47 protein-coding genes, 2 tRNA genes and 2 pseudogenes (1 of these 51 cut by a window edge) are annotated in these 57,671 nt (G+C 41.1%); 24 read left to right on the forward strand and 27 right to left on the reverse strand.

Annotated elements, in window-relative coordinates; all coding sequences use genetic code 11:
* Window positions 1–40 precede the first annotated feature (40 nt).
* The 7 genes from ABS766_RS06960 to metG form a co-directional block, all read right to left on the reverse strand.
* The gene (locus tag ABS766_RS06960; RefSeq protein WP_408084409.1) at window positions 41–496 is read right to left on the reverse strand and encodes an SMI1/KNR4 family protein; all 456 of its coding nucleotides are present in this window, start codon (window positions 494–496) and stop codon (window positions 41–43) included.
* 351 nt (window positions 497–847) lie between these two features.
* Complete coding sequence (locus ABS766_RS06965) at window positions 848–1,750, reverse strand: histone deacetylase family protein (RefSeq protein WP_408084410.1); 903 nt, start codon at window positions 1,748–1,750, stop codon at window positions 848–850.
* A gap of 18 nt (window positions 1,751–1,768) precedes the next feature.
* Window positions 1,769–3,163 (reverse strand): hypothetical protein, encoded by a 1,395-nt coding sequence (locus ABS766_RS06970; protein WP_408084411.1) that lies wholly within the window; start codon window positions 3,161–3,163, stop codon window positions 1,769–1,771.
* A gap of 17 nt (window positions 3,164–3,180) precedes the next feature.
* The gene (locus ABS766_RS06975; RefSeq protein ID WP_408084412.1) at window positions 3,181–4,590 is read right to left on the reverse strand and encodes a hypothetical protein; all 1,410 of its coding nucleotides are present in this window, start codon (window positions 4,588–4,590) and stop codon (window positions 3,181–3,183) included.
* 135 nt (window positions 4,591–4,725) lie between these two features.
* Window positions 4,726–4,953 (reverse strand): hypothetical protein, encoded by a 228-nt coding sequence (locus tag ABS766_RS06980; protein WP_408084413.1) that lies wholly within the window; start codon window positions 4,951–4,953, stop codon window positions 4,726–4,728.
* 63 nt (window positions 4,954–5,016) lie between these two features.
* Window positions 5,017–5,433 carry a hypothetical protein gene (locus ABS766_RS06985; RefSeq protein ID WP_408084414.1) on the reverse strand — a complete coding sequence of 139 codons (417 nt, stop codon included), beginning with the start codon at window positions 5,431–5,433 and terminating at the stop codon, window positions 5,017–5,019.
* A gap of 79 nt (window positions 5,434–5,512) precedes the next feature.
* Entirely contained in the window at window positions 5,513–7,645 is a 2,133-nt protein-coding gene (gene metG / locus ABS766_RS06990) for a methionine--tRNA ligase (protein ID WP_408084415.1), read from the reverse strand.
* A 133-nt stretch (window positions 7,646–7,778) separates the two neighbouring features.
* Between metG and ABS766_RS06995 the strand changes: the two genes are divergently transcribed.
* On the forward strand, window positions 7,779–9,308 hold the full coding sequence (locus ABS766_RS06995; protein ID WP_408084416.1) for a GNAT family N-acetyltransferase: 1,530 nt from the start codon (window positions 7,779–7,781) through the stop codon (window positions 9,306–9,308).
* A gap of 4 nt (window positions 9,309–9,312) precedes the next feature.
* On the opposite strand, the gene ABS766_RS07000 is transcribed toward ABS766_RS06995, so the two are convergent.
* The 7 genes from ABS766_RS07000 to ABS766_RS07030 form a co-directional block, all read right to left on the reverse strand.
* Complete coding sequence (locus ABS766_RS07000; RefSeq protein ID WP_408084417.1) at window positions 9,313–9,978, reverse strand: response regulator; 666 nt, start codon at window positions 9,976–9,978, stop codon at window positions 9,313–9,315.
* Between the two features lie 161 nt (window positions 9,979–10,139).
* Window positions 10,140–11,144 carry an acyl-ACP desaturase gene (locus ABS766_RS07005; protein WP_408084418.1) on the reverse strand — a complete coding sequence of 335 codons (1,005 nt, stop codon included), beginning with the start codon at window positions 11,142–11,144 and terminating at the stop codon, window positions 10,140–10,142.
* Between the two features lie 15 nt (window positions 11,145–11,159).
* On the reverse strand, window positions 11,160–11,894 hold the full coding sequence (locus tag ABS766_RS07010; RefSeq protein WP_408084419.1) for a lysophospholipid acyltransferase family protein: 735 nt from the start codon (window positions 11,892–11,894) through the stop codon (window positions 11,160–11,162).
* A gap of 240 nt (window positions 11,895–12,134) precedes the next feature.
* Window positions 12,135–12,545, reverse strand: coding sequence for a BrxA/BrxB family bacilliredoxin (locus ABS766_RS07015; protein WP_408084420.1), 411 nt, complete (start codon window positions 12,543–12,545; stop codon window positions 12,135–12,137).
* A 256-nt stretch (window positions 12,546–12,801) separates the two neighbouring features.
* Window positions 12,802–13,776 (reverse strand): hypothetical protein, encoded by a 975-nt coding sequence (locus ABS766_RS07020; protein WP_408084421.1) that lies wholly within the window; start codon window positions 13,774–13,776, stop codon window positions 12,802–12,804.
* A gap of 26 nt (window positions 13,777–13,802) precedes the next feature.
* Window positions 13,803–17,162 (reverse strand): transcription-repair coupling factor, encoded by a 3,360-nt coding sequence (gene mfd / locus ABS766_RS07025; RefSeq protein WP_408084422.1) that lies wholly within the window; start codon window positions 17,160–17,162, stop codon window positions 13,803–13,805.
* Complete coding sequence (locus ABS766_RS07030) at window positions 17,159–17,833, reverse strand: hypothetical protein (RefSeq protein WP_408084423.1); 675 nt, start codon at window positions 17,831–17,833, stop codon at window positions 17,159–17,161. Before ABS766_RS07030 ends, mfd begins: the two co-directional genes overlap by 4 nt.
* A 226-nt stretch (window positions 17,834–18,059) precedes the next feature.
* On the opposite strand from ABS766_RS07030, the gene ABS766_RS07035 reads away from it, so the two are divergent.
* Complete coding sequence (locus ABS766_RS07035) at window positions 18,060–19,022, forward strand: L-threonine 3-dehydrogenase (RefSeq protein ID WP_408084424.1); 963 nt, start codon at window positions 18,060–18,062, stop codon at window positions 19,020–19,022.
* Window position 19,023: 1 nt separating this feature from the next.
* Here the strand turns inward: ABS766_RS07035 and ABS766_RS07040 are convergent, their stop codons facing one another.
* Window positions 19,024–19,509: a nuclear transport factor 2 family protein gene (locus ABS766_RS07040; protein ID WP_408084425.1), complete on the reverse strand. Its 486-nt coding sequence runs from the start codon at window positions 19,507–19,509 to the stop codon at window positions 19,024–19,026.
* Between the two features lie 128 nt (window positions 19,510–19,637).
* Between ABS766_RS07040 and ABS766_RS07045 the strand changes: the two genes are divergently transcribed.
* Together ABS766_RS07045 and ABS766_RS07050 are read left to right on the forward strand one after the other, a co-directional pair.
* A complete protein-coding gene (locus tag ABS766_RS07045; RefSeq protein WP_408084426.1) occupies window positions 19,638–20,714 on the forward strand; it encodes a hypothetical protein in 1,077 nt (358 codons plus the stop codon).
* Window positions 20,715–20,741: 27 nt separating this feature from the next.
* Window positions 20,742–22,679 carry a T9SS type A sorting domain-containing protein gene (locus ABS766_RS07050; protein WP_408084427.1) on the forward strand — a complete coding sequence of 646 codons (1,938 nt, stop codon included), beginning with the start codon at window positions 20,742–20,744 and terminating at the stop codon, window positions 22,677–22,679.
* A 90-nt stretch (window positions 22,680–22,769) separates the two neighbouring features.
* On the opposite strand, the gene ABS766_RS07055 is transcribed toward ABS766_RS07050, so the two are convergent.
* The gene (locus ABS766_RS07055) at window positions 22,770–24,125 is read right to left on the reverse strand and encodes an ammonium transporter (RefSeq protein WP_408084428.1); all 1,356 of its coding nucleotides are present in this window, start codon (window positions 24,123–24,125) and stop codon (window positions 22,770–22,772) included.
* 234 nt (window positions 24,126–24,359) lie between these two features.
* Between ABS766_RS07055 and ABS766_RS07060 the strand changes: the two genes are divergently transcribed.
* Window positions 24,360–24,599, forward strand: a complete 240-nt coding sequence (locus tag ABS766_RS07060) for a hypothetical protein (protein WP_408084429.1) — start codon at window positions 24,360–24,362, stop codon at window positions 24,597–24,599.
* Here the strand turns inward: ABS766_RS07060 and ABS766_RS07065 are convergent, their stop codons facing one another.
* Together ABS766_RS07065 and ABS766_RS07070 are read right to left on the reverse strand one after the other, a co-directional pair.
* The gene (locus tag ABS766_RS07065) at window positions 24,600–24,905 is read right to left on the reverse strand and encodes a hypothetical protein (RefSeq protein ID WP_408084430.1); all 306 of its coding nucleotides are present in this window, start codon (window positions 24,903–24,905) and stop codon (window positions 24,600–24,602) included.
* A gap of 4 nt (window positions 24,906–24,909) precedes the next feature.
* The gene (locus ABS766_RS07070; protein ID WP_408084431.1) at window positions 24,910–25,683 is read right to left on the reverse strand and encodes an HNH endonuclease; all 774 of its coding nucleotides are present in this window, start codon (window positions 25,681–25,683) and stop codon (window positions 24,910–24,912) included.
* Between the two features lie 334 nt (window positions 25,684–26,017).
* Here ABS766_RS07070 and ABS766_RS07075 point away from each other — a divergent pair, with 334 nt between their 5' ends.
* The 5 genes from ABS766_RS07075 to ABS766_RS07095 all read left to right on the forward strand — a co-directional run bounded on the left by ABS766_RS07075 (window position 26,018) and on the right by ABS766_RS07095 (window position 33,185).
* Window positions 26,018–27,055: a ligase-associated DNA damage response exonuclease gene (locus ABS766_RS07075; protein ID WP_408084432.1), complete on the forward strand. Its 1,038-nt coding sequence runs from the start codon at window positions 26,018–26,020 to the stop codon at window positions 27,053–27,055.
* On the forward strand, window positions 27,052–28,656 hold the full coding sequence (locus tag ABS766_RS07080) for an ATP-dependent DNA ligase (RefSeq protein WP_408084433.1): 1,605 nt from the start codon (window positions 27,052–27,054) through the stop codon (window positions 28,654–28,656). Before ABS766_RS07075 ends, ABS766_RS07080 begins: the two co-directional genes overlap by 4 nt.
* A gap of 94 nt (window positions 28,657–28,750) precedes the next feature.
* Complete coding sequence (locus tag ABS766_RS07085; RefSeq protein ID WP_408084434.1) at window positions 28,751–31,210, forward strand: ligase-associated DNA damage response DEXH box helicase; 2,460 nt, start codon at window positions 28,751–28,753, stop codon at window positions 31,208–31,210.
* 75 nt (window positions 31,211–31,285) lie between these two features.
* Window positions 31,286–31,933: a ligase-associated DNA damage response endonuclease PdeM gene (gene pdeM / locus ABS766_RS07090; RefSeq protein ID WP_408084435.1), complete on the forward strand. Its 648-nt coding sequence runs from the start codon at window positions 31,286–31,288 to the stop codon at window positions 31,931–31,933.
* A 163-nt stretch (window positions 31,934–32,096) separates the two neighbouring features.
* Entirely contained in the window at window positions 32,097–33,185 is a 1,089-nt protein-coding gene (locus ABS766_RS07095) for a fatty acid desaturase family protein (RefSeq protein WP_408084436.1), read from the forward strand.
* Window positions 33,186–33,187: 2 nt separating this feature from the next.
* Here the strand turns inward: ABS766_RS07095 and ABS766_RS07100 are convergent, their stop codons facing one another.
* Window positions 33,188–33,553, reverse strand: coding sequence for a winged helix-turn-helix transcriptional regulator (locus ABS766_RS07100; protein WP_408084437.1), 366 nt, complete (start codon window positions 33,551–33,553; stop codon window positions 33,188–33,190).
* Window positions 33,554–33,670: 117 nt separating this feature from the next.
* On the opposite strand from ABS766_RS07100, the gene ABS766_RS07105 reads away from it, so the two are divergent.
* The 3 genes and pseudogenes from ABS766_RS07105 (at window position 33,671) to ABS766_RS07115 (ending at window position 36,541) form a co-directional block, all read left to right on the forward strand.
* Window positions 33,671–34,270, forward strand: coding sequence for an FMN-dependent NADH-azoreductase (locus ABS766_RS07105; RefSeq protein WP_408084438.1), 600 nt, complete (start codon window positions 33,671–33,673; stop codon window positions 34,268–34,270).
* A gap of 132 nt (window positions 34,271–34,402) precedes the next feature.
* Window positions 34,403–34,909: a DinB family protein gene (locus tag ABS766_RS07110; RefSeq protein ID WP_408084439.1), complete on the forward strand. Its 507-nt coding sequence runs from the start codon at window positions 34,403–34,405 to the stop codon at window positions 34,907–34,909.
* A gap of 136 nt (window positions 34,910–35,045) precedes the next feature.
* Window positions 35,046–36,541 (forward strand): annotated as a pseudogene (locus ABS766_RS07115) (IS1182 family transposase).
* A gap of 118 nt (window positions 36,542–36,659) precedes the next feature.
* Here ABS766_RS07115 and ABS766_RS07120 read toward each other — a convergent pair.
* Together ABS766_RS07120 and ABS766_RS07125 are read right to left on the reverse strand one after the other, a co-directional pair.
* Window positions 36,660–39,644: a T9SS type A sorting domain-containing protein gene (locus ABS766_RS07120; protein WP_408084440.1), complete on the reverse strand. Its 2,985-nt coding sequence runs from the start codon at window positions 39,642–39,644 to the stop codon at window positions 36,660–36,662.
* Window positions 39,645–39,837: 193 nt separating this feature from the next.
* Window positions 39,838–41,499 (reverse strand): DUF6377 domain-containing protein, encoded by a 1,662-nt coding sequence (locus ABS766_RS07125; RefSeq protein WP_408084441.1) that lies wholly within the window; start codon window positions 41,497–41,499, stop codon window positions 39,838–39,840.
* Window positions 41,500–41,702: 203 nt separating this feature from the next.
* Between ABS766_RS07125 and ABS766_RS07130 the strand changes: the two genes are divergently transcribed.
* Window positions 41,703–43,097, forward strand: a complete 1,395-nt coding sequence (locus ABS766_RS07130; protein WP_408084442.1) for a dicarboxylate/amino acid:cation symporter — start codon at window positions 41,703–41,705, stop codon at window positions 43,095–43,097.
* A 9-nt stretch (window positions 43,098–43,106) separates the two neighbouring features.
* Here ABS766_RS07130 and ABS766_RS07135 read toward each other — a convergent pair whose 3' ends face one another.
* Window positions 43,107–44,090: an aldo/keto reductase gene (locus tag ABS766_RS07135; RefSeq protein WP_408084443.1), complete on the reverse strand. Its 984-nt coding sequence runs from the start codon at window positions 44,088–44,090 to the stop codon at window positions 43,107–43,109.
* A gap of 271 nt (window positions 44,091–44,361) precedes the next feature.
* Between ABS766_RS07135 and ABS766_RS07140 the strand changes: the two genes are divergently transcribed.
* Window positions 44,362–45,408, forward strand: a complete 1,047-nt coding sequence (locus tag ABS766_RS07140; protein ID WP_408084444.1) for a glycosyltransferase family 9 protein — start codon at window positions 44,362–44,364, stop codon at window positions 45,406–45,408.
* An 83-nt stretch (window positions 45,409–45,491) separates the two neighbouring features.
* Window positions 45,492–45,866, forward strand: a complete 375-nt coding sequence (locus ABS766_RS07145) for a YegP family protein (RefSeq protein ID WP_408084445.1) — start codon at window positions 45,492–45,494, stop codon at window positions 45,864–45,866.
* Window positions 45,867–46,017: 151 nt separating this feature from the next.
* Here ABS766_RS07145 and ABS766_RS07150 read toward each other — a convergent pair.
* The 3 genes from ABS766_RS07150 to rseP form a co-directional block, all read right to left on the reverse strand.
* Window positions 46,018–46,089 (reverse strand) — tRNA-Arg (locus tag ABS766_RS07150).
* A gap of 44 nt (window positions 46,090–46,133) precedes the next feature.
* Window positions 46,134–46,207: transfer RNA gene (locus tag ABS766_RS07155), tRNA-Asn, on the reverse strand.
* A gap of 171 nt (window positions 46,208–46,378) precedes the next feature.
* Window positions 46,379–47,704 carry an RIP metalloprotease RseP gene (gene rseP, locus ABS766_RS07160; RefSeq protein ID WP_408084446.1) on the reverse strand — a complete coding sequence of 442 codons (1,326 nt, stop codon included), beginning with the start codon at window positions 47,702–47,704 and terminating at the stop codon, window positions 46,379–46,381.
* A 193-nt stretch (window positions 47,705–47,897) separates the two neighbouring features.
* Here rseP and ABS766_RS07165 point away from each other — a divergent pair, with 193 nt between their 5' ends.
* The 8 genes and pseudogenes from ABS766_RS07165 (at window position 47,898) to ABS766_RS07200 (ending at window position 54,859) form a co-directional block, all read left to right on the forward strand.
* Window positions 47,898–48,293: a DoxX family membrane protein gene (locus ABS766_RS07165; RefSeq protein WP_408084447.1), complete on the forward strand. Its 396-nt coding sequence runs from the start codon at window positions 47,898–47,900 to the stop codon at window positions 48,291–48,293.
* A complete protein-coding gene (locus ABS766_RS07170) occupies window positions 48,294–49,373 on the forward strand; it encodes an NADH:flavin oxidoreductase/NADH oxidase (RefSeq protein ID WP_408084448.1) in 1,080 nt (359 codons plus the stop codon). It abuts the gene before it with no gap.
* 258 nt (window positions 49,374–49,631) lie between these two features.
* Window positions 49,632–50,672, forward strand: a complete 1,041-nt coding sequence (locus tag ABS766_RS07175; RefSeq protein ID WP_408084503.1) for a Gfo/Idh/MocA family oxidoreductase — start codon at window positions 49,632–49,634, stop codon at window positions 50,670–50,672.
* A gap of 1 nt (window position 50,673) precedes the next feature.
* Complete coding sequence (locus ABS766_RS07180) at window positions 50,674–51,045, forward strand: DUF1304 domain-containing protein (protein WP_408084449.1); 372 nt, start codon at window positions 50,674–50,676, stop codon at window positions 51,043–51,045.
* Between the two features lie 10 nt (window positions 51,046–51,055).
* Complete coding sequence (locus ABS766_RS07185; RefSeq protein WP_408084450.1) at window positions 51,056–52,003, forward strand: aldo/keto reductase; 948 nt, start codon at window positions 51,056–51,058, stop codon at window positions 52,001–52,003.
* 28 nt (window positions 52,004–52,031) lie between these two features.
* Entirely contained in the window at window positions 52,032–52,526 is a 495-nt protein-coding gene (locus tag ABS766_RS07190) for a cupin domain-containing protein (RefSeq protein ID WP_408084451.1), read from the forward strand.
* Between the two features lie 42 nt (window positions 52,527–52,568).
* Window positions 52,569–53,566 (forward strand): annotated as a pseudogene (locus tag ABS766_RS07195) (alpha/beta fold hydrolase).
* Window positions 53,567–53,635: 69 nt separating this feature from the next.
* Window positions 53,636–54,859 (forward strand): MFS transporter, encoded by a 1,224-nt coding sequence (locus tag ABS766_RS07200; RefSeq protein WP_408084452.1) that lies wholly within the window; start codon window positions 53,636–53,638, stop codon window positions 54,857–54,859.
* A gap of 6 nt (window positions 54,860–54,865) precedes the next feature.
* Here the strand turns inward: ABS766_RS07200 and ABS766_RS07205 are convergent, their stop codons facing one another.
* Together ABS766_RS07205 and ABS766_RS07210 are read right to left on the reverse strand one after the other, a co-directional pair.
* A complete protein-coding gene (locus tag ABS766_RS07205; protein ID WP_408084453.1) occupies window positions 54,866–55,663 on the reverse strand; it encodes a hypothetical protein in 798 nt (265 codons plus the stop codon).
* A gap of 196 nt (window positions 55,664–55,859) precedes the next feature.
* On the reverse strand, window positions 55,860–57,671 hold the 3' portion of the coding sequence (locus ABS766_RS07210) for a M1 family aminopeptidase (RefSeq protein WP_408084454.1). Its footprint extends 102 nt past the window's final position; only the last 1,812 of its 1,914 coding nucleotides appear in the window; its start codon lies beyond the right edge, outside the window; it ends in the stop codon at window positions 55,860–55,862.

The raw sequence follows: 57,671 nt of genomic DNA on the forward strand, positions 1-57,671 counted from the left end.
TAAAGTTGAGAAATCTCAAATATTGATGTTGAGATAACCTTCAGGATAAATCACTCTGCTCCAAAGAGTCTAATAAAAAAGCCCCAAAATTTTCATAAGCATCTTCATACCACCCCGTAGAGCCGGGCTCTACTATTACTACCGGGCATTCGCCGTCCGAAATTTTTGAAGTATCTAAAACATAATATCCGCCATCGCCTGTATCTGAAACCGGAATAAACTTATATTCCACGCCATCTTTCCTCAGTTCTTTAGTAAGCCATACTACACTGGGTATGCCCCTGCCTTCAACATTATCATCAGAAACTATCCCATATATTTCAACTCCGTAAATATCGCCACAGCCATACTTTTCTAAAAAGCGTGAATAAGAATCTGGAAATGTAACCCCGAGTAATGAAGATGCTGTATTGATAGTTTCACGATTTATTTTTCCGGTGAAAAAGGCTTCTTCAATATTATTCTCTATAATTTCAAAAGCTTTATCAATTTTCATAGCTGCAACAATTTAGTTTAATGCAAGTTATGAAATTTATTAATCAAAAATAAAGCACTGTCATAAAAATGACAGCTCCTTAGATATATTATAAAAATGTTATTGTTTGATAATTTTAAAAGTATTTTCCCTGCCGTTTCCGTTAACCTTGAAGATATATACCTCATGTGCAAATGAAGTGATATTTTATGAGGGCCTCGGCTGCGTTTACCTTCTGCTCCAACAATAGCTGCCCGGTAACAGCATAAACGTTTGTCTACAGATTTTCTACAATTTAGTATTTGGCTGTTATGGTTTAATATTTATAAACTGTTTTAAAACAAGGGTATATCTATATGATTTTTTTGGTTGTTAAAGGTATAGTTGTGCCGCAGTACGATAAGTATTGGCATGGGCCTCAATAATAGTTTTAATGTCGGGGCTGTAGCCCCCGCCCATACTGCATTGTACGGGTATGCCTTTACTATGGCACAGGCTCAGTACAAACCGGTCTCGGGCTTTGCAGCCCTCAACAGAGCAGTTGATTTTGCCCAGTTTATCAGTAGCCAGTATATCTACCCCGCTGAGGTAAAAAACAAAGTCGGGTTTTTCGGTTTCAATAAGTTTGGGCAGGGTTTCTTCTAAAATGGAGAGGTATTCCGCATCCCCGGTATTATCCGGCAGGGCAATATCAAGGTCAGAAGTTTCCTTTTTAAAAGGGTAGTTGGTTTTACCATGCATAGAAAAGGTAAATACGTTGGGGTTCCCTGTAAAAATTTCGGCAGTGCCGTTGCCCTGGTGCACATCAAGGTCAACAATTAAAATTTTTTTGGCGAGTTTTTTATCCAACAGGTATTGTGCGGCAATGGCCTGGTCGTTCAGCAGGCAAAATGCTTCGCCATGTGTGCTGTAGGCATGGTGGGTGCCTCCGGCAATATTAAAAGCAATACCGTTTTGTAATGCTCTTTGCGCCCCTAAGATTGTGCCCTGTGCAATAATCAGTTCCCGTTGTACCAATTCTGCCGAAAGCGGGAATCCGGTTTTGCGTGCGGCGCGGGCATCAAGGGTAAGATTCATGAGGCTGTCTACATATTCCTTTGTATGTATGGCGAGTACAGCCGCCATCTCCGGCAGGCCGGGCTCAAAAAAATCAGCGGGTGTTGCTGTACCCTCATATAAAAGCTGCTGCGGCAGTAATTCATATTTTACCATCGGGAAACGGTGCCCTTCAGGCAGCGGGTGTTTGTATATAGGGTGATAAGCAATGTTAAGCATTGGCTTAGCTAAAGGTTTTTAATAGGCACTATCATCTTCAAAGCGGCGTAATATATACTGTTTTGTTTCGGTGTCATAATAGCCTAAAATATAGTAATAGGTAAACGGCACTACAGTTGCCAGGCTTATGGAGCTTTTATTATTAAGATAGTCATTAATGTGGTCTACCGCCAGCAATTGGGGTTCAAAAGGCAGGTAGTTAAAATTTTCATCAAAAAGCGACTCAAAATACTGTGTTTGCTGATCCTGGTCATCAAAGCCATAATCTCCGGATTCGCCGCCGGCCATAGTTACCACAGCGCCCATAAATATATTAATTCCCGGTGTAACATAACGCACCGCCCCGGCAGAGACCAATATATCATTTGGGGTATGGTATACCGAAAGGGCGGCACTGCCCATGCTTGCCCGTTTTAAAAATTTACGGGTATCTATTGTTTCAACATCATTGCTTCCGGTCTGCTCTTTTAAACCTGTTGTAGCAAAAGGTATCGAATCATTTTTTTCTGCCGTATAGGTTTTTAATAATTTTCCGGTATCAAAATTTACGGCTTTTAGTTCCAGTTTATCTTTAGTAATGGCAAGCTGGTATAAGGTGCCCATGTTGTAAAACGAAGCCGTATTGGCCACCCCATCCAGAGGCTGGTCAAAAACGTTACCGGTTACAGTATAGTTTTTCAGGTCGATACGCAATGATTGTGTGGCGTTGCGGTAATGATCCATAGTAATAAGCAACGCATCGGGCAATACATATAACTTTGTGGTAGATGAAGCCTCCGGAAGCGAATTAAATCCTGTTACACTTACTTCACTCATAGGAAAGAGTTTAAGCGCCCGCTTTATGTTTATAGATTTTCCGTTATGGTTTTTAAGCCTGATACCCGAAAAATCAAGAGTATGTTTTTCTATAGTACTTCCGGATATTACGCAAAGGTCCAGCTTATTTTTGTCTTTAGTTTTAGCCAGTACGTAGCGTACATTATTGCCATTAAAAGCACGTATAATTTTTGTGCTCTTTACAGGCAGCTCTAAGGCTTTAGTGGTAATATTACCTGTAGTAAAGTTAAATCCCTGCACCATAATCTCTCTACCCACATAGCCGCCCGGCACCCAATATGCATAAGCAGTATCTGTGCTAAAACTATACCCAGCCAGCTTTTCATACCCTTTGCCCGGGCGGGGTGCCTGCAACCTACCGGTAAAAAACAAAGCGCTGTTGTAATGTAATGCAGTTACTGTTTTGTCATCTGCGGCATATACAACCATCTGGTTATACTCTGCTTCGGGCGCTGGCATAAGGGTTGCCCTGTCTTTAGCATTTTCCAGTATAAGGGGCTGTGCCGAAACATCTGTCTGGGCATATAACCCGGCAGGGTAAATTATTATAAGAAGGTATAATATATACTGTCTCATTTTTCAACTATAAATAATTAATAAGCAAGGTCATCATAAAACTTCCTGATGATGTATTGTTTTGCCACCACATCATAATATCCCAGAATATAGTAATAATCAAATGGCGATACAGTTGGCAGTGTTATATCGTTGCGGCGGTACATAAATTTCGAAATATGATCTGCTGCCAGCCTTTCAGGACGGTAGGGTTTGTGCTTAAAATCATCAGCGCCAAAAAGCCCGTCAAAATACATGGTTTCCTGTTCACCAGCGTAAAATCCATCACCCGGTGCTATTCCGCCCATTAAAAGTCCTGCGCCTAATACTACATCGCCTGCTGGTATATAAGAGCGTACGCTGCCCGCGGTAACCAGTATATCGTCCGGTGTCCTGTAAACCGAAATTGCCGCATCGCCGTTACGTGCTTTGCGTAAAAATCTTTTAGTGTCTTTAAACTCAAGGGGCCTGCCATTTGGATTTTGCTGCAGTAACTCCGAATTTTTAAATGTTATTTCATCCTCTGCGCCGGCATGGTAGGCATTAAGTACCTGCTTTGTATTTATATCTACTGCCTGCAGGGCAACTTCTTCTTTATTGAGTGCCACCTGATATAACTTATTGCCTAGGTAGTAAGAGTTTGTGCCTGCCTCTTCTTTTAAAATTGGCTGGGCAATTACCTTTTCGGTAACGGTAAAATTATCAGGGTTAATAAAAAGCAGTTGTGTATACAGGGGGTTATGGTCTAACGCCAGTACCCAGATGTCTTTTTCTGTATACAGCTTGCTTTTAGATACGGCATCAGTAAGCGGGTTGTATATAGCGTTGTCTATTTTTGCCAGGGGATAACTATACAAAAGGTCTTCCAATGATATGGGCTTATTTTTCTCATCTTTAAAAGTAATACCCGAAAAATCTATGGTATGCGACTCATAACGGTTGTTGTTAAAAGTATAGCACTTTAACTTCTTAGATTTGTCCTCTTCGGGTTGTGTAATAACATAAAAGTTGTTATTGGCGCTAAACGAACTGAGTATCTCTTCCTTGCCAAATAACTGGTCAAAAAGGTATTCTTTTATTTCTGCATTATCAAAATTATAATGTACGGCTTCCAGTTTTTCCAGATTATTGCTGGCCCAGTATACAGTACCACTTTTATAGTCGTCAAAACTATACCCTGCCATATAAGTATATTCTTTATCAGGGCGGTTAGCCATCAGACTGTCAGTATAATAAATTACGTTATTATAATGCAGAAAGTAGAGGTTGTTTTTATCAGAAGCACATACTACTAACTGTTTAAAACGCGCATCGGGTGCCAGCAAAGCCTGGTGGTAATTGTCAGCTTTTTTAAGTTCCAGCGGATGTGATGAAAGCAAAACCTGACTAAAAATGCCTTGTGTTGCTAACAGCAATAAACATATTGAAAGTGTTTTTTGTAATGGCATATTTTATTTTTATAGTGAGTACCACAATTTTTAAGCCGTTTTTTGGTTTCTTACAAGAGTGAAAAAACTTTCCAGGCCAGTAAAACGGCAGACGATATACCCAAAACCAAACCTGCAATGCGGTAATTTCTGTTTTTATAGTGGCTGAAAAAGATATATCCGCTGAAAGCAAGCATGACAATAGAAATAATAGTTCAGCATCCGTGCATTTTGAAACTGTGCAGGATAGTGCGAAAGATATGCTTGCTGTGAATGCTCAAAAACAGGGCTTGCAGCAGTAGCAGAAAACCATAAATACATATCAGCTAATACAGTAAACAGTACAATGAGCGCTACACCAAACAGGAAAGTATTTTTTTTCATTGTGTATAAAATTATACTTAAAAGTATAGAAAAACAATCAATGAAGAATAATGCCGGTAAAAACTAACTTTTTTCCAGTTCAGATATCAACAGTAGTTCCTGTTCATCTCTGATGTTTTGCTTTAGTAATTTCCATGCTTTATTGCCAATATAAGTCAGGGCAATCCATTCTTTGTCCCCAAGAACCTCTTTATTATAAAATACTTTTTTTCCAGGATTATTGATATAATTATCCAGTCCGGAATGAAAGCTCATGAGTATGGCAATTTCTTCTTGGGTAGCAAATCCGTCTCTAATAAAATCTGAGTAGTCATCATTTAAATCAAGGTCGTCAAAATATGAGCAGATAGCCTCATCAAAACTGCTAAGTAAATTGGCAGATTTACCTAGCCATACTTTTCGCTGATAATCAATATGACTTAATTCAAACAGACCGTAGAGCCATCTTTTACGCACATTTTTTATGAGGTCATTATCCATTATAAAATAACTTTTAAATTTCTGCTCCCAGCTTACTCCTTCTGGAATAAGGAAGCTTCGTTACTTTAAAATCTGGCCGCTAAGAAATCACTTCCCCGTTATCAACAACATCCGTATCAGGGTTTACAAATACCAGTTTACCGTCCGGGCTTTGGGTCATTAAAATCATGCCCTGGCTTTCTACACCACGCAGTTTGCGCGGTGCAAGGTTTACCAGTACCGTAACGCGTTTGCCTATAATGTCTTCAGGTTTAAAGCTTTCAGCAATACCGCTTACTATGGTGCGTATATCAATACCGGTATCAACTTTTAATACAAGTAGTTTATTGGCTTTAGGCATTTTTTCGGCCTCTAAAATAGTCCCGGTGCGGATGTCCATTTTGGCAAAATCATCATATTCTATGAGTTCTTTTTGCGGGGCAACGGTTTTGTTTGCTGCTTTATTAGCTGTTTTTGTAGCTTCCAGTTTGTCTATCTGTTGCTGTATGGCTTCATCTTCAATTTTAGCGAATAAAAGTTCGGCAGCGCCTATGTGGTGTCCGGCAACTAAAAGGTCCTGCTTTACTGCAATATCATCCCAGGTAAGTTGCTGGGGGGTACGGCGCGCATCATTATAGCTCAGTGTCTCGTCAACCACGCCCATGGTAATAACAGGCTCAGGCCTTGGGTCAATCTTTAATATCTTTTTAAGCTTTTCAGCTGTAAAAGGCAAAAACGGCTCACTAAGCACGGCCAGTGCAGTAGCTATTTGCAGCGCTACATACATCTGCGTTTTTACACGCTCCGGGTCTTCCTTAATTACCTTCCAGGGCTCTTCATCGGCCAGGTATTTATTGCCCAGGCGCGCCAGGTTCATCAACTCAGTAAGGGCTTCCCTAAAGCGGTAACGGTCTATGCTGCTGGCTATAACGGCAGGGTAGGCACGCATTTCGGTAAGGGTAGCCTCGTCAACATCGGTAAACGTGTTAGGTGCCGGTATTTCGCCGTTATAATATTTATTGGTAAGCACCACTACACGGTTTATAAAATTACCAAATATGGCTACCAGTTCGTTATTATTACGGGCCTGAAAATCTTTCCAGGTAAAATCGTTATCCTTAGTTTCGGGTGCGTTAGAGGTCAACGCATAGCGTAGTACATCCTGCTGCCCGGGAAAATCCTGTAAATACTCATGCAGCCATACCGCCCAGTTTTTACTGGTAGAAAGCTTATTGCCCTCCAGGTTTAAAAATTCGTTGGCAGGTACATTATCCGGCAATATATAGCTGCCCTCAGCTTTTAGCATGGCAGGAAATATTACGCAGTGAAACACAATATTATCTTTACCAATGAAGTGTACCAGCTTTGTGTTGGCATCTTTCCAATAAGGCTCCCAGTTTTTTCCTTCCCTTTCTGCCCACTCTTTGGTTGAAGATATATAACCTATAGGTGCATCAAACCATACATACAGCACTTTGCCATCTGCACCTTCTACAGGTACGGGTATACCCCAGTCCAGGTCTCGGGTCACGGCGCGGGGTTTCAGCCCATCTTCAAGCCATGATTTTACCTGCCCGTATACATTGGGCTTCCAGTCGTTTTTATGGCCTTCCAGCACCCACTCGCGTAAAAAGGCATCATATTGATCCAGCGGTAAAAACCAGTGTTTGGTTTCTTTAAGCACCGGCGCAGTGCCGGTTATGGTAGATTTTGGATTTATCAGGTCAGTAGCATTGAGGGACGAACCGCACCTTTCGCACTGGTCGCCATACGCTTCCTCGTTGCCACATTTTGGGCAGGTACCAATTACAAAACGGTCTGCAAGAAACTGCCCCGCCTTTTCATCATATAACTGCTCAGTAACCTCTTCTATAAATTTGCCATCGTTATACAGTTTTTTAAAGAACTCCGAAGCCGTATCATGGTGAATTTTAGCCGAGGTGCGCGAATAATTGTCAAACGCAATCCCAAAATCTTCAAACGATGTTTTAATGATATGGTGGTATTTATCTATAACCTCCTGCGGGGTAATGCCCTCTTTTTTAGCTTTCATAGATATGGCTACGCCATGCTCATCGCTACCGCATACAAAGGCAACATCTTTGCCTTGTAATTTTAAGTAACGGGAGTAAATATCGGCAGGTACATACACACCGGCAAGGTGGCCAATATGTATGGGGCCGTTAGTATAAGGCAGTGCAGCGGTAATGGTATATCGTTTCGGGTTTTGCATCGTATGAAATTATTTAGCTGCAAAAGTACAAAATATTGCAGCATACGCTTTGCCGCAATTTTTAAAATATTTAGCATTTGCGCCTGTAGGGTAAGCGGAACGGTTTTTGTATATTAGTGCAAAACTTACATACATGCAGATTGAAATTAATAAGGTTGAATTACGAAACCTGAGAATTGAAGATTATAAACAACTGCGCCTTAGCATGCAGCATGCCTACAATGATATGGAAGGCTCATACTGGCGCGAAAAAGATATAGAAAGGCTGCTGGAAATTTTTCCGGAAGGCCAATTGGTGGTACTGGTAGACGGCAAAGTAGTAGGCTCTGCGCTATCCCTTATTGTTGATTATAAAAAGGCAACATCTAACCATACCTACGAAAAAATTACAGGAAATTATACCTTTAATACCCATGATTATGATGCCGAAGTACTATATGGCATTGATGTGTTTATTCACCCGGAATACAGGGGATTGCGCCTGGGACGCCGCCTATATGATGCCCGTAAAGAACTGTGTGAGCAGCTAAACCTTAAGAGTATAATTTTTGCAGGCCGTATACCTAATTATAATGATTATGCCGAAGAGCTTACCCCAAAAGAATATATTGATAAGGTAAGGCTGAAAGAAGCGTATGACCCGGTACTGTCTTTCCAGCTTAGTAACGATTTCCACGTAATACGTGTAATGCGTAATTATCTTGAAGGTGATACCGGCTCTCAGGAGTATGCGGTATTAATGGAGTGGAATAATATTTATTATGATAAAAGCCCTAAGCTCATCAATACCCGCAAATCGGTAATACGCCTGGGTCTGGTACAGTGGCAAATGCGTCCGCTGGCAAATGTTGAGGCACTTTTTGAGCAGGCAGAGTTTTTTATTGATGCAGTATCGGGATACGGAAGTGATTTTGCCCTGTTTCCTGAGCTTTTTGTAGCGCCACTTATGGCCGATTTTAACCACATGAGCGAAGCCGATGCCATAAGGGAAATTGCACGTTATGCCGATCCGATACGCAAGCGTTTTCAGGAAATGGCCATTTCTTACAATATAAATATTATTACAGGAAGTATGCCTCTGGTTGAAGATGGTATACTATATAACGTTGGCTTTTTGTGCAAACGCGATGGTACCTCTGAAATGTACCGTAAAATACACATTACCCCCAATGAAGTGCATTACTGGGGTATGAAGGGGGGGGCTGAAATAAAAACATTTGATACCGATTGTGGAAAAATTGGTATTATGGTATGCTATGACGTAGAGTTTCCGGAGCTAAGCAGGCTTTTGGCCGATGATGGAATGGAAATTTTATTTGTGCCTTTTCTTACCGATACCCAAAACGGCTACACCCGTGTAAAACACTGTGCCCAGGCACGTGCTATAGAAAACGAATGTTATGTAGCTATTGCCGGATGTGTAGGTAACCTGCCCGGAGTAAATAACATGGATATACAATATGCACAAACGGCAGTGTTTACACCGTCAGACTTTTCATTTCCTTCAAACGGGATTAAAGCGGAAACTACCCCTAATACTGAAATGACACTAATTGTGGATATAGACCTTGACCTGTTGCGCGAATTGCACGAATATGGCAGCGTACGTATATTAAAAGACCGCAGGCACGATTTATACAAAATAAAACGCCTAAAGCACTAAGAAACTATAGATAGCCTTGGTTACGGGCAATTTCTATAAGTTCATTATCATCACCCTCTACTTTTAAGAGGGTTTTTATTTTGCTCTTATGCTTTTGTATATCACTGTCAGAAAGTGGAATAAAATTACCCAGCTCAGTGTTTTTCACTCCTTTTGATATTAATATCAAAATACGTATGTCTACATCTTCAAGCACTACTCCTTTTTCGCGACGGGTAAGATAGCTCTTAATTGTTTTGCTGTAATAATACCCATTGCTAAGCACTGTAGAAAAAGCATCTGTTAGTTCATCGGTTGTGCAATCGCTTTTATTAATAAAGCCTTCCGGGTTTACCTGTTGCAGTATGTTAGCAATTATAGTGCTTTCCCTGTGCATGGTAAGCATAATAATTTTGCAGTTGGGCATTTTTTTACGTACAAGTACAGCAAGGTCTTTACCAGACTGTATGTTTTCTTCTAAGTACTTTGGTATACTATAATCTATAAGTGCAATATCAAATGGGTTGCCCGTATGCCCTGTAATTGTTTTAACACCTGTTTTACCATCAGATACTTTTTTAAAATCAATGTCAACATAATCATGTTTCATGTTTTTAAGCATAAAATAGTAACCTTCCAATACAATGGGATGGTCGTCTATAGCCAGTACATTTAATCGTTTATTCACCATGCTATTAATAATGACCTACAAATGTAATTTTTTTTAATAATTATTTAATTATAAAATAACTATTGTATTTTATAAAATTAAAAAAAACCCTTAATACCAGTAAAGGCTGCCTTTACAGCAGCCTTTACAAGTTAAAAAAAATTATTCGAAAAATAATTATATTATTTAATCAATGCAGGTTGTACCCATTTAAAAACATGCGATTCGGCAGGTATAATAATACGTTCTGATATACGGGCCATTCTTTCCGGCAATTTCATAAGATAATCACGGGCTTTTTCAGCTTCGGCTGTTAGCCCTGTTATTTTGTCTATCTGCCACTTCTCAATAAGTTTTTTCAGTATATCTACATAATCATGTGCAGTATATACGCCAATACGCTGTGCAGAATCACTAAATTGTTCAAAAGCATCACTTATTTTTTGTCCCGATTCTCTTAAAAAGTGCGCAGGCATAACAATTTTTTGCTTCATCATATATTGAAACGCCAACATCATCTCACTTGGGTCTACCTGAAAAATACGGTCAACAAACTCACTATAGGCTAAGTGGTGGCGCATTTCATCTCCGGCTACCATGCGGCACATTTTAGAAAGTTTCTGGTCACCAAATTTACGGGCCATTTGAGACACTCTGTTGTGGCTTATATACGTTGCAAGTTCCTGAAAACTGGTATATACAAAGTTTTTATACGGGTCGCGGTCTGTGCCAATATCAAAGCCATCGTTTATAAGATGGTGCGTTGTCATTTCAACTTCGCGCATGTTAACACGTCCGCTAAGGTACAGGTACTTATTAAGCAGGTCGCCGTGGCGGTTTTCTTCCCCGGTCCAGTGGCGTACCCATTTGCTCCATCCGTTACCATCACCGCCTTTGCCAGCCATCTGGTTAACCCCTTCTACTTCCATAAGCCATGATTCGTAGGTTGGCAGGGCCTCTTCGGTAATAGTATCGCCTACCAGTACCACCCAAAAGTCATAGGGAAGGTCTTTGGCGATTTCACGTAGCTCAGTTACCTGCTCCAGAAAATCTTCATCCTGGCTATCGGGCAGCAAATCGCTGGGTTGCCATATTTTTTCTACGGGTATAAGGTAGTTTTCAACAAAAGTGTCGATACTCTTTTCCAAAAACTGCATGACCTCCAGCCGTATGTTTTTTATAGACATAATTATATTTTGAGTTTAAAATTTTATTCCTTGTGTTATTTCCTGCTCTGTTTTGTTAATTACCTCATCAAAAGGAATATTTTTAGCAGCAAAAGGTTGGTGTATTGTAAAGGTAAGGTGGTTGCCAAGCCCAAGAGGAAGTTTGCCGTAACGTACCACTTTCCAGGAGTTGTTTATACTAATAGGTACAATGTACGCAGAAGGGGCGTATTTACATAGTATTTTAAGACCGTTTTCAGAAAATTTCTTTGGTGCGCCTGTCTTACTACGGGTGCCTTCGGGAAAAATTACTGCTGACCTGTTATTTTTTTCTATATATTCTGCCATGCTTTTAATAGCGGGCAGCGCTTGTTTAGGGTCTTTACGGTCTATAAGCACGCTGCCGCCATGCCTAAGATTATATGATACACTGGGGATGCCTTTACCCAATTCTTTTTTACTGATGAACTTGGGGTGAAACCTGCGCATAAACCATATAATGGGAGGGATGTCATACATGCTTTGGTGGTTAGCCACGATTATAAGCGGTACACCCTCAGGAACACTTTCCAGATTATTAAAAGCAAAAGTAGTGCCAAGAATGTGCATGCAGCGTATTAAGCCACCATTAAGATAATCTACACTTTTTTTATGGGCCTGATAACCAAACACATTAAAGCATATATACTGTATGGGGTGAAACACCAGTAGCAGTATTAAAAAGGCTAGGTAAAACAGTATAGTTAAGGGATAAGAAAGTATCTTTTCCATTTGCTTTTATAAAATTCGCGTAAAAGTAGTGCGTTTTTATGGAATAGTAAAAACATTTGCTATGCAGGCATACTATTGGTTGATAGCATTCAAATTTTCTATTTATAATTTTTAGTATTCATCGTTCAAAATAGCATAGGGAAACTAAGAGATATGATAATTTACAGTTATAATATAGCCATATTAAAAAAGGCTGCCTGAAAAATTTGGGCAGCCTGCTTTATATACTTAAAATGCTGATTAGCAATACTCGTTATAGGCTTCCCTAAGATTTTCGGCAATCAGTTCAGCAGGGCGGCCTTCAATGTGATGGCGCTCCAGCATGTGTACTAATTCACCATCTTTAAACAAAGCCATACTTGGTGATGAAGGAGGAAACGGAAACATAAGCCCACGGGCTTCATCAACCGCCTCTTTATCTACCCCGGCAAATACAGTAACAATACTGCCTGGTGTTTTATCGTTTGCAAGGCTCATAATAGCGCCCGGGCGTGCATTGCGTGCTGCGCAGCCGCAAACCGAGTTTACTACCACAAGTGTGGTGCCCTCTTTGGTTATTTCATCTTTTACCTCTCCGGCAGTATATAATTCTTTAAAACCGGCATCGGCCAATTCGGCACGCATCGGTTTTACTAATTCTTCTGGATACATAGTTATTACCTTTTAATGGTTATTAAAATATATAGGCAAAGATACACAATTTTTTACCTGCCAAAATAAATGTAAATAGTTTTGTTACAGATAAGATTTTCTCTGGGGAATGTATAAACCTATTAAAAAAATTAATAGAAAGTAAATATCAGCAATCTGTTATTACGAGCCAGACACGGCTACCAATGGCTGGTGCGAGCGTCACGCTCGTACTTGTATCTTTGAAGGCATGGGCAAGATGCTCACAAAATAGTTTTCAATTGGATAAGGAATTGAAAATTTGTTGAGCTTTATGTTTTGTGAGCTCTGTATAATTATCATATAAATTCTCAATTTCATCAATGTAGTTTGATATTTCTTGTTCATTTGTAGAAAACAACTTTTCATAATCTACTTTTCGTCCATCACTGTAAGTAATTTGTTTTATCATATTTCCTGCTCTTTGTAGTGCTAGTTCAAGTAATTGACTAGAAGCATTTATATTTTTATGAAAGAAAGAAAGAATTTGCTCATTACACATAACAATTCTTATATATGGATGTGGATGACTATTTTCTTTATAATAAATATTTTGGAATTGATTTCCTGAAAATTCAATAATAGTATTTCCTATAGAGAATAATAACAATGTCAATGTGTTAAATAACAACATTGTCTCAAATTTATAATCTGAATTCATAATTTTTTCAAGTAACAAATGTGCAGCCATTGATGCACCAAAACGGTCAGCATCAATTTCATAAATATGATTTCTAATTTCAAAACATTCTTCATTAGAATATTTTTCCTGTAAACTAAACTCAGAATTTGAGTTAAATTTCAATAAATGGAGCACATGTGCAAGTTCATGATAAAAAAGATATGTAATGCAACAGCTTTTTACTATTGCATTCAGACTATTTTGATTATTGCTTTGAAATGATAAGCTAGCAAAAATTTCTGCAGAGTCAGAACTTATAGCTTCCTGTTTATCTATAAGACCTAAATTAAAAATAATTACAGCAGAATTATTTTTAGTTTTTGCACAAGCATTGAATTTCTGGCTATATACAACCCCAAAGTTTAAATTAATATTTAGTTTTTTTGATGCATTTTCAGATAGTTGAATACATAAATTAATGATTTCCTGAGCAGATATAGAGTCCTTGAATAGACTAAACTCTGATTCTTTAACTAAATCTAATTCTTGAAATACAGATTTAATATTACTATAATGCTCATTGTAGTTCATATTTTAAGCATTTCAATGTCTAATTCCTACTCAAAAACCCGCTCCAGTAACTCCAGTGCTTTTTTAACTGTTTTTACATTTTCAAAAGTCAGCAGCAGGCGCAGGCCGTTTTTGGTTTGTTTTTCTTTCATACGGCCCAGGCTCGGGTTACGTTGTACAAACTGCAACACCCTGTGGAAGGCACCGCTCTGGTAGTAGGCGCTTTGCTGGTCGCTCACAAAATAGCCTACCATTTTGCCCTGTTTCAGTACCAGTTTTTCTATACCCATTCTGGCGGCAAGCCACTTTATGCGCATACTGGTAAGCAACGCCTGCGCCGGGGTGGGCAATGGCCCGAAACGGTCAACCAGTTTGGCCTCATACGCCTGTAGTTCTTCCTCGGTTTTCAGGGCGCCCAATTCGTTATACAGGTTCAGCCTTTCGGTAATATTATTCACATACTCATCGGGGAAGAGCAGCTCAAAATCGGTATCTATCTGTATGTCTTTAACGTAGTCTTTCTCTGTGCCGGCATCCACTTCTTCATACAAGTCCTTAAACTCGTTTTCTTTCAGCTCATCAATCGCCTCATTCATAATTTTTTGGTAGGTCTCAAAGCCAATTTCGTTGATAAAACCACTCTGCTCACCCCCTAACAGGTCGCCCGCCCCACGTATTTCAAGGTCTTTCATGGCAATGTTAAACCCGCTGCCCAAATCGCTGAACTGCTCCAGCGCCTGCAGGCGCTTACGGGCATCCTCGGTCATGGCGCTGTATGGCGGGGCTATGTAATAGCAAAATGCCTTTTTGTTGCTCCGTCCCACGCGTCCCCGCATCTGGTGCAGGTCGCTCAGCCCGAAGTTATTGGCATTATTAATAAAAATGGTATTGGCATTAGGCACATCCAGTCCGCTCTCAATAATGGTAGTAGCCACCAGCACATCAAATTCGCCATCCATAAAGGCCAGCATCAGGTCTTCCAGTTTTTTGCCATCCATCTGCCCATGGCCCACTCCAACTTTGGCGTGGGGTACCAGGCGCTGAATCATACCGGCAACTTCTTTAATGTTTTCTATGCGATTGTTAATGAAAAATACCTGCCCGCCACGCTGTATCTCATACGATACGGCATCGCGTATAATTTCCTCATTAAACCCGATAACCTGCGTTTCTATAGGATAGCGGTTGGGAGGCGGTGTAGTAATAACCGAAAGGTCGCGTGCAGCCATGAGCGAAAACTGCAGTGTACGCGGAATAGGCGTTGCAGTCAGCGTAAGCGTATCTACGTTTTCGGATATGGTTTTGAGCTTATCTTTTACATTTACGCCGAATTTTTGCTCCTCATCTACAATTAAAAGCCCCAGGTTTTTAAACTGCACATTTTTGTTGGTAAGCTGGTGCGTGCCAATAATGATGTCCAGCTTGCCTTCGGCAAGGTTTTTTAGGGTTTCCGACTTTTGTTTCGCGGTGCGAAAACGGTTCACGTAGTCAATAGTTACCGGCATGTCTTTTAAACGCTCCCTAAACGTACGGTAGTGCTGAAAGGCGAGTATAGTTGTAGGTACCAGTATGGCTACCTGTTTGCCGTTATCTACTGCCTTAAAGGCGGCACGTATGGCTACCTCTGTTTTCCCGAAGCCTACATCGCCGCACACCAGGCGGTCCATAGGGCGTTCGCTTTCCATATCTGCCTTTACATCGCGTGTGGCGGTAATCTGGTCGGGTGTGTCTTCATAAATGAAGGACGATTCCAGTTCGGCCTGTAAATAGCTATCCGGCGCGTGCTGAAAGCCTTTTTCCAGCCTGCGCTTGGCATACAGCTGTATAAGGTTAAAGGCAATGTGCTTAACGCGTGCCTTGGTTTTGTTTTTAAGGTTTTTCCAGGCGGCACTGCCCAGCTTGTATATTTTTGGCGGGGCGCCATCTTTACCGTTGTATTTAGATATTTTATGCAGCGAGTGAATGCTTACATACACGATGTCATTATCAGCATATACCAACTTTATGGCTTCCTGCATTTTACCTTCAACCTCAATTTTCTGCAGCCCGCCAAATTTACCTATACCGTGGTCTATGTGGGTAACATAATCGCCTACCGAAAGCGAGTTAAGCTCTTTAAGGGTAATAGTCTGTTTTTTGCTGTACCCGTTTTTGATACTGAATTTATGGTAGCGCTCAAATATCTGGTGGTCGGTATAGCAGGCAATCTGGTTTTCTTCATCAATAAACCCTTCGTAAATCGGGAAAACCAATGTTTTATAATTGCGGCGCACATCTTCGTGGCTGGCCTCATCAAGGCTCTCGAAAATGTCATGAAAACGGTTAGCCTGAGATTCCCCCGCGCAAAAAATATAATTTTTATAGCCGTTACTTTGGTTGTCGCTCAGGTTATTCAGCAGCAGGTCAAACTGCTTGTTGAATGAGGGCTGTGGCTGCATGTGGAACTCAAAAACCTGTTTGGTTTTAAAAACCGCCGTATTGCCCAGCTCTGCAATGGTAAAGTCAAGCGCTTTTTTTACAAAAGCCTGCTGGTTTACAAAAAGTTCTTCGGGAGAGGCATGCTTTATTTCTTTGCTGAGCTTATCAAAAGCCTCATTAGCCTTGCCGAAAAGCACATCGAGCTGTGCCAGCAGGGCATCGGTATTTTGTATTAAAAGAACCGTTTTTTCGTTAATGTATTCCAGGAAACTCTCGCGTGTTTCATTCAGGAATTTATTTTCAATATTGGGGATAATGGCAACTTTATTCTTTTTTTCAAGCGACAGCTGCGTTTCCACATCAAAAGAACGGATGGAGTCTACCTCATTGCCAAAAAACTCTATACGGTAAGGGTTATCATTGCTGAAAGAATATACATCTACAATACCCCCACGCACACTAAACTCACCCGGTTCAGTAACAAAATCTACCCTGCGGAACTGGTATTCAAACAGTACCTCATTTATAAAGTCTATGCTCACCTGTTCATTAACGGCTATTTTCAGGGTGTTTTTGTCCAGTTCCTGGCGGGTAACCACTTTTTCAAAAAGTGCCTCGGGGTAGGTAACAATAACAGCCGGTTTTTTTCGGGAATTAATGCGGTTAAGTGCCTCAGCACGCAAAAGTACGCTGGCATTATCGGTTTCCTCAATCTGGTAGGGGCGGCGGTAACTGCCGGGATAAAACAGCACATCATCTTTATTGATAAGCGCTTCAAGGTCGTTAAGGTAATAAGCGGCCTCTTCCTTGTCCTTCAATATAAAAAGAAAAGGCAGCCCACTCTCTTTAAAAAGCGGATCTATAACAAAAGATAATGCCGAACCTATAAGGCCCTTTACCTGTATTTTGTTTTCGCGCTGTTGCAATGCCTGCGCTATCTGTTTTACTTTGGCCGATTTGGCGTATATGTTGGTAACTTCTGTTTTCAATAGGTTTCAATATATCCTGCGCCGTGCCCGGGAGAGGCAGGCTTGTTTTTTATAGTACTTTTTGGTTTTGCAGCTCCCTGGTTTTGTGTAGATATGGCATCGGGGTTAGCAAGGCGCACGGTATCCAGCGCCCGCAGCATTTCTTCCTCACCCTGTTCTTTCGGTATTTCGCTAAGGCGTACCATTTCATCCATCTGCCGCTCCAGCTCGGCGGTATCATGGCTTATCTCGCCTATTAGTTTTATAACCCGCTCCTGCGGTATAACAGCTATGGTAATATAGGTGTAGAGTGATTTTACCCGGGTATTGAGTACCGTAATACGGCTGCGTACCGAAGGTTTATTAAAAAAAGGGGGGATGTCTTTATTTAGTTCTTCAGCGCTGGCAACCAAATTTTTAGCTTTTTGCCTGTAGCCTGAAAGTGAATTGTTGGGCCGTTGCTCCATTTCGCTGATAAACTGCTGCCATTGATTCCACCCCATTAGTTTATCGGCAACTTTTTGCGAAGCCGGAGGTATATTAAACTCCCAGTGTGCATTTATAGCTTTTAAAATAGAATCGTTAACCTGTTCAGCTTTCTGTACATCGGCGATACGCTGTGCTTCGTTATCTTCACAGCTCCATAAAGTTAGGCCGAAGCATATTAGTAATAATATTTTGAAATACTTCATTGTCTTTTACTGATTGCAGGACAAATTTACAAATACCCGGCCAATGTTTAGGTTAGCATTATGCAAAATAAACCATATCATTATATAGTTGCCTGTAATTAAAGATTTTTCTCAATAAAAAAGGAATTTTAGGTAATTCCATAAAAAAATATTAGTTTCATGGGGTACGGCTGTTAATTTGATAATTGTAAACTATTATATTTGCAGCTTTAAACACACAACTAAAATGGCCAGAGCACTTATTATAGGCGCCTGCGGGCAAATTGGCACCGAACTTACAAAAAAACTGCGCAGCCTTTATGGTAAAGAGGCCATTATAGCATCTGATGTACGCAAGGGCGACCCTGCGTTTGTAAACTCAGGTCCTTTTGAAGTGGTAAACGCGCTCGATTTTAACCAGGTGGAAAACCTGATAGAAAAGCATGCGATAAAAGAAGTGTACCTTATGGCGGCACTACTTAGCGCCACGGCAGAAAAAAATCCTGCCTTTGCCTGGGACCTTAATATGAATTCGCTTTTTCATGTGCTTAACCTGGCCAAAGCAGAAAAAATAGAAAAGATTTTCTGGCCCAGTAGTATTGCTGTTTTTGGCCCTACTACCCCTAAAAAAAATACGCCGCAGACAACCGTAATGGAACCCAGTACCGTTTACGGAATATCCAAACAGAGCGGTGAGCGCTGGTGCGAATATTATCATAATGCTTATGGTGTAGATGTGCGCAGTATACGATATCCCGGCCTTATAAGCTGGAGTACGCCCCCCGGTGGCGGCACCACAGATTATGCGGTGGATATTTACCACAAAGCCCTGAAAGAAGATGCTTATACATGCTTTTTAAAAGAGGATACCCGCCTGCCCATGATGTATATGGATGATGCTATACGGGCTACTGTAGAGATTATGCAGGCACCAAAGGAGCAGATTAAAATACACTCATCTTATAACCTTTCTGCAATGGATTTTACCCCGGCTGAAATTGCCGGAGCCATAAAAAAACAGCTGCCTGATTTTACGATTGCGTATGAGCCAGATTTTCGCCAGAAAATAGCCGACAGCTGGCCCGAAAGTATAGATGACACTCCGGCGCGTAACGATTGGGGCTGGCAGCATGAGTTTAATTTAGAGGCCATGACAGCCGACATGCTGATGCATTTAAATACTAAAAATCTTAAAAAGGAAGTACGATAAGCTATTGCTTCGCCTTATGTAGTTTTTCAATCAGCGCATCTTCATAATGCGCTTTAAGAGGTATTACCTCTTTACTGGCTTGGTTAGGCACCGTCATAGAGAGTACATAGTGCTTTATTTTCCAATCACCTTTTTGTTTTTCTAAAACACCGCTGCCACGGCAAATTTTCATCCGTGTGTCCAGTAGTTCATCAAACCAGGCCACTTTACCATCTTTACTAAAATAGATATCGCGTTGCACCGGTGTAAATGTCCATGCCTTACCCTTATTAAAATGCGGTTTGGCATAGGCCACAAATGCTGCCTTATCCCATTTTTCGGTAGCATCAGTACCAATAAAATAACCATCCTCTGCTATAGCATCAAAGTACATATCAAAATCGGCGTTCGCTGCCGCCTTGTGCCAGTTGTCCAGTAATGTGTTTATGGCTTTAGTATCGTTTTGTGCTGTGCGAAAAATAGTAGCAGAATTATAAACATCAAACATGATATAATGATGGAAATTGCAGTGTAACGATAATATAAATTTTTAAACATAATTATATTTAGTAATAGATTGTTTGTTAAAAAACGTTAACTTGTACGTCATTAAAAACCAATTTAAATCAATTATTCATGAAAACAAAAAAATTATTTGCAGCGGCTATGCTGCTTGGCGGGATTGTATTGTCTAATGGGCAGACTGTGACTAATGTTGCAACAAATGGATTGACTAGTTATGGCTATGACGCAGGCTCCGTTGCAGGTCAACATTCAGCATTTTATGGTACAAATGCGGGTCAAAATCTGTCAAATTTAGGTAATACCGCAATTGGACACTCGTCAGGGGTAAGTGTAAGTGGTTCTACTGCTAAAGACAATAGTTTTTTTGGCTATATGACTGGATATTCAATTACTTCTGGAAGCAGCAATGTAATTATGGGTCATAGAGCAGGAACTTTTTTAACAACAGGAAATTCAAATACTCTTACAGGCCTTATAGCCGGAGAAAGCACGACTGGGGGAAATGCTAATGCTTTTTATGGGAGAGGTGCTGGCAATAAAAATGAAAATGGGAGTAAAAATGTGTATTTAGGCTCAAATTCGGGATTTTATAATGAAGGTTCTAATAACATTTTTATAGGGTATAGAGCGGGCTTCAACTTTAACTACAATATATTACCAAGTGTTAGTAATAAATTACTAGTTGATAATGAAAGTGATAATTTCCCTATAATTTATGGTGATTTCGACACTAATAAAGTAGGTGTAAATTTTGATATTAATAATGTTTCCGCTACTTCAAATGGCTTCCCTTCAACTGTTGGTACTACAGATCTTAGCGATTACCAGCTCTTTGTAAATGGTGGTGTTTTAGCTACTGAAGTAAGAGTGGCACTTAACAGCAGTTGGGCTTGGGCAGACTATGTTTTTGCTAAAGATTATAAACTGCCTACACTTACTGAGGTGGAGCAATACATTGCACAAAACGGGCATTTGCCAAATGTGCCATCTGCTAAAGAAGTTAAAGAAAACGGTATTGAAGTAGGTGAAATGGCAAAGATACAACAGGAAAAAATTGAAGAACTTACACTATATACTATTGCTCAAAACAAACAGCTTGAGGCACAGCAAAAACAACTTGATGCACAACAAAAAGAGATAGAAGAACTGAAGGCGGCTGTAAAAGCGTTGGTAGCTACTAAAAAGTAATATACGTTTAACCTAAATTATACAATTATGAAAAACGTATGTTTAATTATAACCTTTTTGCTATTGTATGGGCTTAAAGTTTATTCTCAACAAGACAAAGTGACGGCAGATAGAGCGAAGGAGAAAGAAATCGAGCAATTCATTGAAAAAAATTTTAATAAGTATAAATTAACGTCTGCCAAAGTGCAGGCATTGAGAGCCGATTTTGAAGAGGAAAAGCTGCATGGACATAATAGTGGGATGGAGGATGATTTTTTACATTTGCTTGAAATAGTAAAAGAGCATGAGTTGAGAAAGCTTTATTTTGAAGAAAATCCTGAAACAGAATATTCTTCCTCACGTTTGGCAGTACCTTATATATGCGATAATGGAGGTTTTGAAGATGGAAATACAAATTATTATGATTTTAAATATGATGTTTTGAGTGATTTTAATTTAGAGATTGACTGTGATTTGACAAATAATAACTGGACTTATTTTTCATCATCTTCTACAATAAATAATCCCTCAAGTAAAGCTACACTAGTTAATAATGATCCAAATATTTCTGCAGGAAATGATATTTTGTTAGAATCGCATGGTATTCATATTCCAAGAGTAAATATTGGTAATTATGCAGTTAAACTTAATGATGATTATAACAATGTATCGGCTGGCTATACAGGAACAACAATGAGTAAATTATTCTATGTCAGCAGTACAGATATAAGCTACTCTTTTTCATTAATTGTTGAAAACCCCACAAACCATGATAGCATTGATCAACCACACTTTATTGCTAGGCTAATTAGAGCTTCCGATAATCAAGTTATAGACCAGAATTGTATAATCTCTAGTGTGCTTAACTCAACTTTATTTAATAATGCGGGTAATTTGTTAAAACATAATGGTGTATATAATGCCCCATTATTATATACTGGTTGGCAATGTGCAAGTTTAAACACCGGGGAAATAGAAGAAGGAGAGCTAGCTATATTACAATTTATTATTACTGATTGTGGTGCGGGTGCTCACTATGGTACAGTATATATTGATGATATATGTGTTGGTAATGGTGATGGTTGTGCTTATGGAGGTGTTGATTTAGAAATAAATACCCCCGAGATTATAAATTGCCCTACTTTTCCAATTAATATTTGTGGTTCATTTGCACCACCTCATACAATCAATACAGATCCTGTTGAATATGGTATATTAACATCTATTGAATTAAAAATACTACAAAATGGTATGCCTATAAATCCAACAATAATTAATAATCCTGTAATAACAGGAAATCAATTCTGCTTTAATATTAATGAAATTGATTTTGGAGGAAGCCCTTCGGGTGTATATGAATATCAAGCAATAGCAACATTTTCAATTAGCAATACCAGTTATACCATTGAAGATACTTCAGCAAATGCAGGTCCTGATATAACCTTTGAAGATTGCGACCCGTGCCCTGATTGTATTGATATATCAGCAGATGTTTTATCTTCTTCTTTAGATCAGCAAGAAGCAGAAATATGTATTAACAGTAATAAAGTTATTGATAATACATCGCAGGCTATTTACCATGCAGGTACAGAAATTGTATTGACAGATGGTTTTTATGCCGCATTAGGTTCAGACAATAGGTTTTATATTGAAGGATGCTCTGGAAATTATGTAAAAAGAGTTGTAAATCCTAATACGCAGCCAGATAACTCGGATGTTAAAGTTGATTTAATACCTGTTGACTTTTTATTGTCTGAAATATCTATTTACCCTAACCCAACCAATGATTTTGTGACTATTGGTGGGCAAGGTTTAGTCTTACAACAGATAAGTCTTTATGGTATAGACGGTAAACAGATTTATTCTGCTTCATGTAATAATGAGAGCTACAAACTCGATATGAATACTTACCAAAAAGGAATTTATCTTCTCACGGTAAGTACAACTGATGGAAAAACAACAACGGTTAAACTCATCAAAAACTAATTCATAAATTAGTAACTATAACAAAGGCGGCTCACATGAGCCGCCTTTTATTTATTTTTTAGGCTAAAACTAACAACTATAACTTAAAACCTACAGCCCAATACTCTCGTTATGTTGCGACATATCTAGTCCCATAGCTTCAGACTCTTCCGAAACCCTTAGGGGAATAAATAAATTAGTTATTTTATACAGTAGCAAAGCCCCGAAGAACGAGAATGCAGCAACCAATATCAGTGCCATCATGTGGTGACCAAAAACCTCCCAACCACCGTATAAAAGGCTCCCGCCTTCTACCTCGGCAAAAATAGCGGTAAGTATCATCCCCATAATACCGCCCACACCGTGGCAGGCAAAAACATCAAGGGTGTCGTCTATACGTTTCAGGCGTTTCCAGTTTACCATAAGGTTAGACACTATAGCAGCAATAAACCCGAAGAATATACTTTTTGGTATGCTTACAAAACCCGCAGCAGGGGTAATGGCTACAAGCCCAACCACGGCACCGATACAACAACCTAGCGCCGACACCTTTCTGCCGTTAATACGGTCGAAAAACGCCCAGGTAAGCATAGCCGAAGCCGATGCTATAGTAGTAGTGGCAAAAGCCATGGCAGCCGTACTGTTGGCCGCAAGCGCCGAACCTGCATTAAACCCAAACCAGCCAAACCAAAGCAGCCCGGTGCCCAACAGCACAAACGGAATATTAGTAGGTATATGCTCCAGGTTTTTACGTTTGCCTAATACCATTACACCGGCAAGGGCGGCAAAACCGGCACTCATATGTACCACCGTACCCCCCGCAAAATCTTTTACGCCAAAGTAAGCGCCCAATAGTCCGTCAGGATGCCAAACCATATGGCAAAGGGGTGCGTATATAAAAATTGAAAATAAACAAATGAATAATAAAAAGGATATAAACCTGATGCGTTCTGCCAGGGCGCCGGTAATAAGCGCCGGGGTAATCACGGCAAATTTCATCTGGAACAAGGCAAACAATACAAAAGGTATAGTGCTGGCCATAGCCGAATGTGGATGCTGGTCTACATAATCAAAAAAGGCAAAATCGGCAGGGTTACCAATTATTCCATAATGTACGCCGTTAATAGTAGGACCTATAGGATCGCCAAACGAAAGGCTAAAGCCCACCGCAACCCATAATATACTAATTACACCCAGGCAGATGAAACTCTTTAACATGGTAGAGATTACATTTTTTTTGCCCACCATACCTCCGTAAAAAAAGGAGAGGCCGGGCGTCATAAGCAATACCAGGCAGGCAGCCGTAAGCAACCATGCAACGTCGGCATAAGATATAGTATCGGTAGCATTAAAATCGGCATTAGAGCCGTTAATGGTTTTATGTTCCCAAAAAAGCCCGGTAACGGCTACTATAGCAGTAATGACAAAAGCAACAATCCAGCGCTTTTCTATTTTTTTTTCGTTCATACCCTTTAATTTATGGGGTCAAAAATATAAAAATTATGTTAACTGTACGTTTGCCCTCTTAAAAATTAAGGGGTTGGTAAATTTTAAATAATTAAGTAATATTAAAAAGAAGTTTTACTCTTACAAGATAGTTATATAAGCGGAATTACTAAAAAAATCAGATTGAAAATTATAATGCAAACACAAAATTTTGCACTTTTGCTAAAGGGATTTAATGTTTTAAAACCATTAGCTATGAACGATTTACCCTACACTATTGAAGATAACAGGCTATTTGAAACGCTTGCTGATGTGGCGTACCTTTGTGGGCAACGCGGTTTTTTTAGTGGCGACTCCCGGCAGGATATTGCCGAGTTCATCCGGTGGGCACGTGAGTTTGAAGCCATACATGATGATACCGACTGGGATGAGGTAGATTATCATGACACTATTGAGGCATTCACCTTAAACAAACTCAGGATTGGTATAGAGTAGTTACTCCACTACTAAAATTTTATTTAGCAAGTTTTCAATTTCTAAATTTGAATACGGCATTTCCGCTGTAACTTCTATATTTTGAAACTCATGCCAATTATGGTCAGCATCGATAATATTATCAAAATATAAAACAGGTATCTCCCAAGCCTCCGCTACAAAAAATTCACCATCAATTAAATTTGATTTAATAATATTGTTGATGGTTTTAGCAGCAATATTGTTTGTATTAGCAAATACTACACTCCCATATTGCTTATAATTGCTTGCATCCCGATAAAGGTAATTTAGTTTGATGTTGGGCATAGTACTATTTAAAAATTACATCACGGTGAAATTCTAAAAACTCTTTTTTAGGTGGATATTTAATTTCTCTTGGCAAAGACTTATTTTCAATGGGCGCAAAGTATTTAGGATAATATTCTTTATCAATATTACTTTTCAGGCTCTGAGAAATTAAAACTTTGTAATTATCGTCAAATGCTAAATAACCCTTATCAAAAGCGCGGTCATATAGCGCAGATAAGCAAATTCCGTTTTCAGGATTTAATCGCTCTTTTTCATCAGTTGCCCAAGGCTTAATATGACTTGCAAACAATAAATCGGGAACATCAATTCCTGTTAACCCGCATTTTGATTTATAATTGGTTAATACCATTTGTCTGAAAAAAGATTGATTAACACGTGTTTTAATGGCTCGTATTTTTGTTTCACCTTTTAAGTCCTTCAAATCCCACAATACATCATTATATTTTTGCTCAATAGTTTGGTGTTCTTTTTCTGCCAGTATTTGCTCGCTCAAAAAAACCAACTCTTCTTGATTGTTGAAAAATTCATCCCATATTAATTGTGTTTGAACACCTGCATTTTTAAGACCGCCTACACCTCTATTTTGATGGTAAGGATCAATACTGGCAAAATTGCCTAAGCGCATTACTATAGAGGCAGGTGTCCTTCCAATTAATTCTGCAAGTTCAATTATTTTAGGATTTCCAGTGTGTGTTTTACCAAACTCTATTTTAAGATATAAGTTAAAAGCTAAAATATATTCTTCTCTTATCCAAAGTCTTTGTTTTGTACTCATGAGATATCTTGGTAGGTTTGAATGACAAATTCAAAGCTACAACTTTTACAAATATGAACCTGAGTTTCCCACTTTGTATGAGCTAAATCTAAAATGATATCAGTTCTTGCTCCACATAGCGGGCATACAGTTGGTTGGTCAGAATAAGTATAAACTTTTGCGTAATCAATCATAAAACGAAATTAAAACAGGTTTTATAATTACACAGCCTACAATTGTACGCGCGAGCCTTCGAGTTATCAACACATTTACTTCCAACAACCGTTAAACTTCCCACAAACCATTTTCAAAAAAAATCCGCAATTACTACTTTTAAGCTGCAAACCGTAGCATTATGAAACAGCCCCTGCTGGCTTTTAACGATAAAGGCATTTACTGCGCCCGCGCCGATGTATATTTAGATCCATGGCGTGCGGTGCCCAAGGCTATTATCACCCACGGGCATAGTGACCATTCCCGCTGGGGCCATGGTAGTTATATAACCCACCACCTCAATATACCCATCATAACACACAGGTTGGGCGAAATAAATGTTTCCGGTAAAGAATGGGGCGAAACCTTTACCATTAATGGCGTAAAGTTCAGCTTTCACCCTGCCGGGCATATTGTAGGCAGCGCACAGGTGCGTGTAGAATACAAAGGCGAAGTATGGGTGTTTACAGGCGATTATAAGACCGAAGATGACGGACTTGCCACACCTTACGAAGTAGTAAAATGCCACACGTTTATAACCGAAAATACCTTTGGGCTGCCCTGCTTTAAATGGCTTCCGCAGGCAGAGGTAATGGCCGATGTAAACAACTGGTGGGCCCAAAACCGCGCCGATGGGTTTACCTCGGTGCTTTTTGGCTATACACTCGGTAAGGCACAACGGCTGCTGAAGCATTTAGACCCTTCCATCGGTAAAATTTACACACACGGGGCGGTTGATAACATGACAGAAGTAATCCGCCCTATGGTAGATATGCCCGAAACGATACGCATTACCTCCGATATTAAAAAAGAAGACCTGAAAGGCAGCATGGTGCTGGCGCCGCCCAGCGCACATGGTTCGCCCTGGATAAAGAAGCTAACCCCCTATGTAACGGGTTCGGCAAGTGGGTGGATGGCATTTCGCGGCGCACGGCGCAGGCGCGCTATAGATAAAGGTTTTGTGCTGAGCGATCATTGCGACTGGCAGGGGCTGCTGGAAAGCATACAGGCCACCGGCGCAGAAAAAATAATCTGTACCCACGGCTATAGTGATATCTTCAGTACTTATTTGCGGGAACTGGGCTATGATGCCCGTACCGAGCATACGCAATATGAAGGCGATGAGGGCGATACAGAAACCAAAGAACCGGGAGAAGTTCCGGAGGAAGGAGGGCTATGAAATTATTTTCAGAACTCATAAAGACCTTAGACAGCAGCAATAAAACCAACGTAAAGGTAGAAGCGCTTACGGAGTATTTCCGGCAGGCGAACGATGACGATAAGGTGTGGACTATTGCCATACTTTCGCACCGCAGGCCGCCACGCCCCGTTAATACCAACCTGTTGCGCCTCTGGGCTGCAGAACTGGCTAATATCCCCCTATGGCTGTTTGAAGACAGTTACCATATTGTGGGCGACCTTGCCGAAACCATTGCGCTCATCATTCCTAATTCAACCGACGAAAGTGATAAAAGCCTTACCGAGTTTGTGGAAGAGATGATTATACTGAAGAAGAAAACCGAAGAAGAAAAAAAGGCCTACCTCCACAACAATTGGCTTAGCCTCAATTATTATGAGCGGTTTGTGTTTACCAAACTCATAACAGGCAGTTTCCGCATCGGGGTAAGCCAAAAGTTAATGACACGCGCCCTTAGCAAAGCTACCGGGGTTGAAGAAGATATATTGGCCTATAAACTTATGGGCGATTGGGATCCCTCGGCTGTAAGCTTTGAAAAACTGGTACTGGATGATAAGGAAGACTTCAATTATTCCCGGCCGTACCCGTTTTACCTTGCTTACGCCATTGAAGGTGAACCTGCAGATTTGGGCGATGTTAAAGACTGGAGCGCCGAACACAAGTGGGATGGCATCCGCAGCCAGACAATTATACGTAATGATGAACTTTTTGTGTGGAGCCGGGGCGAAGAACTGGTTACCGATAAATATCCGGAATTTGAAAGTTTCCTCCGGGTTATTCCAAACGGCACCGTGATTGACGGTGAAATACTCCCCTGGGTAAAAAACAATATAGGTTCGTTTAACGATTTACAAACGCGTATCGGGCGGAAGACCGTTACACCTGCACTTTTAAAGAAAACACCGGTGATCATACGGGCCTATGATATATTAGAGTGGGAGGGGAAAGACATCCGTAACCTGCCGTATGCAGAAAGGCGAAAAATTCTTGAACAGCTTTTTGAGCAGGTAAAAGGGAATGATTTACCACTACAGCTTTCAGAGCGTATTCAGTTAGATACCTGGCAGCACGCCCTGCATGAAAAAGAAAAAGCACGCGAATTGCGCAGTGAGGGGCTGATGTTTAAGCGAAACGATTCGGTTTACGGTGTTGGGCGTAAAAAAGGGGACTGGTGGAAGTGGAAACTCGACCCGTTTAGTATAGATGCCGTACTTACCTATGCCATGCGCGGTAGTGGGCGCCGCGCCAACCTGTTCACCGATTATACGTTTGCCCTCTGGCAAACCAACGATAAGGGCGAAAAAGAACTGGTAACCTTTGCAAAGGCTTATTCCGGCTTAACCGATGCAGAATTCCGTATGGTTGATGATTATATAAAAAAAAATACGTTAGAGCGTTTTGGCCCTGTACGCAGCGTAACACCCAAACTGGTTTTTGAAATCGGCTTTGAAGGCATAGCATTTTCCAACAGGCATAAAAGCGGGGTGGCAACACGCTTTCCGCGTATTTTGCGTTGGCGCACCGACAAAACCATAGAAGAAGCCAACACCATAGATGATTTAAAAGCAATGATACCTAAATAAGTTTATAAAGTCATAAAGTCGAAAGTTGTAAAGTAACAAAGAGACAAATAACATTAAACTTTAAACCTGAAACTTGAGACTTGAAACATAAAGTATGAACAGAGAACAATTATTCAGCATAGCAAGCGGCTGGTTTGAGGGTAAGGGGTGGAAACCGTTCCCGTTCCAGACCCAGACGTGGACAGCCTTTTTACAGGGCAAACACGGCCTTCTCAATGCCCCCACAGGCAGCGGGAAAACGTATGCCCTCTGGATGCCCATTGTTCTCGATTATATAAAAAGTAACCCCGATTACAAAACCAAACATAAACCGGGTTTAAAAGCCATCTGGATAACACCCCTGCGGGCACTTTCGGTAGAAATTAAGCAGGCCGCAGAGCGCGTGGCAGACGACCTTCAAACACACCTTACGGTAGGCATACGTACCGGAGATACTTCTTCTTCAGAGCGTACTAAGCAGAAAAAAAAGATGCCCGACCTGCTCATTACTACCCCGGAAAGCATGCAGTTAATGCTGGCATCAAAAGACTATCCTAAAATGTTTAAATCCTGCCGCGCTATTATAATAGATGAGTGGCATGAACTATTGGGAACCAAGCGTGGCGTTCAGGTAGAACTGGCATTAAGCAGGCTCAAAACCATAACGCCAAAAATGCGTATCTGGGGTATTTCTGCCACTATAGGCAACCTGCAACAGGCTATGGAAGTACTGCTTGGCCCGGAATCAGAAGCCTTGCAAAACAGCACCCTAATCAGGGCGCATATCAATAAAAAAATAAATGTACACTCTATTATCCCTGAAAAGATGGATGCCTACCCCTGGCGGGGGCATATGGGGCTGCACCTGGTAGATGAGGTTGCCGATATCATCAAAAAAAGCAAAACAACCTTGGTTTTTACCAATGTGCGCAGCGCATGCGAAATCTGGTATCAGGCGTTGCTGGACAAGCATCCGGAGTTTGCCGGGGAGATAGCCATGCACCACGGCAGTATTGCCAAAGAAACGCGCCTTTGGGTAGAGCAGGCCATACGTGAGGAACGCTTAAAGGCAGTAGTATGTACCAGCAGCCTGGACCTTGGGGTAGATTTTGCCCCGGTAGAAACGGTAATACAGGTAGGCGGCCCCAAAGGAGTAGCCCGTTTTTTGCAGCGTGCCGGCCGTAGCGGGCACCGCCCGGGGCAGGAGAGCAATGTATATTTTCTTGCCACCCATGCCATAGAGTTGGTAGAAGCTTCTGCATTGCGCCGTGCCGTACAGGAAACCGTGGTTGAAGACCGTATACCTTACCTTAACAGCTGGGATGTTTTGGTACAGTACCTGGTTACCCTTGCTGTAAGTGATGGGTTTTACCCCGCAGCTATTTTTAAGGAAGTTAAAAGTACCTTTTGTTTTCAGGCGATGACTGAGGATGACTGGCAGTTTTGCCTTAATTTCATCTCCAAGGGCAGCCAGAGCCTGCAGGCGTATGATGAATATAAGAAGGTGGAAATTGAGGAAGACGGCAAATTTAAGGTAAACAGCCGGGCAATAGCGCTGCGCCACCGTATGCAGATGGGCACCATTGTGGGCGATGCGGTAATGAGTGTAAAGTTTTTTGGCGGCGGTTACCTGGGCAGTATAGAAGAATGGTTTATATCTAAACTGAAACCGGGCGATGTATTTATTTTTGCAGGCAGAAAACTGGAGCTAGTCCGCGTTAAAAATATGGAGGCATTAGTGCGCCGTGCCGCTCCCGGTGCCAAAGCCGTACACGCAAGCTGGATGGGGGGGCGTATGACGCTTTCGGCACAAATGAGTGAATTGTTGCGGGAAGAACTATATACAGCCAACACCCCTGAAAAAAATCCGGAATTGAAAGCGTTAAATCCCGTCTTTACGCGCCAGCGTAAAGAAAGCATAGTGCCTGATGATAACCAGTTCCTAATAGAAACTTTTAAAACCCGTGAGGGCTACCACGCCATTTTTTATCCGTTTGAGGGGCGCTATGTGCATGAGGCGCTTGCCAGCCTTATGGCCTACCGCATCAGCCTGCTATCGCCCATAACTTTTTCACTGGCGTATAACGATTATGGTTTTGAACTGCTGAGCGACCAGGAGATTGATATGCAAATGGTTTTGGATAACGACCTTTTTACGCCCCGCCACCTGCACGCCGACCTGCAACAGAGCCTTAATGCCACCGAAATGGCCCGCCGAAAATTCCGGGATATTGCTGTAATTGCCGGGTTGGTATTTACAGGTTACCCGGGCAAAATTGTAAAAACAAAACACCTGCAAAGCAGCAGCCAGCTTATTTTTGAGGTGTTCCGCGATTATGAGCCCGACAACCTGTTGTTTCAACAGGCCTACCGCGAAACCTTTGAACACCAGTTGGAAGAAGGCCGTTTGCTCATGGCATTAGAGCGCATAGAGCGGCAGGAAGTGGTATGGAAACAATGCGAAAAACCCACACCGTTCAGTTTCCCAATCATTACCGACAGGCTACGGGAAAAACTATCTTCAGAAACCCTTGCCGAGCGTATTAAAAAAATGACGGCGAATTATATGAAGTAAACTTCAGCCATTATAAATTTGCTATTTTAAAATTCTCAACTTACATAGTATCTTTGCAGGAATGTTACAGGATGCATGACTCTCGAAATCTCCCTCAATAACAACAATTTTATACTTCATTGCTCCGGCACTATGTACTGGGTGCAAAAACGGTTGCTGCTTATTAGCGATGCCCATTTAGGTAAGGTAAGCCACTTCCGTAAGTTTGGGGCAGCCATACCCGGTGCGGTCATTCACAAAAACTTTATAAAATTAGATGAGGTGGTGGAGTATTTTCAACCCGAAGGCATCTGCTTTCTGGGCGACCTGTTCCATAGTGATATTAATAACGAATGGCAACTGTTTCATGATTGGGTGGTAAAAACCAACAAGCCCATAGTTCTTGTAGCAGGGAACCATGATATCATCAACCCGGCAAAATATCATGATATTAACATTCAGATAGTAAGTGAATGGCAAACAGGTGGTTTTTTGCTTACTCATTATCCTGAAAAACGGGAAGGGTTTTTTAACTTGTGTGGGCACATACACCCAGCGGTTAGGCTAACAGGTCTCGGGCGGCAGTCAGTTAAGTTACCGTGCTATTTCAGGTCCGGCAGCCAGCTGATATTGCCCGCATTTGGTGAGTTTACAGGTACTTATGTTATGGAGCCCACCGAAGAAAGCATGATTTATGCTATTTTGAAAGACGATGTTATAGAAGTTACTGTTGCAGGTAAATAGCTAATATTATAAATATTTGGTAAAATAGGCACTATTGGTACTCTTTTTGAGTTATAATGCGTATATTACTTTATAATAACTTTTTTGTTGACCTCAATACATTATTCATAAACAACACTGGATAGTGAATTTAAGTTACACTTATCCTTTATTTTTTTTATTTATGAATACAAAATTGAAATTTAATAATGCATCCCGATCAAAATTTTTCGCCACAACCCGAAAGCGGGTAGACGAATATTTTCAGGACTCAGAAAACAGCCGTAATGCCAACAGCTATATGTGGCTAAAAGTGGTTTTTTTCCTCGGGATTTTTTTTACGCTTTACGGGCTTATCATTTCCAACATTTTTACCGTTTGGGTTATGCTGCCCTTAACCGCCCTACTGGGTATGTTTAGTGCCTTTGTTGGGTTTAATATATGCCATGATGCTATTCACGGCTCATTGTCATCTAATAAAGGGGTAAACAAAGCGTTTGGTTACCTGTTTAACCTTTTGGGTGCCAGCCCTTATGTGTGGAGTATAACCCACAATGTAGTGCACCATACGTATACTAATATTGCCGGGCATGATGAAGATATTGAAATTGCACCGGGTTTAATACGCCTTTCAGAGGAGGAACCCGCAAATAAAATACAGCGTTACCAGCATTTTTATGCGTTTCCGCTATACGGCCTGGCCTCGTTGTCTTGGGTTTTCCGTAAAGATTACAAAAAGTTTTTTCAGCCAAAAGTTGGGCAAACGGTTAGTAAACATCCTAAAAAAGAGTATTTTAACCTGTTTTTTCATAAAGGGATATACTACTTTTTATTTATTATATTGCCATTACTTGTACTCAATATTACCTGGTGGCAGTTTATTATTGGCTTTTTAGTATTGCAGGTTACCCAGGGCTTAACCATGGGGTTGGTTTTTCAGCTGGCACATGTGGTAGAGGGTACCGATTTTCCGTTACCGGACAGTAGTGGTAATATGGAAGAAGCCTGGGCAGAGCATCAAATGCGTACCACAGCTAATTTTTCTTCAAGCTGCCCCATAGCAGCATTTTTTCTGGGAGGGCTAAACCGCCAGATAGAGCATCATCTTTTCCCCAAGGTTTGCCATATACATTATGCTAAAATTGGTGAAATAGTAAAACAGACTGCGCACGAATTCAACCTGCCCTATATAGAAAGCCCTACCTTTTTTGCAGCCCTAAAATCGCATTACAGGGTATTGAAAAAATTCTCAGTTCAGGCGGCTACACTATAATTTTACCTTGCTTCTTCACGCAGCTTTTCCCGGTGCATGGCACCCCATTCAGCAAGCGTTCGCATTACCTCGTTTAATGTTTGCGTATATTCGGTAGGCTCATAAGTTACTATAACGGGTGTTCCTGTGTCTACCTTTCGCTCAACAAATCCATTTAGTTCCAGTTCCCTGAGCTCATTGCTCAACACCTTGGCAGAGATGCCTTGTATGGCGCGTTGCAATTCATTAAAACGGGTGTGTCCCTCGCGTAATGCAAGTATAATTCGCAGCCTCCACTTGCCGCCAATAACATATACGGCATCGCCTACATTGTTAAGCTGTGCCTGGCATTGTTGTGTATTTAAATGGATAACGGCTTTCTTTTCCATAATTATAATATCAGGTTACGCTAAGGTAACTACTTACCTTAAGTATACTACTAACTTTTAGTAAGCTAAAGTACGTAATTTTGTCTTGAAAATACTAACAGAAAATTATTTTTTAGGATGAAAAACATACTGCACATAATAACAAGTCCCAGAGGGAAAGAATCTATAAGTATTAAACTTGGTAATGCATTAGTAAATGAAGTGCTGCAAACACATCCTGGTAGTACGGTAACTGAATTAAATCTGGCGGAGCATCCGCTTCCTCATCTTGATGAAGCAACTGTAAATGCATTGCGTACTCCGGTTGACCAGCATACTGAGCTGCAAAAAGAAGTAATTAAAGCCTCTGATGCAGCTATTGCGCAACTTTTTGATGCCGACATATTGGTTATAGGTGTGCCACTTTACAACTTTGGTGTACCGAGCAACCTAAAAAGCTGGTTAGACCACGTGCTGCGTGCCGGAAAAACATTTAGCTATACAGCTGAAGGCCCTAAAGGGCTTGCTGCAGGTAAAAAGGTATACCTGGCATTTTCATCCGGAGGGGTTTACAGTGAAGGCCCTGCAACCGGGCTTGACTTTGCAACTCCTTATTTAACGGCAGTTTTAGGCTTTATTGGTATACAGGATGTGTCGGTTATCCGAGCAGAAGGGCTTGCCATACCCGGCCTGAAGGAAAACGCCTTTGACAAAGCCTTGGCTTCCATAGAGGTATAATATAAAAAACACACCCTTTTATTTAAGCTATCTATACCGGTAGCTTTTTTTTATACATTTTAAAAACCTGCTGACATACCTTTGTCACTACCTCCCTGTACTTTTGTAGCTATAATCAAAAACAACAATATTATGGAACAGGTAAAACAGGTTACATCAGCCATTATGACTCCCGAAACATTGCTAAAACACTGGCAGGGGCACCGTGGGCTTACCCGCAGGGTAATAGAGACTTTCCCTGAGAATGACTTATTTACATTTTCTATTGGGGGTATGCGCCCTTTTGCCACGCAGGCAATGGAAATAATAACGCTTACCGGGGCAGGCGTAAAAGGGCTTGCCACTGGTGATTGGGGTAATGGCCAACCGGCATATATTACCGGGGAGGGAATGCCCGAGACAAAAGAACAGCTTCTTAAAAACTGGGATGAGGCTACGGAAATGCTTGAAACCTACTGGGAGCAGATTTCAGCAGCCGATTATGGTGATAAAGTGAAAATTTTCGGGCAATGGGACGGTACTATTTTAAGCGCTATACAGTATTTTATGGATAACGAGATACACCACCGTGCACAGGGGTATGTATACCTGCGGGCCCTAAATATAGAACCACCCGCTTTTTGGGACAGACCTATGTAAACTATGCAAACGAAGCCGTCTCACAACCTGAGGCGGTTTTTTTGCATTTTAGGGAAGTAATTCGTATATTTAAGTGTTGATTTTTAGCGGCTTAAATATGAAATTCAAACATTAGAACCAACACCAAACCACCCTTTTGCCCTATTCATTTGATGATTTTATAGCCCCATCGCATCCGGTGCGTAAGTAGATAAGGTTGTAGAGGCTTTAAACATCAAACCGCTTTTAAAAGCCTACAGTGAGGAAGGCAACCCTTCCTATCATCCAAAAATGTTGCTTAAGGTAATACTGTATGCCTACATGACCAATATTTATTCCTCCAAGAAGATAGAATTAGCGGTCGGGGAAAACATTAATTTCATGTGGCTGACAGGAATGGCTGTTATTGACCATAATACCATCAGCCGTTTTCGAACCAATAAGCTGAAAGATTCCTTTAAAGAGATTTTTCAGCAGGTGGTTTTAATGTTGGCAGAAGAAGGGCTGATTAGCTTAAAACAAATTTATACCGATGGCACAAAAATAGAAGCCCAGGCCAACAAGTACAGCTTTGTTTGGGGCAAAAGCATTAAAACCAACAAGGCTAAAATGCTAACCCAACTGGAAGAACTATGGAACTATGCCCAAAGCATTAGCGATGATGGTAATAATCCCGAGCCGCCTGAGTTTAAAGAAATCAGCAAAGAAGTTATCCAAAAGACAGTGACGGAGATAGATGCCAAGCTCTCCGGGAATGAAAAAGCAAGCCCAAAAGCCAAAGCCAAGCTGCGCTATATCAAACAAAATTTTGAAAACAACCTTGAAAAGTATGAACAACAGGAGGCTATTTTAGGGGAGAGGAACTCTTATAGCAAGACCGATACTGATGCTACTTTTATGCGGATGAAAGAAGACCACATGCAAAACGGCCAGCTCAAGGCTGCTTACAATGCCCAGATATCAACAGAGAAACAAATCATTGTAAATTATACCATCCACCAAAACCCAACTGATACCAAAACCCCGCAGCCCCATTTAGAAAACCTGAAAGAAACTTTTGGTAAAGAGGTGTTTAACGGGTTAGAGGAAATTACCGCCGATGCGGGCTACGGAAGCGAAGAAAACTACGATTACCTGGAAAAGCACGGGCTTACAGCTTATGTGAAATACAATACTTTTGATAAAGAGCAGGACAGGAATTATCAAACCAAACACAAACCATTTAGCAAGGAAAACCTTTATTACAACCCCGATGGGGATTTTTATATATGCCCAATGGGGCAGAAAATGTACAAAACCCATCAAACCAAGCGCATAACCGAAGCTGGCTACACGCAAGATTTATCACACTATCAAGCCCAAAATTGTGAAGGCTGCCCCTTGCGCGGCCAATGTTTTAAGGCCCACGGCAACCGCAGCATTGAGAGGAATCATAACCTTGAGCGGCATAAAGAACGTGTCAGGGAATTACTGCTTAGCGAAAAAGGAATCAAAAAAAGAAAACAGCGTACAGCCGATGTAGAACCCGTGTTTGCACAACTCAAACACAACCAAGGCTTTAGGCGCTTTACGTTAAAAGGCCTTGAAAAAGTAGAGTTAGAGTTCGGGTTAATGGCTTTAGGGCACAATTTAAGGAAGAAATTAGCCGCATAAACTACATTAAAACTTTACCCAACTTTTTTGAACACAGTAGTCCAAAATAAAACAACATAAAAAAACCGCCCCAATTTAGTATTGAGACGGCTTCGTTTGCATTTAAAATAAGTAGTTTTTACTCTTTTATAATTTTTATGGTTGATGTGGTAGCCCCGGCTTTTACCTTAACCATATAAATACCCGCTTGTAAGGCATAAAGGTTAATAGTAGCTGAAGCATGGGCACCTTGTACCATCATGCCTAAAGTATTATACACTTCAATACTGTCAACAGTTACCTGGTTCTTTGTGCTTATAGTAAGCACATCTTTAACCGGGTTGGGGTAGGCCGTTATATTGCCCAGAGAAATTACACTTTTTGTACCTAATGTAAAATTGGTACTGTTTATAGTATTAGTACTCTGAGCTTTATTTGCAAACATCATTTCCGGAGTTGCTGCCTCACTATCTAATGGGGCATATAATTCAAGACTTGATTTTAGCATGGCACCTTCATTAAGGGCTGTAATTTCCATTTCATTCATCCCAGAACGGTAAAAAAACCAGTTCCGGTAATTAATATTTGCCGGGGCATTAGTTCCGTGCAATGAATATACCTGTGGTTCGAGTTGTTCATCAACACTGCCTTCAGCTGTTGCATCTGTATACAGCACAGTATGGCTCCATGCATAATAATGGGTAAGGGTTACTTTATGCCATGCGCCGTCGTTAACAGCTATTGTACCTGTAATAGTACTGCCAGATGGGGCTGTATACACTACATAGCCATTTTCATTAAGCAATAGTGAACCCTCATTACTACCATTAGTGGTAAATGCCATCATGTGGCCGTTACCTGTAGTTTGAATATCAAATGATACGGTAAATGAATGTACAGTATTATCAGGGGTAAAAGTAAGTGCACCACCACCCGAAACAGGATCGGGGGTTATATAGGTATTCATGCTTAACTGCGGTTGCGGCTTGCCTGCCTCAAGGGCATCAAATAGGGAGGGAACTATAGCATACGCAAATTCAGCGTGGCCGGCATCATTAGGGTGCAGGCCATCATCCCAATAACCGTCAACCCAGTTTCCGGTACCGTTATCCATGGCACCCAGCAGGTTGGTGCTCGGTACATCCCATTGTGCCATCATCAGGTTCATTTCCTTTATAAATTCATAATCAGTAGTATTATAATCTCCTCGTCCATAGTTGTTAAACACTACCGGAGTTTTGCCAATTTCTTCGGTCATATCAATAATTTGCTGTAGGTTTTCATTATACTGATCAAAAGCTACCTGCCCCGCTTCGTGTATGCCTTCGTTACCAAGTGCAAGCCCAAATACAACATAGCTACTGCAATCGCCTACCAAATCTTTCTCAAAACGGTTTAGTACTGATACCGTGGTGTTACCATTTACCGAAATATTAGACCTGTAAAAAGGAGAGCTTCCGTTAATGGCCCTATCCTGAAGTATTTCATTGTATAAGTAAGCATAACCATGAAGGCCTGTTGCACCTTGGCCGTTAATGACTGATGAACCCATAAATGATATTTTATAAGGGTCTATAGAAACGCACTCTATACCATACGTATAATTACCCAGGTCAAGTGTAATGATGAAATTGCCATACTTCAGGTCGATATCGCTCATAGGTACGCCATACTCATTGGCAACCGATTCCATTATAACCGAATGTTGGGAGCCTGTTATTTTTTTAAATACATAGCTCCAGCTTTGGTTGGCCTTAAATACAAAGCGTGGGTTAGTATCAGTACCTACTACGGTCATATCTACTTCCGCCTGCCAAACACCATTGCCCTGATAGGTTAAGGTTTCATCACCTCCCCAGCCGCCTGCAATGCTGCTGCCCACCACGCTCCAGTTAATGGGTAATATAGTATAGGCGCCAGTTGCAAGGTTTACCGTAATACGTACCGGGCCGCTTTCTACAGGGTCTATCGCATCTCCACCTGCTTCTATAATGCCGGCAGTACCGTTTTCGCCATACATTGTAGCGGTATCACCCTGCCCGTTATAAAAGCTGAAGGTACCGTTTTCGTCAAGGCTGGTATAAATTTCAAATATATTGCTAATGGTACCCTCTAAGCCGGTTACCATGTGCATAGGAAGGGCGGTAGAGGGGTTGTCACCATTCTCTGTAGCGCTGCCGTTAAGATAGAGTTCTGTCCACTGGTCACTTATGGTAATAACCGTACTGCCGGATACATCAGGGTTTGTGGCACTTGTAGCCGTTACAGTTACACTACCGTTTCCGGTTGGAATCAGCATGCCATTTTCGTTGATTATAGCTACAGAAGTATCATCTACACTCCAAACTACACCGGGGTAAGTGGCATCTGCAGGCAGTACATCAGCCATCATTTGCGAAGTACCTCCGCTGGTTATAATATCAGTGCCGGTTACAGTTATTGATGTAACATCAACTACAGGCAGATTGTTATACTCCTCCATTTTAATCACATTCATGTAGCCGAAAGCGTCTTGCGCAATTGATACATCAATAGTAATTGTACCATTAGCATCGGGTGAGATGATTGTAGTTTCAAGGATAGTATTTATATTGCCTGTGCCACTGTCACTGGTTTGTATCTGCCCGTTAAAGCTGTTAAGCCCGGTTACTGTATAAGCCGTTTTGCGTATAGCGGTAGTGGGCCGGGAGGCAAAAATGTAAAATTTATAGCCGTTACCTGCGGTAAGGTTGCTAAAAGTTACCTGCCCGGTATTGTTGCCCGATCCACCGCTTTCAAGGTACCAGTAATCCTGGGTTGCCGTGCCAATAGCCAAATCTCCCAAAAGCGATGCTACCGGTGCTGTAGGGCCGTAATTAATAGAGGTGTTTACAATAAAATTGTTGGTAACCTCCATATCAATACCGGTATCGGTATTCTGGTTATTTACAATATCATACGTAGCGCCTACTGCTCCGCTTGTAGGGTTGTTCCAGTAATTATTATTGAGGTCAGGGTTTACGGTTATGGCGCCGTTGGTACCAACATTAGGGCCAAAGTCTATATACATGGTTTGCTCCAGTGTTTGCCCATGTACATGTGCCAGGCTTACCAACATGCCCAGTGAGAGTAATAATTTTTTCATACAAGTTTTTATGTTTAATTCACTATATCGTTTGCGAATAACGCGAATAAAACAAGTAGTTTATAAAAGTGTAGTGAATAAGTAGATTGCAGGTAATGCAAATTATTGTAAATTAATAGTTTGCATTAGTTGTTGTCCTTTAAAAAGTAGATGTGTTATCTGTATATAATTTTAATTTGATGAAATTCTGGGGCTATTTATGATTGGGAGTATCAGCAAAAGAACCGATTTTCATGACAAGATTTTCAAATTCATCCCGGGGGACGGCGGCTTTGTTTTTAACTTTAACCCTGTAGTTATAAATGGTATTTACAGAATACCGAAGCAGTTTGGCTATTTTACCGCTATCGGTAATGCCGAGCCGTATCAGGGCAAATATGCGTAGTTCTGTGGTAAGCAATTCGTCTTTTTTAAGTACTATTTTTTCTTCGGGAACTAACAGGCTGTTAAGCTGCTCAACAAAGTGCGGGTAGATGTGCAGGAAGATAGCATCAAAATTTTTATAAAACAGGTTTATTTCCTCGTCAATAATCTGTCCTGACTTTGTTCTTTTTAAAAGCTCATCTATCTGTTTGGCCAAAATCATTTTTTTAACGGTTTTACGATATCCATCAAGCTTGTCCAGATAATCAGAGCAAACATTTAGCAGCGTACCAATATAATATTCTTTAATACGATTGATTTCACTGAGTTCGCTATATAGCCCTTTCAGTTCTGTATTGGTATGCAGTAGCTGTGTATTAAGGTCGTTTAACCTGTTATTCGCCTGTTGCAGGTTTTTACGGGCAGCAGAAAGTTTTTTTACCTGTTTGCGTATAAAAAATATGGTAAACAGCAATAATAAAGTAAGCAGGCTTATTATAATAAGGTACACCTGTAGCTTTTCTTTTTGATGCTGTATGTCCTGCTCATATGCCTTATTAATAATAGGCAATATATTTGAAAGCGATGCCAGCCGCAGGCGTGAGTTGAAAAAAGAGGCGTCGTCAAAAGCTACATTGATATAGCGGTGCGCACGCTTAATATCGTTTTCTTTAAACAACTGTACTGCCAGTGCCGTTAGTGATGCATTGTCTTTAATAGAAGCTTTTATATCTGACAGGGCAGAAAGTATAAGATACTTTTTATACGCTTTTATATTATTTTCGGGCAGGTAACTCTGTGCTAAAAAAAAAGTAATACTGGAGTAGGTGCGGGTACCCGGGGTAGCCATAGCGAGCCGTTTAAGGTTGTCATTACGGTTTTTTGCGTATTTTCCGGCATCACGGTGGCGTATTTCTATTGTAGAAAGGTACAGTTCAGAGTTTGGTTTGGCAAGTAAAAGCAATGTGTCGGCATATGCTGTATACAGTGTAGTATACTGCGTTTTAAGAGTATTTTCAGGGCTGTAAAAACCAAGCCGGTAATACAGCCACATCTGCACATAATAATATCTTGTTTTTAGCGTACCAAAAAGTTTTTCAGGATTAATATGTTGCATAATATCCTGCGCTTCGGTATAATTTCCTGACGAAGACAACACATAGGCAAGGTGCATGCGCGCATTAAAAAGCAATAAGGTGTTATTTAGCTTTTGTGCCAGCGCTATATTTTTGTTAATATAGTACAGCGTTGCATCAAACTTATAGGGCAGGTATTCCTCAATTAGTTTTTCATTTATATTATACCTTTCTGCATCAGTTACTGTAATGTCGGTTAAAAAGTTTTTTAATTGTGTTATACGCGTTTTTTTTGCGGACTCATATAAGGTGCTTTTTGCCATTTCTTTTTCGAGTACCAACAGTAAAGAATCTGTTTCTGAAGCAAATAAGGGGCAGGAAAATAATAGTATAATAAATAAAATTACTTTTTTCATTAATAGCATATTTTTTTGCATAAAAAAATAATAATAGCCAAATATACATAATTTAAATTGTGACTAACAAGCAGCAAAATGTACCGTAAGGGTATTAAATAGGGCTGAAATGAGGCAAAAAAATAAATTTACCCTATTTTTACCGCTGAGTGTAATGTAACACCCATTAGTTATTTTGCCTGTATAAACACAAAACACTTTTGATGAAACCAAAAAACTTTTCCTTATTAGCCTTAATAACCATACTGTTAACCGCTACACTTTATTTTATAGATTATTTTATAACAGATGTTTCCAATGAGGTATTATTCGGCTTACGGTGGCTTACAGTAATCGTTTTAATAGTTTATGGATTTAGCAAGCGCAGCCTGACCACATGGATACTGGTATGCCTGGTTATTGGTGCATGTGTGGGGCATGACTGGCCTGATGTGGCTATTAACCTGCGTGTACTGAGTAAAATATTTTTAAAGCTTATAAAAACGATTGTAGGACCGCTAATATTTGCCACATTGGTTTATGGCATAGCAGGCCACAGCGATATTAAGCAGGTGGGGCGCATGGGGTGGAAGTCATTACTATATTTTGAAATTGTTACTACTCTGGCCCTTTTTATAGGTGTTGCTGCTATAAATATTTTTCCGGTGGGGGAAGGGATATTGTTGCCCGAAGGGTTGCAATCTGAATTGCCCCCGGCAGTAGAACAGACCTGGCAGGATATTATATTGCACATTTTTCCTGAAAATATAGCCAGAAGCATTGCCGAAGGCGAGGTTTTGCAGATAGTAGTATTTAGTGTACTATTTGGTATTGGGCTTATTATGGTGCCGGACAGGCAACGCAAAGTAATGGTAGATTTTACCGAGAGCCTCTCTGAAGTGATGTTTAAGTTTACCAATATTGTAATGTACTTTGCGCCTATAGGCGTAGGGGCAGCCATGGCCTATACCGTTGGGCACATGGGGCTTGGTATTTTGCAAAATCTTTTTGCACTGCTATTATTGCTGTATGGTGCGCTTATAATATTTGCACTCTGTGTATTATTGCCTATAGCACTCTTTTTCAGGGTGCCTGTAATACGGTTTTTACAAGCCATACGCCAACCGGTTTCTATTGCGTTTGCCACTACCAGCAGCGAGGCAGCCCTGCCAAGGGCTATGGAAGCTATGGTGAGTATTGGGGTGCCCAAAAAAATAGTATCGTTTGTAATGCCAATGGGCTACAGTTTTAACCTTGACGGCACTACGCTGTACCTTTCGTTAGCCAGTGTATTTGTAGCCCAGGCCGCAGGTATGCATTTAGAATTAGGGGAACAGCTTATTATGGTGTTTACCCTTATGGTAACCAGTAAGGGTGTAGCGGGTATACCGCGTGCCTCACTGGTAATATTAATGGGTACCGCAGCATCATTCGGGTTGCCGTTATGGCCTATTATGGCCATACTGGGTATTGATGAACTTATGGATATGGCGCGTACCTCTATAAATGTGGTTGGCAACTGCCTTGCATCAGCCGTTATAGCCCGCTGGGAAGGCGAATTTGATGATAACCTGGAGGCTGCCGAAATTTATAGTGCCGACGAGCAGTTGCACCGCTAAGAAACGATACTAATATACTCCGCGTATTTTAGGTTTGATGCTTCGGTCATAAAAACTTCTTAGCTGCTGCATAGTTTCCGCTTTAAAAGCAGGTAAAGCTGCAGCACCAACATTGCTTTCTACCTGTGTGATTTTGGTAGCGCCCGGTATAACCGTGGTAATGGCGGGATGTTGTAAAATCCAGCATATGCTTTGTTGTGCCAGATTGCCCTGTGGCAATAGTTGTTTTATTTCCTCAGCAAGGGCTACACCTTCTTTAAAATCTACCCCGCTAAAGGTTTCCCCAACGTTAAAAGCATCGCCGTTGGCATTATAATTACGGTGGTCATTTTCTTCAAATTTTGTATCTGCCGAAAACTTCCCGCTCAACAAACCGCTTGCCAGGGGTACCCTTGCAATAAGTGCAGTACCCTGATTTTGGGCTTTATCAAAAAAATCATCGGCTATATGCTGGCGGAACAGGTTAAAAATAATCTGTAATGAAGCTACATCACTATGTTCAAGGCATATCAGCGCTTCTTCAGCAGTTTCTACGCTTACGCCAAAATGTTTTATAAGCCCTTCTTGTTGTATGCGGCGTAAATGTTCAAACACTTCGCCCTTTTTTAATTCTTCGGTAGGTATGCAGTGCAGTTGTTCTAAAAAAAGCTGGTTGGTGCCCAGGTTTTCGAGCGAACTTTCCACGTGCCGTTTAATAGCATCATAAGTAAAGTTTTGTGGCCAGCCGTTAGCGCCGTCGTGCCTGCGCCCAAGTTTAGTGACAACAAAAACTTTTTTACCGGTTTCTTTAAGGTACTTGCCTATAAAGCGCTCGCTGGTACCAAGGCCATATACATCGGCAGTATCTATAAAATTACCACCCGCATTGGTATAGGTATCTAATATTTCAAAAGCTTTCTGTTCATTAATATTACCCCAGTCGGCATTGCCCAGCTGCCAGGTTCCCTGGCCCACTTCGGCTATGGCTTCTCCTTTAAAATCCCTGTACTTCATAGTTTGGTTTTGTATTACAATTTATAAAAGTACATAAAAAAGCCATAACAGGTATGGCTTTAGTGAGCGCTGAGGGTTAGGCTTACCCGTTTACCCTTTTTAAAAGGGTAAAAAATTACAATAAACGTAAACGATAAAAACCTGGCTACCTTAAAACTCTCTTAAAATTAACAGGATCAAAAAAATAACCTAAAAAAACAATCTTTTTATATTATAATTGCACTTTAATACTATTTTTAGAATTGAAACCAGTATAAATCAAATACTTTTTATGAGCTTTAAAGCCCGGATAAACAAGTACAGGCGTTACCTTACCAGAAGCCTCACAAAAAATATAGGAGGGAAAGATGGCGATGCCCCTATAGCGGTTAATGGTGCGGTTACTATAAAAAAAGTTTTAGTAATACGGCCTAACCACAGGTTGGGCAACCTGTTGCTGGTTACACCCCTTATGCAGGAATTGGCCAGTACTTTTCCCGGGTGTAGTATAGATATATTTGTAAAAGGGGGGCTTACACCAATTGTTTTCCAAAACTACCCGGAAGTTAAACGTGCCATACAACTCCCTAAAAAACCATTTAAAGAGTTTGTGAATTACCTTAAGGTGTGGTTTAAAGTAAAAGGTAATGGCTATGATTTAGTAGTTAACGTATCTAAAGGCTCGTCCAGCGGGCGTATTGCCACTACGCTGGCGCGGGCAAAATACAAAGTGTATGGCGATGAAAAAGAAAACCTTAAAGCCAAATACCCCGATTATCTGCACATGGCTAAATTCCCGGTGTATAACCTGCGTTATTATTTATCAAGGCTTGGGTTTAAAAATGACAGCCCTGTGCCGTTACTGGACTTAAAATTATCTGAAAGTGAATTTTCACAAAGCAGAAAAATACTTGCCGGGCTTACAGGTAATACAAAACCCGTTATAAGTATTTTTACATATGCCACAGGCGCTAAATGTTATAAGAACGACTGGTGGGAACCTTTTTACCAAAAATTACAGGCTGAATTTCCCGATTATAGTATTGTTGAGGTGCTACCCGCAGAAAATGTATCGCAAATTGATTTCAAAGCACCAAGCTATTACAGCCGCGATATACGTGAAATAGCTGCTTTTATAGCCAATACCAAAGTATTTATAGGTGCCGATAGTGGTATTATGCATCTTGCAAGTGCCTCATTAACGCCAACAGTGGGTCTGTTTGCCGTAACCAACCCTAAACAATACCAGCCCTATGGTAACAAAAGCGTAGCGTTAAATACGGCTACCTGCAGCCAGGAACAAATTATAGAAGCAGTACGCAATATACTGCCTGCATAACAGTATTGAATTTTACAGGCAGAATAATTTCTTTTATTTAGATTTGCACCCTTTTATAAAACAGGCACAGTTAAATTAGCAGGATGATAGTAATAAGCAAACGTACTAACAGGGATTATAAATTTGTTTTTGCATCAAAAAAAGGTAAAACCATATTTACCAGTATAGGCTGTAAAGAAAAAGCAGACTGTGAGCGTATGATTGCCGGGATAAAAGAAAATATTGCCAAACTTACTTTCAGCAGAAAAACTACGCCGTCGGGCAAATATTTTTTCCGCATTTCTACAGGGGGGTTGGTTTTGGCCACCAGCCGTAAATATTCAACCACATACAGCCTTGAAAAAGGAATTGAAATGATATTAAAATACCTTCCGGATACAGAGACACTGGATTTTTCGGATAACGACTTTGTATTTGCCGATGAAGAGGCTAATGGGCCTGCCGTGCAGGATGTTTAGCAGGCATACATTTTATTTTATAAAGGCTAAATAGGTGTGCTACTCTAAAACTTGCCGTATGCTATGCAGCCTTTGGATTTTCCTTAAGCATATAAATTATTACCCGCCTATTAAATAAAAAGCCCGCTTCATCATACATGAAGCGGGCTTGTAGCCTCGACAGGAATCGAACCTGTATCAAAAGTTTAGGAAACTCCCATTCTATCCGTTGAACTACGAGGCCGAATAAAAAAGGCCATCATTTCTGATAGCCTTTCTATTAAAAAGCTCCCCCTCTTGGGCTCGAACCAAGGACCCTCTGATTAACAGTCAGATGCTCTAACCAACTGAGCTAAGGAGGAAACTGTATATTATATATTGTAATTTAATGATAAAGGTATCAAAAAAAATTACACATGGTTTTAAAAAGAACTTTTTCTTAAAAGGCGTTACCTTTACAGCGGTGCAAATATATAACCATTTTTAATTTCAGCAAATAAATTCGCCTAAAATTTCAAGGTTTTTTTTCCGGTTTATTTTACAATTAGCTGATAAATATCTTTACCAAAAACCAAAACCATAAGGCTCAGCAAAATAACCATGCCCACGGTTTGTACCACCCCGGCAGCTTTATCGCTTAACTTGCGTCCGGTTATCATTTCGGCAATGGTAAATATGGCATGTCCGCCATCAAGCCCGGGTATGGGCAGTAAATTCATAAAGGCTAAGGCTACCGAAAAGAAGGCTGTAAAGTTCCAGAAAAACTCCCAGTTCCATGTTGGGGGCAGTTTAGAGGCAATACCTACTACACTTTGCACCTGGGTATAGGCACCGGTGCTTGGGCGCAGTATAAGCTTAAACTGTTTTATGGTGTAATACAGCTTAGAATAAGATTCTTCCATTGCAGCCGGTATGGCTTCAAAAAAGTTATGTTTTTCGGTAATAAAATAGTCTTCCTTCTGCTGTGCTTTTTGAATAAAACCCATCACTCCCATTGAGTCTACTGCGGTAGAAATAGTCATTGGGGTAGTGCCGCGTTTTATTTCAAGGTTAATTTTACCGTTTTTATGTTTACTTGCTTCTTCACTTACCTGGGCCATATATTTTAGCGGCTGCCCCTCTACGCCCACAATAGTATCTCCCTTTTTTAATCCGGATTTTATTGCGTTGCCCTTGGGGTTTAAGCTGTCTATAACCGATGCGTTAACCATGGGGTGAATAAAATCGCGCCCTTCTTTTTCAAGAATGTCATGGATGCTTTCGTCACTAAGGTGTATTGTAAAAGGCTCTCCATTTCGCAAAACAGTAATTTCATCGCCCAGCAGTACATCAAGTTGCAGGCGGTCAAACTGGCGCTGGTATTTACCATCTACGCTTATAATTTTATCTCCGTCTTTAAAACCGGCAGCTTTGCCTATAGATCCAAAAGCAAGCCCGTTTTCCTGCACAACCTCTGTACTAATATATTTTTTTCCATATGTGCAAAAAATCATTGTGTAAATAAACCATGCCAACAGCAGGTTTACTATAATACCACCCAGCATGATAATAAGCCTTTGCCAGGCTGGTTTACTGCGAAACTCCCACGGTTGCGGTTCGCTTGTCATTTGTTCGGTATCCATGCTTTCGTCAATCATACCGCTCAGCTTAACATATCCTCCTAATGGCAGCCAGCCGATGCCCCATTCTGTTTCTCCTATTTTTTTCTTGATTAGCGAAAAACCGGCGTCCATAAACAGGTAAAATTTTTCTACCCGAACTTTAAACATCTTTGCGGTTATATAATGCCCAAATTCGTGAAGTATTACTAATATTGACAACATCAGCACCAACTGTGCAATCCGTATGAGTGTATCCATTCTAAGTATTTAATGTAAATAAACGCACAAAAATAGTGTTTTCTAATTTATAAACACTTATTTTATATATATACATCCGGCTTTAAATGTTTTGTTAATTATTGTGCAAAGCTGTTTCATTTCTAAGCATTGTACGGTAACTTTACGGTGCGTGTATTATAAGATATTTCCTTACTTTTAAGTAAAACTGCTTATGATGAAACCCCTGCCTTATTTATTACTGCGGTTGCTGGCCGGCATGAGCCTTTTTGGCCACGGATTGGTGCGTATGCCCAAGCTTATGGAGTTCAGTAATTGGATGACAGCCCAGTTTGCGCAGTCTATGCTCCCACAAATACTGGTGAAACCTTTTAGTTATATATTGCCTTTTGCCGAACTGCTTACGGGCTTTTTATTGCTGATAGGCCTTTTTACCAAACAGGCAGTAGTAGCGGGTGCCATAATTATGATGGTTCTTATTTTTGGCTCTGCCATGCTGGAGCAGTGGGATGCCATACCCTCGCAGCTTATACATGGAGCTATATTAGTATGTCTGCTGCAATATATTGCTTCAAACCATTATTCTATTGACTATAAATACAATCTATAAATGTCACGACTATTTAGTATACTGCAATTAAAAAGTATCATCCTTAAAAATCGCATAGTGGTTTCGCCCATGTGCCAGTATTCGGCTAAAGACGGCTTTGCCAATAACTGGCACTTAGTACATCTGGGCGCCCGCGCCATTGGCGGTGCCGGGCTAATTATACAGGAGGCCACTGCTGTTTCGCCGGAAGGGCGCATATCTCCTGAAGATCTAGGTATCTGGAGCGATGAGCATATAGAAAAATATAAAGAAATTACCACCTTTATAACCCAGGAAAACACGTTTCCTGGTATACAGCTGGCACATGCCGGGCGTAAGGCCAGCACGGCGCCGCCATGGCAGGGTGGCGGTAAGCTTACCACAACCGAAAACGGCTGGCAAACCGTAGCCCCAAGCGCTATTAAGTATAGCGAAAATGAGCCTGAGGCACCGCACGAACTTGATGCTGAGGGTATAAAAAAAGTAATTGCTGATTTTAAAGCGGCCGCCCGCAGGGCGCATGAAGCCTGTTATAAGGTAGTAGAGATACATGCCGCACACGGCTACCTGATACACCAGTTTCTTTCGCCGCTAACTAACACCCGTATTGATGAATATGGCGGTAGTTTTGAAAACCGTATCCGCCTGCTCCTGGAAATTGTAGACGCTGTTAAAACAGAATGGCCTGTAGACCTGCCGCTGTTTGTGCGCATAAGCGGCACCGACTGGGCAGAGGGCGGCTGGAATGTAGATGAGTCGGTAGCATTGGCTAAAATATTAAAAGATAAGGGAGTAGATGTTGTAGACTGTTCCTCTGGCGGTGCTGTATCATGGCAACAAATTCCTGTAGAGCCTGGGTACCAGGTACCTATAGCCGAAAGGGTTAAGAACGAAGCCCATATCCTCTCTGCTGCCGTGGGTCTTATAACCGAAGCCCAGCAGGCAGAGGCCATAGTTAAAGAAGGTAAAGCTGACTTGGTGTTTTTTGCCAGGGAATCGCTGCGAGACCCAAATCTGCCGCTGCGTTTTGCACATGAGCTGGGTGCCGAAACCATCTGGCCGACACAATATGAAAGGGCAAAATTCAGGAAGAAAAGTTAATCCGTATGCCACCCTCTCATTTGGAGAGAGCCGGGGTTGGGCTTATTTCTTTCACATTTTGGCTAAAAATTAAAGAGGCGGTGTGAAAGAAATGTATTAAAAAAGGATCAAAACAAAGTAACAGGCAAAGGTCGGGAATTTATTTTCAGGTTTCCGCAAGGCATTGTTCAGTAAACAGGTATTCTGTTTACAGTTAAAATAATTAGTAACTAATAACATCCTGCTTGCCCCTCCATGGAGGGGCGCGGGGAGAGCATCATGAAACAGGTAAAAACAGCATTATTATCATACGGCATGTCCGGCAAAATTTTTCACGCACCCTTTTTAACCCTGCATCCGGGATTTATATTAATGGGCGCGTGGGAGCGCAGTAAAGATTTGATACGGCAGGACTATCCTGATGTAAAACGCTACACCTCTTTAGAAGAAGTACTGGCCGATGATGTAGACCTGGTGGTAGTGAATACCCCGGTAGATACCCATTATGAATATGCTAAAAAAGTATTGGAAGCCGGAAAGCATGCCCTGGTAGAAAAGGCGTTTACTACCACAGCCGCCGAGGCAGAAGAATTGGATAGGCTGGCTAAAGAGAAAGGTGTAAAACTTACCGTATACCAAAACCGCCGTTGGGACAGCGACTTTAAAACTGTAAAGAAGATAGCGGACTCAGGAGTGCTGGGCGAAATTGTAGAGGCAGAGATACGGTTTGACCGTTATAACCCCAACCTGAGCCCGAAAGCATGGAAAGAGGGTGAAAATTTTGGGGCAGGTATTTTAAAAGACCTCGGCCCGCACATTATAGACCAGGCGCTTACCCTGTTTGGGTATCCTGATGCTGTGTTTGCAGACATCCGCACCGAGCGGGAGGGTTCTAAGGTAGATGATAACATTAACCTGTACCTCTATTATCCCGGTTTGCGCGTCCGGCTCCACTCCGGCTTTTTTAACCGGGAGCAGTTGCCGGGCTTTGTGCTACAAGGGCGCAAAGGCAGCTTTTTTAAAGACAGGGCAGATATTCAGGAAGATGTGCTTAAAACCGGCGCAAAACCAAACCTGGACAACTGGGGTGCGGAACCAGAAGAGAAGTCAGGTGTACTGCATACCGAAATTGATGGTGAAGTTGTACGTAAAACAATACCTACAGAAAAAGGAAATTACTACGGTATTTTTGATGGCGTATATAAAGCTATTACTGAAGATGCTGCGGAACCCGTTACGGCACAGGACGGCGTTAATATCATGAAGATTATAGATGCTGCGATTGCCAGCAGCGAACAAAAGAAAGTAATTGATTTATAACATGGAAATAGCCATAAGCATTTTAATAACTGTTATAGCCATACTGCATTTATACATTATGTGGTTTGAAATGTTTGCATGGCAAACCCGCGGGCCGAAAATTTTCCGGCAGTTTCCGGCAGATTTGTTTCCGAAAACCAAAGTATTGGCGGCTAACCAGGGCTTATATAACGGTTTTTTGGCAGCAGGCCTTTTATGGACATTCTTCATCAATGATGATGTCTGGCGGGTAAACATTTCGCTGTTCTTTTTAAGTTGCGTGGCAGTAGCCGGAATATATGGAGCACTAACAGCTTCTAAAAAAATATTTTTTGTGCAGGCGCTCCCTGCGCTTATAACCCTTGCGCTTATTGTTGCAACAATCAATTTTTAAACTTTTTATTATGGAGAAAAGGCAATTAGGCAGTTCAGACTTGCAGGTGTACCCCGTTTGTTTTGGGGGCAATGTTTTTGGCTGGACTATTGATGAGAAAACATCTTTTGAAATACTGGATGCCTTTATTGGCAAAGGTTTTAATTTTATTGATACCGCCGATGTATACTCGCGCTGGGCCGATGGTAATAACGGGGGCGAAAGTGAAACCATTATAGGCAAGTGGCTTAAAAAGTCGGACAGCCGGGATAAGGTGGTGCTTGCAACTAAGGTGGGCAGCGATATGGGCGAAGGAAAAACACTCAAAAAAGAATACATACTTAAAGCAGTTGAGGCCTCACTGAAAAGGCTACAGACGGATTATATAGACCTCTATCAAACCCATTTTGATGATAGCGATACCCCGGTAGAAGAAACGCTTGAAGCTTATCAGCAATTGGTAAAAGAAGGTAAAGTACGTTATATTGGTGCCAGTAATATGTCACCCGAACGGCTATTAGAGTCGCTGGAAACGGCGCGCGAGAAAGGCCTGCCGGAATACCAGACTATGCAGCCCCATTATAATTTATATGAGCGCAAAGCTTTTGAAGAAACACTGGAGCCTCTTTGCCTTGGTAACAACCTGGGTGTGATAACCTATTTTTCGCTGGAAAGCGGTTTCCTTACCGGTAAGTACCGCACTAAAGATGATTTATCTAAAAGTAAACGCGGTAGCAATATGGATAAGTATTTTAACGACCGTGGTTTTAAAATACTCGAAGCGCTGGATGAAGTAGCCGCCTCACTGGATACATCTCCCGCAACCGTAGCCCTGGCGTGGCTGATACACCGCCCAAGCATAACCGCCCCAATTGTAAGTGCCACCGGCCTGAAACAACTGGAGAGTATTTTTAATGCGCCCGATCTGCCTATAACCGAAGAACAACTGCGGTACCTTACACAGGAGAGTGCCTGGTAAGCAATAGTAATAATTCATTAATTAGATTATGGAGACACAGCACTATAATTTTCAGGATGACGGACACATACCTAATAGTGTTTTCCCGGCAGTGGTTTATAAAAAAGCTTTTTCTGGTGATAACCTGGCAGAAGTTATGGAGCGGCATTTTGCCGGAAATAACTGGACAAATAGTTGGCGCAATGGTGTATACCCCTACCACCACTACCATAGCATAACCCACGAAGTATTGGGAGTATATAGCGGCACTGCTGAATTGCAACTTGGCGGGGAAAAAGGTAAAAAAATAGCTGTGGCTCCCGGAGATGTTATGATACTTCCTGCGGGCACCGGGCATAAAAAGATTTCGGCCTCTGCCGATTTCGGTGTGGTAGGCGCTTATCCCAATGGAAGCGATTATGATATAATGAAAGGCGAACCCGGAGAGCGCCCCGCAGCAGACGAGCGTATTGCACGGGTACCGTTTCCTGAAAATGACCCGGTGCAGGGCAACCGTGGTGGCATTATAGAATTATGGAAATAAAGAATTATAAACAGGCAGCTATAGCTGCTTTTAATTTATGATATGAAAAAGCTACTTTACATGCTATTGTTTTTAGTCACTTTTATTGCATCGGCACAGGATCAAAAGCCTAAAGCATTAGGGCTGCAGCTTGAAAATTATGACTATCCGTTTGAGGTAAATACCATTATGCTTAACATACAGGGGCAACAGCTGGAAATGGCTTATATGGATGTAAACCCCCAAAAAACCAACGGCAAGGTAGTTATGCTGCTGCATGGCAAAAACTTTAACGGGGCATACTGGGAGCAAACCGCTAATGACCTAGCCAAAGAGGGGTACAGGGTTATCATACCCGACCAGATTGGCTTCGGAAAAAGTAGCAAGCCCACCAATATACAATACAGCTTTCAACTGCTGGCACAAACACCAAAGCTGTGCTGGATAAGCTCGGTATAAAAAAGCTTGCCGTACTGGGGCACAGTATGGGCGGCATGGTAGCCACACGTTTTGCACTGATGTACCCGGATATGGTTGAAAAACTTATTTTAGAAGACCCGATAGGTCTGGAAGACTGGAAACTATGGGTGCCTTACCAAAGTATAGATGACTGGTATGCACAGGAAATGAAACAGGATTATGAAAAAATAAAACAATACCAGCTTACTTTTTATTACGATAATAAATGGAAGCCGGAGTATGCGGAGTGGGTAAACCTGCTGGCAGGGTGGACTATAGAACCCAAAGTGCATGAAGTTATTGCCAAAAATGCGGCATTAACTTATGATATGATTTTTACCCAGCCCGTGTGTTATGAATTTCAGTACCTTAAAATGCCTACCCTGCTTATCATCGGGCAGCGCGACCGCACGGCATTAGGCAAGGCAAAAGCTCCGAAAGAGGTGCAGGAGGAGTTAGGAAATTACCCTAAGCTTGGTAAACTAACGGCTGAAAAAATTCCTGATGCAACCCTTGTAGAGCTGGATGATGTAGGCCACCTGCCCCATATTGAAGCTTATAACCGTTTTATTAAACCCCTTAAAGAGTTTCTGAAGAAGTAAATAGTTGTGTCGGCTTAAAAAATTAAGTGTTTACATCACAATTAAAGTAAGTATTCTATTTTTGTAGGTATGGATACCGAGATTAACTTATCGCGAAAGGTACGCAAACCCTTAAAAGCATACAGGCAAGCCAAAGAGGGCTACCTAAACCGGGTGCGCCTGGCTGTTTCAATGTTTTACTTTTCTATGGGGCTTACGTTTGCTACATGGGCCAGCCGCATACCCGATATACAGGAAGCCCTGCACCTGAGCAAAGGGGAACTGGGTACGGTATTGTTTTCCATACCCTGCGGGCAAATGCTTATGATGCCTTTTTCCGGCAAGCTGGTAGTAAAGTACGGTAGTAAAAACACCGTTTTTATGGGCATCCTTATGTATATTATTGCCATGGTTAGCCTTGGCCTGGCAACGCAGGTATGGCACCTTATGGTTTCACTTTTTTTCTTTGGTATTTTTAGCAACTTCACCAATATATCGGTAAACACACAAGGCATACTTGCCGAGAGTATTTTTCGCAGGCCTATAATGTCTTCTTTTCACGGCTCATGGAGCCTGGCTGGTTTCACTGGGGCCCTTATAGGACTTTTAATGGTAAACATAGGGCTTGCTCCAAAAATCCATTTTATTATAGTGGCAGTATTGCTGTATACCGTGATTTTTATCAATTTTCGGTTTTTGGTAAAAACAAGGCCACCAAAACCCAAAGCGGTAGCAGAAGGTGAAGTTAAAAAGAAACGTTTAATACCAAAGCTTAACCCTGCATTAATATGGCTTGGGGTTATAGGCTTTTGCAGCATGGTGAGCGAGGGTATTATGTTTGACTGGAGCGGCGTGTATTTTAAAGATGTGGTAAAAGCACCGGAATCGTTAGTGGTGCTGGGGTATACGTCATTTATGCTGATTATGGCGTTAGGCCGTTTTATTGGAGATGGTACCATTAAAAAATTTGGCCGTAAAAGGGTGATGCAAATTAGCGGCTGCCTAATTTCAATAGGGTTATATACGGCGGTTTTTTTACCGTATGTAATACCCGCTGCCCTGGCTTTTATGGTAGTAGGCCTTGGAGTGAGTACAATTGTGCCGAGCGTGTACAGCCTGGCGAGCAAGTTAGAAGGTATTGAACCCAGTATTGCCTTAACGGCAGTTAGTAGTGTAAGCTTTTTAGGCTTTATGATAGGCCCGCCCGTAATCGGCTATATTGCCGAAGCCTGGGGGCTGCAGTTTGCTTTTGCCTTTATAGGCATATTTGGTTTTGGTATTGCCCTGTTTGTAAAAAAAGTAGCTACAGAATAATTTAGGTTATTTCAGCTGTATGTGTATGTGATCATCATGGCGTACTGCCCTGCACCCATGGTACCTTATTTTTTCGTGCGTAAGCCCCATACGTTTTTTTAGATGGGGCTCTATAAACACTTTCCCAATATTATTTTCTTTAAGTATGATACGCATTAAATCGGCAGTGCCATTTTCAGAAAAATGTATGTCGCGGTTAATTCTCCCAAGGGTAAGGTACTTAGGAAAATCATACTGCCAGTAGCCCAGGTCACGGCATTCGGCAATCTGGTCATATTCCCCGGCCTTTGGCCCTTCAAAAACCCCGTAACCGCTTATTGAGGGTTTGCGGTTAGTAAGTGTATTATCCGGGTTTTCATAAATAAGCGATAAGTCGATTTTCCTGCCGTCATTATGGCTCAGGTGGGGCAGCAACGGAAACTTATTAATAAACGGAAAGTTGGCATCAAGGTGTACCAGTTTTATTCCGGCATGCTGCTTTTGCAATCCTGATGAAATTTCTTTTAAAACTGTATTAAGCTGCGGCCGTACATAGTTTCGGTTAGCGAGTTTATAAAATAAACATGGGGCCTTAATATATTCCGATTCATATACTTTTTCCCTTCCAAAAAGAGGCGCTGTATTAGGTACAATTACAAACGTACAAACAAGGTACAGGGCAATTAAAAGCCCCGCCTGTTTTAGATAATTATGTTTTTTTGCATTTCTGCAAACTAAAAGTGCAATCAAATAGATAATGCCGCCAATCTGGGTAATTACCGTTAAGAGTATAGAGAGTATAATGTGCAATGCTTTTTTCAACATTCTAATACGTTAGCGGATTAACATAAAAAACAGGAAAAGCATTATAACAGCTATTACTGCCACTGCCCGAAAGATATATAAGCCTGAATAAAGCATGTTATCCTGCCTGCTTAATTTGCGGCTTTTTTTAATGCCTAAAAGCAATGTAACAAACACCAATAATAAAAACACCAGCAGTAGTTTTTGGGCCATACTGCTATTGCTTTACAAACTTAATATCTTTAGTGCCTGTGCCTGTTTTTATCCGGGCTATATAACTGCCCGAGGCCCATTGGGAAATATCCCAAGAGGTTTCATTATTGGTTTCCAATACTTTTTGCCCCAATTCATTATAAAAAAGTGCGTGTTGTATAACCATACCCTGTGGTACAGCAAGGTTTATAGCCTGCAATGCCGGATTTGGATATAAAGTTACACCGTTTAGTAAGGTGCTGTCTGTACCCAAGGTAACAGTATTTTCGGCACAAATAATATCAAAATTATAGTTAACAAGCACTTCGCTATAATCAGAAAACGGCAGTGATATAGTAAACTGCTGGCCGTTAAATGTATTATCAACTATTGTTTCATATATATTGCCATTTGCAGAAGCAAACCGTAAAGACACCGGCATTTCAAAAAAACTAACCGAGGGATCAGACTGTGTCTGGTTTATGGTTACCAGCACATTACCAAACCCGTTATTAACAACAGTTATATTATAAGTAGGATACCCCTGGTTATATACCCAGTCGTTAAAAAATTCCTGTAAATCCATGCCCGATGTTTCCTCAAGATGTTGCTGCAGCTGGGGGGTTTTGGCATAGGCGTAGGCCAGTGCATCATCTGCAAGGTAATTTTTAAGCCCCTGAAAAAAAGCGGCATCACCAATTTTGTAGCGCAGCATGTGCAGTACCATAGCTCCTTTATTATAGGTAAGCCTGGTGTTAAAAATGCGACTCTCATCAAGGGTGTCGTTATCTGTAAGGTACACACTTCCATCCGGTTGAGATACTATATTGCTTATTTTACCGGCGCGCCAGGACCTGAATTCAAAATCGCCATCCTGGTCTTCCACCACAAGTCCGGAAAGGTAGGTGGCAAACCCTTCATTAAGCCAGATGTCTTTCCACGAGCCGCAGGTAATTTTATCGCCAAACCATTGGTGCGCCAGTTCATGTGCTACTATTTCTCGGCCAAAGCTCCCCATAAAAGAAACCGTGGTATGCTCCATACCGCCCCCGGCGCTCCATTGGGCATGCCCGTATTTCTCGTTACTAAAAGGGTACTGCTCAAAAACTTCCTCAAAAAAGCTCATAATGGCAGGGGTCTGGTCAAGTAACGGAATAATATCTGCTTCGTTTTCAGGATACAGGTAGTTCACAACAGGAAAAGTATTGGGTGCTGTACCGGCCTGTTGGGTATAGATATTATAGTTAGTAACAGCTATAGCTATAAGGTATGCCGGTATGGGGTAGTTATGCGTAAAATGGGTAGTGGTAGTGCCGTTACTATTATTGGTTTGAGACTGCTCTACACCGTTTGAAACACTTACATATTGAGAAGGTGCTGTAATGTATACATCTATACCCTCATCAATCTTATCATTTAAATCCTGTTTACAGGGCCACCACTCTTTAGCTCCATAGGGCTCAGATAATGTCCATAATATAGGGGTACCCGCGTGCTGGGAAGCCACAAAAGAATCTTGTATGAATGATGGTGCGCCCGAATAATTTACTGTTACAGTAGCTTCGGTACCCTGTTGTTGCACAGCAGGTAGGGTAATAACCAGTTCGTCATTATTGTTCTGGGTGAATGATAAAAAACTACCGTTTTGCGTAACAGAACTTACAGAAAGTGCATCATTAAGCTCAAACGTAATGGTTTGCATATTTTCTTTGGCAATATAGGTGGTGCTTATAGTTCCGCTAACAAACTGAACATTAGGGTCTACTGTAAAGTTCAGTACAACATGCGTCATATCATAATTGCCAGTATTCTCATTATTGGTAAAATTTTGCAGGTT

This window comes from Flavobacterium rhizosphaerae (assembly GCF_046000445.1).
Taxonomy (GTDB): domain Bacteria; phylum Bacteroidota; class Bacteroidia; order Flavobacteriales; family Flavobacteriaceae; genus Flavobacterium; species Flavobacterium rhizosphaerae.

Coding starts and splice junctions, on each gene's coding strand:
- ABS766_RS06960 (WP_408084409.1), bottom strand. CDS start 496: ATGAAAATTGATAAAGCTTTTGAAATTATAGAGAATAATATTGAAGAA.
- ABS766_RS06965 (WP_408084410.1), bottom strand. CDS start 1,750: ATGCTTAACATTGCTTATCACCCTATATACAAACACCCGCTGCCTGAA.
- ABS766_RS06970 (WP_408084411.1), bottom strand. CDS start 3,163: ATGAGACAGTATATATTATACCTTCTTATAATAATTTACCCTGCCGGG.
- ABS766_RS06975 (WP_408084412.1), bottom strand. CDS start 4,590: ATGCCATTACAAAAAACACTTTCAATATGTTTATTGCTGTTAGCAACA.
- ABS766_RS06980 (WP_408084413.1), bottom strand. CDS start 4,953: ATGAAAAAAAATACTTTCCTGTTTGGTGTAGCGCTCATTGTACTGTTT.
- ABS766_RS06985 (WP_408084414.1), bottom strand. CDS start 5,433: ATGGATAATGACCTCATAAAAAATGTGCGTAAAAGATGGCTCTACGGT.
- metG (WP_408084415.1), bottom strand. CDS start 7,645: ATGCAAAACCCGAAACGATATACCATTACCGCTGCACTGCCTTATACT.
- ABS766_RS06995 (WP_408084416.1), top strand. CDS start 7,779: ATGCAGATTGAAATTAATAAGGTTGAATTACGAAACCTGAGAATTGAA.
- ABS766_RS07000 (WP_408084417.1), bottom strand. CDS start 9,978: ATGGTGAATAAACGATTAAATGTACTGGCTATAGACGACCATCCCATT.
- ABS766_RS07005 (WP_408084418.1), bottom strand. CDS start 11,144: ATGTCTATAAAAAACATACGGCTGGAGGTCATGCAGTTTTTGGAAAAG.
- ABS766_RS07010 (WP_408084419.1), bottom strand. CDS start 11,894: ATGGAAAAGATACTTTCTTATCCCTTAACTATACTGTTTTACCTAGCC.
- ABS766_RS07015 (WP_408084420.1), bottom strand. CDS start 12,545: ATGTATCCAGAAGAATTAGTAAAACCGATGCGTGCCGAATTGGCCGAT.
- ABS766_RS07020 (WP_408084421.1), bottom strand. CDS start 13,776: ATGAACTACAATGAGCATTATAGTAATATTAAATCTGTATTTCAAGAA.
- ABS766_RS07030 (WP_408084423.1), bottom strand. CDS start 17,833: ATGAAGTATTTCAAAATATTATTACTAATATGCTTCGGCCTAACTTTA.
- ABS766_RS07035 (WP_408084424.1), top strand. CDS start 18,060: ATGGCCAGAGCACTTATTATAGGCGCCTGCGGGCAAATTGGCACCGAA.
- ABS766_RS07040 (WP_408084425.1), bottom strand. CDS start 19,509: ATGTTTGATGTTTATAATTCTGCTACTATTTTTCGCACAGCACAAAAC.
- ABS766_RS07045 (WP_408084426.1), top strand. CDS start 19,638: ATGAAAACAAAAAAATTATTTGCAGCGGCTATGCTGCTTGGCGGGATT.
- ABS766_RS07050 (WP_408084427.1), top strand. CDS start 20,742: ATGAAAAACGTATGTTTAATTATAACCTTTTTGCTATTGTATGGGCTT.
- ABS766_RS07055 (WP_408084428.1), bottom strand. CDS start 24,125: ATGAACGAAAAAAAAATAGAAAAGCGCTGGATTGTTGCTTTTGTCATT.
- ABS766_RS07060 (WP_408084429.1), top strand. CDS start 24,360: ATGAACGATTTACCCTACACTATTGAAGATAACAGGCTATTTGAAACG.
- ABS766_RS07065 (WP_408084430.1), bottom strand. CDS start 24,905: ATGCCCAACATCAAACTAAATTACCTTTATCGGGATGCAAGCAATTAT.
- ABS766_RS07070 (WP_408084431.1), bottom strand. CDS start 25,683: ATGAGTACAAAACAAAGACTTTGGATAAGAGAAGAATATATTTTAGCT.
- ABS766_RS07075 (WP_408084432.1), top strand. CDS start 26,018: ATGAAACAGCCCCTGCTGGCTTTTAACGATAAAGGCATTTACTGCGCC.
- ABS766_RS07080 (WP_408084433.1), top strand. CDS start 27,052: ATGAAATTATTTTCAGAACTCATAAAGACCTTAGACAGCAGCAATAAA.
- ABS766_RS07085 (WP_408084434.1), top strand. CDS start 28,751: ATGAACAGAGAACAATTATTCAGCATAGCAAGCGGCTGGTTTGAGGGT.
- pdeM (WP_408084435.1), top strand. CDS start 31,286: ATGACTCTCGAAATCTCCCTCAATAACAACAATTTTATACTTCATTGC.
- ABS766_RS07095 (WP_408084436.1), top strand. CDS start 32,097: ATGAATACAAAATTGAAATTTAATAATGCATCCCGATCAAAATTTTTC.
- ABS766_RS07100 (WP_408084437.1), bottom strand. CDS start 33,553: ATGGAAAAGAAAGCCGTTATCCATTTAAATACACAACAATGCCAGGCA.
- ABS766_RS07105 (WP_408084438.1), top strand. CDS start 33,671: ATGAAAAACATACTGCACATAATAACAAGTCCCAGAGGGAAAGAATCT.
- ABS766_RS07110 (WP_408084439.1), top strand. CDS start 34,403: ATGGAACAGGTAAAACAGGTTACATCAGCCATTATGACTCCCGAAACA.
- ABS766_RS07120 (WP_408084440.1), bottom strand. CDS start 39,644: ATGAAAAAATTATTACTCTCACTGGGCATGTTGGTAAGCCTGGCACAT.
- ABS766_RS07125 (WP_408084441.1), bottom strand. CDS start 41,499: ATGAAAAAAGTAATTTTATTTATTATACTATTATTTTCCTGCCCCTTA.
- ABS766_RS07130 (WP_408084442.1), top strand. CDS start 41,703: ATGAAACCAAAAAACTTTTCCTTATTAGCCTTAATAACCATACTGTTA.
- ABS766_RS07135 (WP_408084443.1), bottom strand. CDS start 44,090: ATGAAGTACAGGGATTTTAAAGGAGAAGCCATAGCCGAAGTGGGCCAG.
- ABS766_RS07140 (WP_408084444.1), top strand. CDS start 44,362: ATGAGCTTTAAAGCCCGGATAAACAAGTACAGGCGTTACCTTACCAGA.
- ABS766_RS07145 (WP_408084445.1), top strand. CDS start 45,492: ATGATAGTAATAAGCAAACGTACTAACAGGGATTATAAATTTGTTTTT.
- rseP (WP_408084446.1), bottom strand. CDS start 47,704: ATGGATACACTCATACGGATTGCACAGTTGGTGCTGATGTTGTCAATA.
- ABS766_RS07165 (WP_408084447.1), top strand. CDS start 47,898: ATGATGAAACCCCTGCCTTATTTATTACTGCGGTTGCTGGCCGGCATG.
- ABS766_RS07170 (WP_408084448.1), top strand. CDS start 48,294: ATGTCACGACTATTTAGTATACTGCAATTAAAAAGTATCATCCTTAAA.
- ABS766_RS07175 (WP_408084503.1), top strand. CDS start 49,632: ATGAAACAGGTAAAAACAGCATTATTATCATACGGCATGTCCGGCAAA.
- ABS766_RS07180 (WP_408084449.1), top strand. CDS start 50,674: ATGGAAATAGCCATAAGCATTTTAATAACTGTTATAGCCATACTGCAT.
- ABS766_RS07185 (WP_408084450.1), top strand. CDS start 51,056: ATGGAGAAAAGGCAATTAGGCAGTTCAGACTTGCAGGTGTACCCCGTT.
- ABS766_RS07190 (WP_408084451.1), top strand. CDS start 52,032: ATGGAGACACAGCACTATAATTTTCAGGATGACGGACACATACCTAAT.
- ABS766_RS07200 (WP_408084452.1), top strand. CDS start 53,636: ATGGATACCGAGATTAACTTATCGCGAAAGGTACGCAAACCCTTAAAA.
- ABS766_RS07205 (WP_408084453.1), bottom strand. CDS start 55,663: ATGTTGAAAAAAGCATTGCACATTATACTCTCTATACTCTTAACGGTA.